This is a genomic window from Bradyrhizobium sp. MI1.7 (genome assembly GCF_055811795.1).
The window spans coordinates 1-50,825 of the sequence record NZ_JBVVPO010000008.1 but is presented as its reverse complement, the minus strand read 5'-3'; the positions used below and the strand labels follow the sequence as shown (position 1 = coordinate 50,825).

General features: G+C 65.6%; 47 protein-coding genes and 1 other RNA gene. 19 read left to right on the top strand and 29 right to left on the bottom strand.

Features of this window, described 5'->3' with window-relative positions; translation table 11 throughout:
* Positions 1-131: 131 nt before the first annotated feature.
* From murD to rsmH, 7 genes are all read right to left on the bottom strand, one after another.
* Positions 132-1,532 carry a UDP-N-acetylmuramoyl-L-alanine--D-glutamate ligase gene (gene murD, locus AC0L3X_RS10755; protein WP_063981537.1) on the bottom strand — a complete coding sequence of 467 codons (1,401 nt, stop codon included), beginning with the start codon at positions 1,530-1,532 and terminating at the stop codon, positions 132-134.
* A 7-nt stretch (positions 1,533-1,539) separates the two neighbouring features.
* A complete protein-coding gene (mraY, locus tag AC0L3X_RS10750; protein WP_014492955.1) occupies positions 1,540-2,643 on the bottom strand; it encodes a phospho-N-acetylmuramoyl-pentapeptide-transferase in 1,104 nt (367 codons plus the stop codon).
* Positions 2,644-2,804: 161 nt separating this feature from the next.
* Positions 2,805-4,184 (bottom strand): UDP-N-acetylmuramoyl-tripeptide--D-alanyl-D-alanine ligase, encoded by a 1,380-nt coding sequence (locus AC0L3X_RS10745; protein WP_063981536.1) that lies wholly within the window; start codon positions 4,182-4,184, stop codon positions 2,805-2,807.
* Positions 4,181-5,653, bottom strand: coding sequence for a UDP-N-acetylmuramoyl-L-alanyl-D-glutamate--2,6-diaminopimelate ligase (locus AC0L3X_RS10740; protein WP_063981535.1), 1,473 nt, complete (start codon positions 5,651-5,653; stop codon positions 4,181-4,183). The genes AC0L3X_RS10745 and AC0L3X_RS10740 overlap by 4 nt, the downstream gene beginning before the upstream one ends.
* A gap of 84 nt (positions 5,654-5,737) precedes the next feature.
* Positions 5,738-7,492: a peptidoglycan D,D-transpeptidase FtsI family protein gene (locus AC0L3X_RS10735; RefSeq protein ID WP_071910386.1), complete on the bottom strand. Its 1,755-nt coding sequence runs from the start codon at positions 7,490-7,492 to the stop codon at positions 5,738-5,740.
* Positions 7,489-7,881: a cell division protein FtsL gene (ftsL, locus tag AC0L3X_RS10730; protein WP_014492951.1), complete on the bottom strand. Its 393-nt coding sequence runs from the start codon at positions 7,879-7,881 to the stop codon at positions 7,489-7,491. The genes AC0L3X_RS10735 and ftsL overlap by 4 nt, the downstream gene beginning before the upstream one ends.
* Positions 7,882-7,884: 3 nt before the next feature.
* Positions 7,885-8,874, bottom strand: a complete 990-nt coding sequence (rsmH, locus tag AC0L3X_RS10725) for a 16S rRNA (cytosine(1402)-N(4))-methyltransferase RsmH (protein WP_063986143.1) — start codon at positions 8,872-8,874, stop codon at positions 7,885-7,887.
* Between the two features lie 430 nt (positions 8,875-9,304).
* Between rsmH and AC0L3X_RS10720 the strand changes: the two genes are divergently transcribed.
* Positions 9,305-10,168 carry an N-acetylmuramoyl-L-alanine amidase gene (locus tag AC0L3X_RS10720; RefSeq protein ID WP_175618141.1) on the top strand — a complete coding sequence of 288 codons (864 nt, stop codon included), beginning with the start codon at positions 9,305-9,307 and terminating at the stop codon, positions 10,166-10,168.
* 106 nt (positions 10,169-10,274) lie between these two features.
* Here AC0L3X_RS10720 and AC0L3X_RS10715 read toward each other — a convergent pair whose 3' ends face one another.
* The 3 genes from AC0L3X_RS10715 to AC0L3X_RS10705 all read right to left on the bottom strand — a co-directional run bounded on the left by AC0L3X_RS10715 (position 10,275) and on the right by AC0L3X_RS10705 (position 12,308).
* Positions 10,275-11,510 carry an RNA polymerase sigma factor gene (locus AC0L3X_RS10715; protein WP_371497445.1) on the bottom strand — a complete coding sequence of 412 codons (1,236 nt, stop codon included), beginning with the start codon at positions 11,508-11,510 and terminating at the stop codon, positions 10,275-10,277.
* On the bottom strand, positions 11,507-11,857 hold the full coding sequence (locus AC0L3X_RS10710; protein ID WP_063981533.1) for a YciI family protein: 351 nt from the start codon (positions 11,855-11,857) through the stop codon (positions 11,507-11,509). The genes AC0L3X_RS10715 and AC0L3X_RS10710 overlap by 4 nt, the downstream gene beginning before the upstream one ends.
* Positions 11,858-11,957: 100 nt before the next feature.
* Positions 11,958-12,308, bottom strand: a complete 351-nt coding sequence (locus AC0L3X_RS10705; RefSeq protein WP_063981532.1) for a YciI family protein — start codon at positions 12,306-12,308, stop codon at positions 11,958-11,960.
* 149 nt (positions 12,309-12,457) lie between these two features.
* Between AC0L3X_RS10705 and rnpB the strand changes: the two genes are divergently transcribed.
* Positions 12,458-12,937, top strand: an RNA gene (rnpB, locus tag AC0L3X_RS10700) — RNase P RNA component class A.
* A gap of 104 nt (positions 12,938-13,041) precedes the next feature.
* On the opposite strand, the gene AC0L3X_RS10695 is transcribed toward rnpB, so the two are convergent.
* Both AC0L3X_RS10695 and AC0L3X_RS10690 read right to left on the bottom strand, forming a co-directional pair.
* A complete protein-coding gene (locus AC0L3X_RS10695; protein ID WP_063986140.1) occupies positions 13,042-13,755 on the bottom strand; it encodes an alpha/beta fold hydrolase in 714 nt (237 codons plus the stop codon).
* Positions 13,756-13,827: 72 nt separating this feature from the next.
* Positions 13,828-14,286: a DUF983 domain-containing protein gene (locus AC0L3X_RS10690; RefSeq protein WP_080584009.1), complete on the bottom strand. Its 459-nt coding sequence runs from the start codon at positions 14,284-14,286 to the stop codon at positions 13,828-13,830.
* Positions 14,287-14,335: 49 nt separating this feature from the next.
* Between AC0L3X_RS10690 and AC0L3X_RS10685 the strand changes: the two genes are divergently transcribed.
* Positions 14,336-15,706, top strand: coding sequence for an aminotransferase-like domain-containing protein (locus AC0L3X_RS10685; protein WP_063981531.1), 1,371 nt, complete (start codon positions 14,336-14,338; stop codon positions 15,704-15,706).
* 7 nt (positions 15,707-15,713) lie between these two features.
* Here the strand turns inward: AC0L3X_RS10685 and AC0L3X_RS10680 are convergent, their stop codons facing one another.
* Entirely contained in the window at positions 15,714-15,974 is a 261-nt protein-coding gene (locus AC0L3X_RS10680; RefSeq protein WP_063981530.1) for a hypothetical protein, read from the bottom strand.
* Between the two features lie 231 nt (positions 15,975-16,205).
* Here AC0L3X_RS10680 and AC0L3X_RS10675 point away from each other — a divergent pair, with 231 nt between their 5' ends.
* Positions 16,206-16,949: a sulfite exporter TauE/SafE family protein gene (locus AC0L3X_RS10675; RefSeq protein ID WP_063981529.1), complete on the top strand. Its 744-nt coding sequence runs from the start codon at positions 16,206-16,208 to the stop codon at positions 16,947-16,949.
* Here the strand turns inward: AC0L3X_RS10675 and AC0L3X_RS10670 are convergent.
* The 5 genes from AC0L3X_RS10670 to AC0L3X_RS10650 all read right to left on the bottom strand — a co-directional run bounded on the left by AC0L3X_RS10670 (position 16,946) and on the right by AC0L3X_RS10650 (position 25,003).
* Complete coding sequence (locus AC0L3X_RS10670; RefSeq protein ID WP_354131795.1) at positions 16,946-18,226, bottom strand: O-antigen ligase family protein; 1,281 nt, start codon at positions 18,224-18,226, stop codon at positions 16,946-16,948. The genes AC0L3X_RS10675 and AC0L3X_RS10670 overlap by 4 nt on opposite strands.
* Positions 18,227-18,316: 90 nt before the next feature.
* Positions 18,317-19,723 (bottom strand): MATE family efflux transporter, encoded by a 1,407-nt coding sequence (locus AC0L3X_RS10665; protein WP_063981527.1) that lies wholly within the window; start codon positions 19,721-19,723, stop codon positions 18,317-18,319.
* A 57-nt stretch (positions 19,724-19,780) separates the two neighbouring features.
* Positions 19,781-21,580, bottom strand: a complete 1,800-nt coding sequence (locus AC0L3X_RS10660; RefSeq protein ID WP_063981526.1) for an ABC transporter ATP-binding protein — start codon at positions 21,578-21,580, stop codon at positions 19,781-19,783.
* 499 nt (positions 21,581-22,079) lie between these two features.
* Positions 22,080-23,663 carry a DHA2 family efflux MFS transporter permease subunit gene (locus tag AC0L3X_RS10655; RefSeq protein ID WP_063981525.1) on the bottom strand — a complete coding sequence of 528 codons (1,584 nt, stop codon included), beginning with the start codon at positions 23,661-23,663 and terminating at the stop codon, positions 22,080-22,082.
* Positions 23,664-23,692: 29 nt separating this feature from the next.
* A complete protein-coding gene (locus tag AC0L3X_RS10650; protein WP_063981524.1) occupies positions 23,693-25,003 on the bottom strand; it encodes an HlyD family secretion protein in 1,311 nt (436 codons plus the stop codon).
* Positions 25,004-25,202: 199 nt separating this feature from the next.
* Here AC0L3X_RS10650 and AC0L3X_RS10645 point away from each other — a divergent pair, with 199 nt between their 5' ends.
* Positions 25,203-25,838 (top strand): TetR/AcrR family transcriptional regulator, encoded by a 636-nt coding sequence (locus AC0L3X_RS10645; protein ID WP_063981523.1) that lies wholly within the window; start codon positions 25,203-25,205, stop codon positions 25,836-25,838.
* A 54-nt stretch (positions 25,839-25,892) separates the two neighbouring features.
* Positions 25,893-26,234: a DUF6665 family protein gene (locus AC0L3X_RS10640; RefSeq protein ID WP_063981522.1), complete on the top strand. Its 342-nt coding sequence runs from the start codon at positions 25,893-25,895 to the stop codon at positions 26,232-26,234.
* Between the two features lie 18 nt (positions 26,235-26,252).
* Here the strand turns inward: AC0L3X_RS10640 and AC0L3X_RS10635 are convergent, their stop codons facing one another.
* The 4 genes from AC0L3X_RS10635 to AC0L3X_RS10620 form a co-directional block, all read right to left on the bottom strand.
* On the bottom strand, positions 26,253-26,840 hold the full coding sequence (locus AC0L3X_RS10635) for a histidine phosphatase family protein (RefSeq protein ID WP_063981521.1): 588 nt from the start codon (positions 26,838-26,840) through the stop codon (positions 26,253-26,255).
* A 1-nt stretch (position 26,841) separates the two neighbouring features.
* Complete coding sequence (locus AC0L3X_RS10630; RefSeq protein ID WP_063981520.1) at positions 26,842-28,047, bottom strand: extensin-like domain-containing protein; 1,206 nt, start codon at positions 28,045-28,047, stop codon at positions 26,842-26,844.
* A 340-nt stretch (positions 28,048-28,387) separates the two neighbouring features.
* The gene (locus AC0L3X_RS10625) at positions 28,388-28,720 is read right to left on the bottom strand and encodes a hypothetical protein (RefSeq protein ID WP_063981519.1); all 333 of its coding nucleotides are present in this window, start codon (positions 28,718-28,720) and stop codon (positions 28,388-28,390) included.
* 130 nt (positions 28,721-28,850) lie between these two features.
* The gene (locus AC0L3X_RS10620) at positions 28,851-29,711 is read right to left on the bottom strand and encodes a DUF2147 domain-containing protein (protein ID WP_063981518.1); all 861 of its coding nucleotides are present in this window, start codon (positions 29,709-29,711) and stop codon (positions 28,851-28,853) included.
* Between the two features lie 190 nt (positions 29,712-29,901).
* Between AC0L3X_RS10620 and AC0L3X_RS10615 the strand changes: the two genes are divergently transcribed.
* On the top strand, positions 29,902-30,687 hold the full coding sequence (locus AC0L3X_RS10615; RefSeq protein WP_283017507.1) for a DUF2147 domain-containing protein: 786 nt from the start codon (positions 29,902-29,904) through the stop codon (positions 30,685-30,687).
* A 436-nt stretch (positions 30,688-31,123) separates the two neighbouring features.
* On the top strand, positions 31,124-32,587 hold the full coding sequence (locus AC0L3X_RS10610; RefSeq protein ID WP_354095489.1) for a FecR domain-containing protein: 1,464 nt from the start codon (positions 31,124-31,126) through the stop codon (positions 32,585-32,587).
* A gap of 303 nt (positions 32,588-32,890) precedes the next feature.
* Here AC0L3X_RS10610 and AC0L3X_RS10605 read toward each other — a convergent pair whose 3' ends face one another.
* Positions 32,891-33,454 (bottom strand): NUDIX hydrolase, encoded by a 564-nt coding sequence (locus tag AC0L3X_RS10605; protein WP_063981515.1) that lies wholly within the window; start codon positions 33,452-33,454, stop codon positions 32,891-32,893.
* Between the two features lie 67 nt (positions 33,455-33,521).
* Positions 33,522-34,385 (bottom strand): archaetidylserine decarboxylase, encoded by an 864-nt coding sequence (gene asd / locus AC0L3X_RS10600; protein ID WP_063981514.1) that lies wholly within the window; start codon positions 34,383-34,385, stop codon positions 33,522-33,524.
* Between the two features lie 35 nt (positions 34,386-34,420).
* Here asd and AC0L3X_RS10595 point away from each other — a divergent pair, with 35 nt between their 5' ends.
* A complete protein-coding gene (locus tag AC0L3X_RS10595; RefSeq protein WP_063981513.1) occupies positions 34,421-36,085 on the top strand; it encodes an aminotransferase class III-fold pyridoxal phosphate-dependent enzyme in 1,665 nt (554 codons plus the stop codon).
* 376 nt (positions 36,086-36,461) lie between these two features.
* On the opposite strand, the gene AC0L3X_RS10590 is transcribed toward AC0L3X_RS10595, so the two are convergent.
* From AC0L3X_RS10590 to AC0L3X_RS10580, 3 genes are all read right to left on the bottom strand, one after another.
* Positions 36,462-37,121, bottom strand: coding sequence for a hypothetical protein (locus AC0L3X_RS10590; RefSeq protein ID WP_014492925.1), 660 nt, complete (start codon positions 37,119-37,121; stop codon positions 36,462-36,464).
* Positions 37,122-37,359: 238 nt separating this feature from the next.
* Positions 37,360-38,049 (bottom strand): class I SAM-dependent methyltransferase, encoded by a 690-nt coding sequence (locus AC0L3X_RS10585; RefSeq protein ID WP_063981512.1) that lies wholly within the window; start codon positions 38,047-38,049, stop codon positions 37,360-37,362.
* Positions 38,050-38,084: 35 nt separating this feature from the next.
* Positions 38,085-39,137 (bottom strand): glycosyltransferase family 4 protein, encoded by a 1,053-nt coding sequence (locus tag AC0L3X_RS10580; RefSeq protein ID WP_063981511.1) that lies wholly within the window; start codon positions 39,135-39,137, stop codon positions 38,085-38,087.
* Between the two features lie 275 nt (positions 39,138-39,412).
* On the opposite strand from AC0L3X_RS10580, the gene AC0L3X_RS10575 reads away from it, so the two are divergent.
* The 3 genes from AC0L3X_RS10575 to AC0L3X_RS10565 all read left to right on the top strand — a co-directional run bounded on the left by AC0L3X_RS10575 (position 39,413) and on the right by AC0L3X_RS10565 (position 41,192).
* On the top strand, positions 39,413-40,120 hold the full coding sequence (locus AC0L3X_RS10575; RefSeq protein ID WP_063981510.1) for a L,D-transpeptidase: 708 nt from the start codon (positions 39,413-39,415) through the stop codon (positions 40,118-40,120).
* 110 nt (positions 40,121-40,230) lie between these two features.
* Positions 40,231-40,653, top strand: a complete 423-nt coding sequence (locus tag AC0L3X_RS10570) for a c-type cytochrome (protein WP_063986139.1) — start codon at positions 40,231-40,233, stop codon at positions 40,651-40,653.
* 206 nt (positions 40,654-40,859) lie between these two features.
* On the top strand, positions 40,860-41,192 hold the full coding sequence (locus AC0L3X_RS10565; protein WP_063981509.1) for a GIY-YIG nuclease family protein: 333 nt from the start codon (positions 40,860-40,862) through the stop codon (positions 41,190-41,192).
* A 140-nt stretch (positions 41,193-41,332) separates the two neighbouring features.
* On the opposite strand, the gene AC0L3X_RS10560 is transcribed toward AC0L3X_RS10565, so the two are convergent.
* Together AC0L3X_RS10560 and AC0L3X_RS10555 are read right to left on the bottom strand one after the other, a co-directional pair.
* Complete coding sequence (locus AC0L3X_RS10560; RefSeq protein WP_063981508.1) at positions 41,333-41,602, bottom strand: hypothetical protein; 270 nt, start codon at positions 41,600-41,602, stop codon at positions 41,333-41,335.
* Complete coding sequence (locus tag AC0L3X_RS10555; RefSeq protein WP_063981507.1) at positions 41,595-42,389, bottom strand: DUF899 domain-containing protein; 795 nt, start codon at positions 42,387-42,389, stop codon at positions 41,595-41,597. Before AC0L3X_RS10555 ends, AC0L3X_RS10560 begins: the two co-directional genes overlap by 8 nt.
* A gap of 150 nt (positions 42,390-42,539) precedes the next feature.
* Between AC0L3X_RS10555 and AC0L3X_RS10550 the strand changes: the two genes are divergently transcribed.
* The 7 genes from AC0L3X_RS10550 to AC0L3X_RS10520 all read left to right on the top strand — a co-directional run bounded on the left by AC0L3X_RS10550 (position 42,540) and on the right by AC0L3X_RS10520 (position 50,615).
* Positions 42,540-43,760 carry a hypothetical protein gene (locus tag AC0L3X_RS10550; protein ID WP_063981506.1) on the top strand — a complete coding sequence of 407 codons (1,221 nt, stop codon included), beginning with the start codon at positions 42,540-42,542 and terminating at the stop codon, positions 43,758-43,760.
* A gap of 28 nt (positions 43,761-43,788) precedes the next feature.
* Entirely contained in the window at positions 43,789-44,427 is a 639-nt protein-coding gene (locus tag AC0L3X_RS10545; RefSeq protein ID WP_063981505.1) for a Vgb family protein, read from the top strand.
* Between the two features lie 138 nt (positions 44,428-44,565).
* Positions 44,566-46,134, top strand: coding sequence for a DUF4403 family protein (locus tag AC0L3X_RS10540; protein WP_063981504.1), 1,569 nt, complete (start codon positions 44,566-44,568; stop codon positions 46,132-46,134).
* A 129-nt stretch (positions 46,135-46,263) separates the two neighbouring features.
* Positions 46,264-47,388 (top strand): ABC transporter ATP-binding protein, encoded by a 1,125-nt coding sequence (locus AC0L3X_RS10535; RefSeq protein WP_063981503.1) that lies wholly within the window; start codon positions 46,264-46,266, stop codon positions 47,386-47,388.
* A gap of 56 nt (positions 47,389-47,444) precedes the next feature.
* On the top strand, positions 47,445-48,503 hold the full coding sequence (locus AC0L3X_RS10530) for an ABC transporter substrate-binding protein (RefSeq protein ID WP_063981502.1): 1,059 nt from the start codon (positions 47,445-47,447) through the stop codon (positions 48,501-48,503).
* Positions 48,504-48,525: 22 nt separating this feature from the next.
* The gene (locus AC0L3X_RS10525) at positions 48,526-49,788 is read left to right on the top strand and encodes an ABC transporter permease (RefSeq protein ID WP_354095473.1); all 1,263 of its coding nucleotides are present in this window, start codon (positions 48,526-48,528) and stop codon (positions 49,786-49,788) included.
* Positions 49,785-50,615, top strand: coding sequence for an ABC transporter permease (locus AC0L3X_RS10520; RefSeq protein WP_063981501.1), 831 nt, complete (start codon positions 49,785-49,787; stop codon positions 50,613-50,615). Before AC0L3X_RS10525 ends, AC0L3X_RS10520 begins: the two co-directional genes overlap by 4 nt.
* The last annotated feature ends 210 nt before the right edge of the window (positions 50,616-50,825 follow it).

Sequence of the window (50,825 nt, the reverse complement as noted above, 5' to 3'; positions counted from 1 at the left end):
ATTGGGTGGAATCCCCCGGTGTGCCGGGGGTAACCAAGACCGCCGCGCCCCCGGGGCAAACCCCCGCCCTGGGAATACTGGGTCGCCCGGTCAAGCCGGGCGACGACAGCGGAGCAAGGAGTAGCCGCGCCCTACACCACCGGCTTCACACCCGGCAGCGCCTGTACCAGCTCGCGGAACTTGGTGCCGCGGATCTCGAAATTGCGGTACTGGTCGAAGGACGCGCAGGCGGGTGACAGCAGCACCACTGCATCCGCGAGGCCCGAGGCTTCGGCATCGCGCGCGGCGTGCTCGACGGCGATGTCCAGCGTCTGGCTGATCTCGTGCGCCACCTGCGTGCCCAGCGTTCCCGAAAACTCCTGCGCGGCCTCGCCGATCAGATAGGCCTTGCGGATGCGCGGGAAGAAGCCGGTCAGGCCAGTGATGCCGCCGGCCTTGGGCTTGCCGCCGGCGATCCAGAAGATTTCCGAAAAGGACGACAGCGCATGCGCGGTGGCATCCGCATTGGTGCCCTTGGAGTCGTTGACGAACAGCACGTTGCCGCGGCGGCCGACCTGCTCCATGCGATGCGCGAGGCCCGGAAAGCTGCGCAGGCCGTTCTGCAGCACATCGAGGCTGATGCCCATCGCGAGCGCGGCGGCGGCGGCGCAGGCCGCGTTCTGCGCGTTGTGCTGGCCGCGCAGCGAGCCGATGCCGCCGAGCTTTGCGACCTCGCTCCTCGCGCCGCCCGCGGTGCGCACGATGGTGCCGTGCTCGACATGGATTCCGGAGGCCAGCGGGTTCTTGACGGAGATCCGCACCACGTTCTTGCCGGCGCGGTCGAGCCGGTCGGCGATGTCGCGGCAGAAGCCATCGTCGACGCCGACGATCGCGGTGCCGCCTGCCTGCACGCCGGCGACAAGGCGCTCCTTCACCGCAGCGTAATGCGCGAGGGTGCCGTGACGGTCGATGTGGTCCTCGCTTACATTGAGCAGGATACCGACGGAGGGATCGAGCGAGGGCGTGAGGTCGATCTGGTAGGACGACATCTCGATGACGTGGACGCGGCCCGTGCGCGGCGGTTCCAGCGACAGGATCGCGGTGCCGATATTGCCGCCCATCTGGGTGTCGTAGCCGGCGACCTTTGTGAGATGCGCAATCAGCGCGGTCGTGGTCGACTTGCCGTTGGTGCCGGTGATCGCGACGAACGGCGCGTTGGGCGCGTGACGGCGACGCTCGCGGCAGAACAGCTCGATATCGCCGATCACCTCGACGCCCGCCTCGCGCGCCTTCAGCACGCTCCAGTGCGGCACGGGATGGGTGAGCGGCACGCCGGGCGCGAGCACCAGCGCCGCGAAATTCGCCCAGGAGACATTGCGCAAATCGGCGGTGATGAAACCCGCTTGCGCGGCCTTGGCGACGTTCTCGGCATTGTCGTCGGCGGCAATCACCTCGGCGCCGCCCGCTTTCAACGCGTGACAGGACGCAAGCCCCGAGCCGCCGAGGCCGAACACCGCGACCGTCTTGCCGGCGAAGGATGTGACCGGGATCATCGATCGATCACCGCAGCTTCAGCGTCGACAGACCGGCGAGCGCCAGCATCACCGAGATGATCCAGAAGCGGATCACGATCTGCGGTTCGGTCCAGCCGAGCTGCTCGAAATGGTGATGGATCGGCGCCATCCGGAAGATGCGTTTGCCGGTGAGCTTGAACGACACCACCTGCACGATGACGGAAACCGCTTCCAGCACGAACAGGCCGCCGATCACCGCGAGCACGATCTCGTGCTTCACCGCGACCGCGATTGCGCCGAGCATGCCGCCGAGCGCGAGCGAGCCGGTGTCGCCCATGAAGATCGAGGCCGGCGGCGCGTTGAACCAGAGGAACCCAAGACCGGCGCCCAGCAGCGCGCCGCAGAGCACCGCGAGTTCGCCGGTTCCCGCGACATATTTGATCTGGAGATAGTCGGCGAACACCGCGTTGCCGGCGAGATAGGCGATCATCGCAAAGCTCGCGGTCGCGATCATCACGGGCACGATGGCGAGGCCGTCGAGACCGTCGGTGAGGTTCACCGCATTGCCGGCGCCGACGATGACGAAGGCGCCGAACACGACGAAGAACCAGCCGAAATGCAGCACGGTGTCCTTGAGGAAGGGAATCGTCAGCGCGGTCGACGCGGGATCGCGGTTCAATCGCACCAGCGCATAGCAGGCGACCAGCGCGATGGCGGCCTCGATCAGCAGGCGCAGCTTGCTGCCGAAGCCCGTCGTGGTCTGCTTGGTCACCTTGAGGTAATCGTCATAGAAGCCGACGAAGCCGAAGCCGAGCGTCACCGCCAGCACGATCCAGACATAGGGGTTGAGCGGATTGGCCCACAGCACGGTGCCGACCGTGAGACCGGACAGGATCATCAGCCCGCCCATGGTGGGCGTGCCTTTCTTGGCGAGATGCGATTGCGGGCCGTCGGTCCGGATCGGCTGGCCCTTGCCCTGACGGATGCGCAGATGGTCGATGATCCAGGGCCCGAACAGGAACACGAACAGCGCGCCGGTGACGACGGCGCCGCCGGTGCGGAAGGTGATGTAGCGGAAGACGTTCAGGAAGGTGCGAACGGCACCGAAGCCGGGAAATGTGTTGGAGAGCTCGATCAGCCAGTAAAACATTCAGACGGTCCTATGGCGCCTTTGCACGCGGCCCTGGTGTTGGCCTTGACTTGCCTCACGCGCATTCGCGGGTCTTCTTCATGGGGTCGGGCGACCTCTGGGAAAACGGACGGCTTCGCGCCGCAAAAGGTGGGATTCGGGAACAGCGCCTTCCAAGCAGTTTACGCCTTTGCCTGCAAGGCGGCCACTAGGCCCGGCACAAACTTGTTGACCCAGAACATCTTCTTGCTGCCCTTGACAACCACGACATCGCCTGCCCTCAGCAGATTTGCGACCTCACCCGGCTTCAGCGTGGCGGGGTCGTCGTGCCAGCCAAGGCCCTTGCCCGCCGGCAACACGTCGTACAGATGGCGCATCAAGGGACCCACGCAGTAGACGCCGTCGATGCCGTCGAGATGCTTGGCGAGGGCCGTGTGGTAGTTTGGTGCGTCATCGCCCAGTTCCAGCATGTCGCCGAGCACCGCAATGCGACGGCCGCCGGTCACGTTGCGCGCCTGGAGGCTTTGCAGTGCAGCAGCCACGCTGGCCGGATTGCCGTTGAAACTGTCGTCGATCACGGTGACGCCGCCGATCGCCTGCTCGACGCCGCGGCCGGTCATGATGCCGACCCGGTCGAGCTTGATCGCGAGCGTCGCCGCATCGAGGTTCGCGGCGCGGATCGAGGCGAGCGCAGCGAGCGCGTTCTGCACGCGGTGCGGTGCGCCCGGCGTCAGGCTGAAGGCGATCTCCTTCTTGCCGAGCGCGGCCACGACCTGCCAGCTCTCGCCATGCGGCGCGTGCGCGACCTCGTGCACCTCGGCTTTCTCGCCGAACCGTACCACCTTGCCCTTCCAGTCCGGCGCCTTGATCCCGGCAGGCAGCACCAGCACGCCATCCTCGGGCAGGCCGAGCGCGATCGAGACCTTCTCGCGCCTGATGGCTTCGAGCGAGCCGAGCTTTTCCAGATGCACCGGCTGAACGTTGACGACGAGCGCGACGGTCGGCCGCGTCAGCTCGCTGAGCCGCGCGATCTCGCCGGTCTGGTTCATGCCCATCTCGACGACCCAGAGGCTGGCATCGGGCCTGGCGTTGCACAGCGTCAGCGGCACGCCCCAGAAATTGTTGAAGCTCGATGGGCTGGCATAGGCGCCGGGGTAGGCCGCGAGGAATTCCTTGGTGCTGGTCTTGCCCGCGCTGCCGGTGAGCCCGATCACCGGTCCGTTGAAACGCGCGCGTGCCGCGCGCGCGAGGCCCCAGAGACCGTCGATCAGCGTGTCCTTGACGACGATCTGGGGAATGCGGATGCTGGCGATCTCGTGCGGCACGATCATCGCGACCGCGCCCGAAGCTTCCGCCTTGTCGGCGAACTCCCAGCCGTCGCGCGCGCTGGCGAAGGCCGAGATGAAGCCGCCGCTCGGCGTACCGCTGAGCGCGACGAACAGGCAGCCCGGCTTCACCAGGCGGCTGTCCTGGGTGACGAACTCGATCGGCGTGTCCGGAAATGATCCCGCAGCGCCCAGCGCACGCGCCACTTCGGCAACCGTCCATATTGGCGCGCTCATGCATCCCTCGACGCTAATGCGGCGGCGACCGCCTCGTGATCACTGAAGGGCAGCACCTCGCCGCCGACGATCTGCCCGGTCTCGTGGCCCTTGCCGGCGACGAGCAGCGCGTCGCCGTCTTCCAACTCCTCGATCGCGGTGCGGATCGCCGCGGCACGGTCGCCGATTTCGCGGGCACCTTTTGCAGTCGCGAGGATTTCTGCGCGAATGGCTTCCGGCTTCTCGCTGCGCGGATTGTCGTCGGTGATGATGACGCGGTCGGCGTTTTCGGCCGCGATCTCGCCCATGATCGGGCGCTTGCCGGCATCGCGGTCGCCGCCGGCGCCGAACACGACGACCAGCCGGCGTTTTGCGTAAGGCCGCAAAGCCTGCAACGCCTTCTCCAACGCGTCGGGCTTGTGGGCGTAGTCGACGAAGATCGGCGCACCGTTGCGCTCGCCGACGCGCTCGAGCCGACCCTTGGCGCCTTCGAGATGTTCGAGGCTCGCAAACACGTTGGCCGGATCGCTGCCGGTACCGATCGCCAGACCGGCCGACACCAGTGCGTTCTCGATCTGGAATTCGCCGGCCAGCGGCAGCCGGACCGCATAACGCTTGCCGCGATGTTCGACGGCAAGGACTTGCGAAAAACCTTCGACCTCGGCCCCGGCGAGACGAATGCCCTCGCCTGCCCCGTCGCCGTTGCGGCCGACCGCCATCACGCGCAGGCCGTGCGACCTGGCAGCATTGATTGCCTCCGCCGAGCAATCATGATCGGCGGAGATCACCGCCGCCCCATCCGCCGGGACCAGTTCGCGGAACAGGCGGAGTTTTGCTGCAAGATAATGCGCGACGGTTGGATGGTAATCCATGTGGTCGCGCGAGAGATTGGTGAAGCCGCCGGCGGAGACACGCACGCCGTCGAGGCGGTACTGGTCGAGCCCGTGCGAGGACGCCTCGAAGGCGAGATGCGTCACGCCTTCGCGCGCGATCTCATCGAGCTGCCGGTGCAGCGCGATCGGATCCGGCGTCGTCAGCGAACCGTAGACGGTGCGCTTGGGCGAGACGAGACCGATGGTGCCGATGCTGGCGGAGGCATGCCCCAGCCGCTCCCAGATCTGGCGCGTGAACGCGGCGACCGAGGTCTTGCCGCTGGTGCCGGTCACCGCCGCGATGGTCGCCGGCTGTGCGGGGAAGAATTTGGCCGCGGCCAGCGCCAGCGCGCGGCGCGGATTGGCCACCGTGACGAACGGCACCTTGCTGCCATCAGGTGCATGGTCGCCGACGATCGCCACCGCGCCTGCTGCAATCGCGGCATCGACGAAGCGCGCGCCGTCGGTCTTGCTGCCCGCGAGGGCGAAGAAGAGATCGCCGGGCTTGACCACACGGCTGTCGAGCGCAACGCCGGTCACATCGAGCGCCGCGACAGCGGGCTCGATTGCGGCATCATTGCCTGGAACGTCCTGACCTAGGAGGTCGCGCAGCTTCATGGTCTTCCAGTCGACATGCCGTCCGGAAAGCCGGATCTTCGGAAAAGCCCCGACTCAGCAGCGGCGACGGCCCACCCCCGTTGATTACTGGGTTGTCCTGGATGCTGCAAGAATAAGGCGGTCGGACGGCGGCAGGTCAAACCGTGGCTCGATGCCCAGAAGTGGCGCGATCCGCTCGATCACCTTGCCGCCGGTCGGCACTGCGTTCCAGCCCGAGGTGATGAAACCATGCGTTTCGGGCAGCGCCTGCGGCTCGTCCAGCATGATCAGGATCTGATATTTTGGATTGTCGGAGGGCATGATCGCCGTGAAGGAGTTGAGCACCCGCTTCTTGGCGTAGCGGCCATTGATGACTTTCTCGGACGTGCCGGTCTTGCCGCCGACATAATAGCCCTTGACGTCTGCCTGTCTCGCCGACCCGACCTCCGCATTGAGCCGCATCAGATACCGCATCTTGTCGCTGGTCTCTTGCTTGATCACGCGCTTGGCCATCGCCGCCGCTTCAGCTTCGCTTCGCTTCATGAAGGTCGGCGGAATCAGGTAGCCACCGTTCATCAGCGCGTTGATGCCCATCACCGCCTGGAGCGGCGCCACCGACAGACCCTGGCCGAACGCGATGGTGACCGTGTTCAGCTCGCTCCAGCGGCGCGGCACCAGCGGAGCTGCGCTCTCCGGCAGCTCGGTGCGCAGCCGCGTCAACTGGCCCATCTTGGCAAGGAACGCCTTGTGCGCCTCGACACCCTGGCCGAGCGCGATCCGCGCAGCGCCGATGTTGGAGGAGTAATAAAACACTTCCTTGGTGTTGATGAAACGTCCGAGCGAATGACTGTCGTGGATGGTGAACTTGCCGTAGTGCAGGTTTCCGCGTGCATCCCACGACGAGTTCAAATTGATCTTTCCAGAATCGAGCGCCATCGCCAGCGTGAACGCCTTGAAGGTCGAGCCCATCTCGTAGACGCCCGTGGTCAGGCGGTTGATGCGGTCGGGGTCGTGCGCTTCCTTCGGATTGTTGGGGTCGAAGTCCGGCAGCGAGACCATCGCCACGATCTCGCCGGTCTTGACATTCGAGACGATGCCGGAGGCGGCCTTGGTGTGGTACTTCTCCTTGGCCTTCAAGAGCTCGTCGCGCAGCGCGTGCTCGACGCGCAGATCGACCGACAGCTCGATCGGCTTTTGCAGCCGGTCGGTGGCAAAGCCTGCGCGGTGGAGATCGGCGAGCCCTTGATTGTCGAGCCACTTCTCCATGCCGGCGATGCCCTGGTTGTCGATGTTGACGAGACCGATGAGGTGGGCGACCTCGTTGCCGGTCGGATAGACGCGCTTGTTCTCGCGCAGGAAGCCGATGCCGGGAATGCCGAGCTTGTGGATGTCCTGCTGCTGCTTCGGCGTGATCTCGCGCTTGAGCCAGACAAAACCCTTTCGCGCCGACAGGCGCTCGCGCACCTCGGCCTCGTCGAGGTCAGGCACGGTCGCAGTCAGAAGCTCGATCGCCTCGTCCTTGTCGATGATGCGGCGCGGCTCGCCGAACAGGCTCGCCGCCTTGACGTCGGTCGCGAGGATCGCGCCGTTGCGGTCGACGATGTCGGGCCGCGCGGTCGCGACCACCTCTTGCGCGGCAGCACGGCGCGCGCTGTGGGCGTCGGCACCGATCGCGAACATCACGAGCCGGCCGCCGATCAGGACGTAGACCGAGGTAAAGGCGATCATCGCGAGGCCAACGCGCGCGCGCGCCTTCGCGGCGCGGTCAACGTTGCGCCCGTAGAGCAGGCTGCGGATCAGCCGCTGCCGCCAGGGCTCGGGCGGCTTTTGAGTTGGCTTGGCCGGGGTCACAGCGCTCATTGCTTGTCCTCGGGCTGAGGCACGGAGCCCGTCACCGTATCCGGATCGCTCGCGGCTTCGATGGTGTTGAGCATGGCCCCGATCGGATCCGGCTCGCCCGGCCTGAACATCCGCGGCGGACGCTCCGGCAGGTTCTTCAGCGAGTCATACTGCGTGCCGTTGACCGGCTTGAGCGGCAGATGCCGGTCGGACAGGCCCTGCAGGCGCAAGGGCGCATCGAGCTTGGCCCATTCGGAGCGCAGCGCCGCGATCGCATCGCGCTGCTCGCGGATCTCCGCATGCAGCCGCAGCACCTTTTCGGTGCGCGCCGTGGAGTCCATCTTGATCCGGTAGACATAGGCCGCCGCGAAGATCAGCGCGCCGATGACGAGGAGGTGGATGAAGCGCATGCGCTAGCCACCCCTCATCACGTCGGCGAGCTTTGGCCAGGACGAGGTCTCGCCGTCGTCGTGCGCGGGCGCGGACGTGCGCTCGGCGGCACGCAGTTTTGCGGAACGCGCGCGTGGGTTATGGGCGACTTCCTCTTCGCCAGCGATCACCGGCCGGCGCGTCAGCAGCTGGAAGCTCGGCGCGGTTTGCGCCACTTCCGGCAGATGCCGCGAACCGCCGCCTGTCTTGCTACGCTCGGAGAGGAAATTCTTGACGATGCGGTCTTCCAGCGAATGGAACGAGACCACCACGAGGCGGCCGTCCGGCCTGAGCACGCGCTCGGCCGCAGCGAGCGCGGTCTGGAGTTCCTCGAGCTCTTCGTTGACGAAGATGCGCAGGGCCTGGAACGTTCGCGTCGCCGGATGAATATCGCCGGGTTTCGAGCGCACGACCCGGCCGACGAGATCGGCGAGCGCGCGCGTTGTCGTGAACGGCGTCTCCTGCCGGTCGGCGACGATGGCGCGGGCGATACGGCGCGACTGCCGCTCCTCACCAAAGAGATAGATGATGTCGGCGAGATCGCTTTCCGAGGCGCGCGCGACGATGTCGGCCGCCGTCGGCCCCGCCTGCCCCATCCGCATGTCGAGCGGACCGTCGAGACGGAAGGAGAAGCCGCGGCCGGCCTGGTCGAGCTGCATCGAGGAGACCCCGACATCCATCACGACGCCGTCGACGGCATCGACGCCTTGCGCCGCACAGACCTCGGCGAGATTGGAGAAGCGGTCCTCGACCAGCGTCAGCCGGCCCGCGGAGCGTTCGACCAGCTCGGCCCCGCCGGCGATCGCCGTGCGGTCGCGATCGATCGCAATCAGCCGGGTTCCCGGCACGTCGAGAATGGCGCGGCTGTAGCCGCCGGCGCCGAAGGTGGCGTCGATATAGATCCCGCCCGCGCGCGGCGCGAGATGATCGACCGCCTCACGGCCAAGAACGGGGATGTGCGGAACCGAGCTCATGCGCCACACCCGCAGAGCGTCCATGCGAGATCTGGGACGAGCGAGTCCATTACGCCTCGAATAATTCCGCGTCGCGGCGGTTCCACGACCCAACCCTCGTCCAGCATGGTTACCGAGCCCGGTCATCCCGGGCCGCAAACCCAGTGTTCCCAGTGGAATTTGTCGGGCAGCCATGGGATTTCGAGCCAAAATACGCTTTGGCCGCCTCCGGACGCGGGTCGGCTCTTCAATCCTCAGTAACGGCCCTTAGCGTTAAGAAAGCGTTGATCGGCTTGTTACAAGTCGAAAAGGTGACGCATCGGTGATGCTCCATCCACACACATGCGCCAAAATGCATCCATTAACCGCGCCGCGCGATTGCGCGCGGCGGAGGGTAAAGGAATAGTAAAGAGAAGGGCTTGGCCCACTCTCTGTCCGACTTGAGCTGTCTATGTCGTCCGGTCCTTCCACGCCGTCTGGATCTGATTCGAAACGTCAACGCGTTCTCCCGGTTCCCAAGGCCGCGGCGAACACGCGGACGTTCGAGCCGGATTCCTCGATCGTCTCCGACATCATCCCTTCGCCGAACCATGGCGACCGCAACAAGGGACGGCAGCCGGATATGATCCTGCTGCACTACACCGGCATGCCCGACGTCGAGGGCGCGTTGGCGCGGCTGTGCACGGCGGGCACCGAAGTGTCGGCGCATTACGTCGTGCTGGAGGACGGCCGCATCGTGCAATGCGTGCCCGAGGCCAAGCGCGCATGGCACGCGGGCGTCTCGTCCTGGGCCGGCGAGGACGACATCAACTCCTGCTCGATCGGCATCGAGATCATCAATCGCGGCCATGACTGGGGCTATCCGGAATATCCGTCGCGCCAGATCGCCGCCGTGATCACGTTGTGCCGCGGCATCATGCTTCGCCGCAACGTCGCCGCGCACCGGGTGCTCGGCCATTCCGACGTCGCGCCGGCGCGCAAGAAGGATCCCGGCGAGAAATTTCCGTGGCATTCGCTGGCCAATTCCGGCGTCGGACACTGGGTGACGCCCGCGCCGGTCGTGCGCGGCGAGAGCCTGATGCTCGGCACCATCAGCGACGAGGTGCTGAGCCTGCAGCAGGCGCTCGCCCGATACGGCTACGGCGTGCCGCTGACCGGCAAATACGACGCCGCGACGATGGAAGTCGTCACCGCCTTCCAGCGCCATTTCCGCCCCGCGCGGCTCGATGGTGTCGCGGATCACTCGACGCTGTCGACATTGCAGGCGTTGCTCGCGAGCCTGCCGGCGGATGCGACGGCAGTCGCGGCGAAGTAATGGCGTTCGTCATTGCGAGCGCAGCGAAGCAATCCAGACTGCCTCCGTGGAAACAGTCTGGATTGCTTCGTCGCTTCGCTCCTCGCAATGACGGAATGTGTGGCGACTACTCCATCTCCCGCATCCGTCGCGCATACAGCCGCCGTAGCGGCTCCAGCTGCGTCGCCGCCGTCGCGGCGACATACGCCTCGCGCGCTTCGTCCTTGCGCCCAAGCCGTCGCAACAGATCCGCGCGCACCGCGGGCAACAGCTCGTAGCCACGAAGCCCGCCGCGCGCGGCGGTCGCATCGACGAGATCGAGCGCGCGCGCCGGGCCGTCGACCATCGAGACTGCGGCGGCGTGGTTAAGCTCGATCACCGGCGACGGATTGATGCGCAAGAGCACTTCGTAGAGGCCAGCGATCTGCGGCCAGTCGGTCTGCTCGTAGCTCGGCGCACGGGCATGCAGCGCGGCGATCGCGGCCTGCACAGCATAGGGCTGCGGGCGGCCAGGCACGCGGAGCGCGTCGTCCACGAGACGCAGACCTTCCTCGATCTGCACACAATTCCAGAGCGAACGATCCTGCTCTTCCAGCAGAACGACGTCGCCGGCTGTGGTCTCGCGCCCGGCACGGCGCGCATCGTGCAGTAACATCAAGGCGAGCAGGCCTTTGATCCCGGCGCGATCCGGCATCAGCCGGTCGAGCAACCGGCCGAGCCTGATCGCTTCGACCGCGAGATCGGGCCGCATCAAATCCGCGCCCGAGGTCGCAACATAGCCTTCGGTGAAGACGAGATAGATCACGGCGAGCACGCCGTTGAGCCGCGGCGCAAGCGCGGCGTGCTCGGGCACTTCATAAGGAATGCCGGCGAGCCTGATCTTCTGCTTGGCGCGGACGAGGCGCTGCGCCATCGCATCCTCGCCGACGAGAAAGGCGCGCGCGACCTGCGCCATGGACAGCCCGCAGACGGTGCGCAGCGTCAGCGCGACCTGGACCTCGATGGCGAAGGCTGGATGGCAGCACGTGAAGATCAGCCGCAGCATATCGTCATCGAGCGTTGCTGTCGGCTCGTCGGGCGCCTGCGCGTTGAACTCGAGCTCATGCACGAGCGCCCGCTGCTTGCCGCGGAACACGGCCTGCCGCCGGATGCGATCGATCGCCTTGTTGCGACCGACATTGACCAGCCAGGCGCGCGGATTATCGGGCACCTCGCCCGCCGACCAGCGCTCCAGCGCGACCGCGAAGGCATCCTGGAGCGCGTCCTCGGCGAGATCGAAATCGCCGACGAGGCGGATCAGCGTGGCAAGCACCCGCCCCGCCTCGTCGCGAAAAATCCGAGCGATGTCGGCAGGACAGATCACTTGTAGATCATGACCGGCCTGACTTCGATGGATCCCTCTTTGGCCTCGGGAATCCGAGCAGCCAGTCCGACGGCGGTGTCCAGATCCTTGGCCTCGACCAGATAGTAGCCGGCGAGCTGCTCGCGAGTCTCCGCGAAGGGACCGTCGGTCGTCAGGGTCTTGCCCTCGCGCACGCGCACGGTGGTCGCCGTCGTGGTCGGCTGAAGCCCGTCACCGGCCTTGAAATGGCCGCTCTGGACGATGGACTGCGTGTAAGTGCCGTACTCCGCCGACAGCGCCTGACGGTCCGCGGGGGACATGTTGATCATTTTCGCTTCGTTCCGGTAGATCAGCAGTAGGTACTGCATGGCTTACTCCTGTTGTTCGGCCTGATTGCCGACATCCAGTCGAACGGGGCCAACATCAAACGACATCCTCGGGATAATTATTCGATATCAGGGGACGAGATCATTTGTAGATCATCACGGGCCTGACTTCGATCGAGCCGTCCCTGGCTCCGGGAATCCGCGCGGCCATCGCGATCGCTGCGTCGAGGTCTCTCGCCTCGACGAGATAATAGCCGCCGAGTTGCTCGCGGGTCTCGGCGAACGGACCATCGGTCGCGAGTACCTTGCCGTCGCGAACGCGAACGGTGGTCGCAGTCGAGGTCGGCTGGAGCCCGTCGCCGGCCTTGAAGTTGCCGCTCTGGACGATGGACTGGGTGTAGGCGGAATACTCCGCCAACAGCTTCTGGTAATCTGCGGGGTCCATCTTGCTCTGTTGAGCTTCGTTCCGGTAGATCAGCAGCAAATACTGCATCGCTTAACTCCTGTTGCTCGGCTGGATTGCCGGCATCCAGTCGAACTGGGCCCACGCCCAACGACATGTTCAGGATAAATTATTCGCAGCCGGCTTGCGCGGCGATCTCTGCTTGACGGAACCGTCACAAATGCCCCATGCGTAGCCGGTCAGTCGGCCGGACGGCCGCTCCGGCAGGTGCCGAAAGGCCGCCGGGGAGGAAAGTCCGGGCTCCCTTGACATACGGTGCCGGATAACGTCCGGCGGGGGCAACCCCAGGGAAAGTGCCACAGAGAACGAACCGCCCGCCGACGCCCCTTCGGGGCTCTGGCGCGGCAAGCCCTCGGGCCTGCCGTGCCGTAGCAGCGCAAGCTGCGTAGGCAGGTAAGGGTGAAAAGGTGCGGTAAGAGCGCACCGCGGCTCCGGCAACGGAGCCGGCATGGTAAACCCCACCGGGAGCAAAACCGAATAGGGACGGCGTAGCGGGCTGTTCGCGCAAGCGATAACGCCGCGGGGCGATGTCAGGCCCGCCGTCCGGGTAGGTTGCTCGAGGCCATGTGCAAACATGGTCCCAGAGGAATGGCCGTCACGTATCGTTCGCGCAAGCGGACGGTGCCTTACAGAACCCGGCTTACAGGCCGGCTGATATCTTGCAACGAGGGGTTCGATGCTGACCGCATCGGACCCCTCACCATTTTTCACCGTTGTCATTCCGAGGCGCGACGAAGCGAGAGCCCGGAATGACGAGGGTGAACTAGGCCACAATCTTCTCCAACACCGCCATCAAAGCCTCGGGCGCTGTCACGTTCGGCGCATGACTGGCATCGAGTTCGAAATAGCGCCAGCCCTCCTCGTTCTTCGTGCGCTTCGCGAACTGCCCGAACACATCGCCCGGCGGAATGCGCTTGCAATAGATGTAGCTGCGCGGGATCGCCGGCTCGCCGTGTTCGAGCTTGAGCCTGGTCTCGAAACATTTGATCGGCATGTTGATGCGGCGCGCATTGAGCCAGTCGAGATCGGCCTGCGGCGTATCGGGCGGCGGCGGATTCGGCGGGATGCGGTAGCCGTCGCCTGCGGCAGCCGCCTTGCGCATCGGCTCGCGCCCGCCCTCGTTGAGATCGAACAGCGACTGGCCGTCACGCGGCACGAAGGCGTCGAGATAGATCAGCTGCGCCACGCGCTCGCGCGCGCGGTCGGCAACACCGGTCGCGACCATGCCGCCATAGCTGTGGCCGAGCAGCACGATGTCGTCGAGGTCCTCGAACTTGATGACGTTGAGGATGTCCTGGATATGCGTATCCAGATCGATCGCGGGACTCGCGAGATGCGCGCGTTCGCCGAGCCCGGTGTAGGTCGGCGCCACCAGGCGGTGGCCGGCCTGCGCCATCAGCGGATGCATCTTCTTCCAGGCCCATCCGCCGGACCATGCGCCATGACAGAGCAGAAAAGTCTTCGCGCGTGCGGCCATCGGCGTTTCCATCGTTCTTGTTTCTACGATGGAGTGTAGCGGCCGCGCGCGCGATGTAAACGCTGCGGCCTCTCAGGCCGCGCGGGTGTTCGCCTTCACGAGGACGGGCGCGACGGCCTCGCGCCGCAGCTTGCCCGCCTCAAAACCATGCATGCCGATCTGCCATTGCAGGCCGACGATGGCGCCCTTGGTCGGCTGCAGCAGCGCGAGCGAAGCGAACAGCGTCACCGGCAACCACACGGCCAGTTGCAGCCAGACCGCCGGCGCGTAGGCCGTCTCAACCGCGAGGATCGCCGGCACGACGAGGTGACCAACAACGACCATCACCAGATAAGCCGGGAAGTCATCGGCGCGCTGGTGAAACAGCTCCTCGCCACAATGGTCGCAGCTGTCCGCGACTTTCAGGAAACGGCCGAACATGTGTCCTTCGCCGCAGTTCGGGCACTTGCCCAAGAAGCCGCGCCACATCGCCTTCGTGAGAGAGACTGAACCGGTTGCCATGACAGCACCTCTTCCTTTTCGCTGATCCATACAATAATATCTTGTATCCATACATTCAAAGGATATGGGCCTAAATTGCATGGATTGGACCCCTACAATCTCGGAGCTGAGCGGGCCGCGCTACCAGCGCATCGTCGAGGCCATGGAGGCCGACATCGCCGCGGGCCGGCTGGTGCGCGGCCAGCAGCTGCCGACGCAGCGCGCGCTGGCCAAGGCCCTCGGCATCGACCTCACCACGGTGACGCGTGCCTACACCGAGGCGCGGCGCCGCGGCATCATGGAAGCCCGTGTCGGACAAGGCTCATTCGTATCCGAGACCAGCGCGCGCCGCGCGGTCGACCTGCCGCATCCGGTCGCGATCGACCTCTCGATGAACGTGCCGCCGCATCCGCTCGAAGCGCAACTCGACGAGCGGATCATTGCCGGGATGGAAGCCATCCGCGCACAATCAGGCCTGACGGCGCATCTCAACTATCAGCCGCCCGGCGGCAGCGCGCATGAGCGCGAGGTCGCGGCCCGCTGGATGCGTGCACGGGTTCCGCACGCGCACGCCGACAGGCTCGTGATCTTTCCCGGTACGCAGACGATCCTGTTCAACCTGCTCGCTCAGCTCGCGCGGCCCGGCGACGTCGTGCTGACGGAAGCGCTCACCTTCCCCGGCATCAAGGCCGCCGCGGCGCGGCTCGGCGTCAAGCTCGTCGGTATCGCCATGGATGATGGCGGCATCTTGCCCGATGCGCTGGCGAAGGCCTGTCGCGCGCACAGGCCGAAGGCCGTCTATCTCATTCCGACGCTGCACAATCCAACCACCGCGACGCTGTCCACCGAACGGCGCAACGCCATCGCAAAGATCATCAGCGATTCCGATATGACGCTGATCGAGGACGATGCCTACGGGCTGCTCGACCGTTCGGCATCGCCGATCGCAAACCTCATTCCGGAGCGGACCTATCTCGCGACCACGCTGTCGAAATGCATCGCGCCGGCGCTACGCGTCGCCTATCTCGTGACACCCGACAACGCCGCGCAGCGGGACATGCGTGCCGGCTTGCAGGCCACCGTGCAGATGCCGGCGCCGCTGATGGTCGCGCTGGTGACGCATTGGATCGAGACCGGCATCGCCGATCGCATCATCACCGCCATCCGCAACGAGGCGATCGGCCGCCAGCAGCTTGCGCAGCGCGCGCTGAAAGGCATTCAGTTCCTGGCCAAGCCCGCCGCCCACCATCTCTGGCTGCGGCTGCCGGAAGGCCGCCCCGACGTCGCCGCGCATCTGTTGCGGAACGGACTTGCAGTCGTCGCCGGCGATGCCTTCACTGTGGACGGAACACCGCCGCATGCCGCGCGCGTCTCGCTCGGCGCCGCGCGCAATCGATCGGAACTGACGGAAGCGCTGCGCATCCTGGTCGGCGCGCTGCACAGGCCGGCCGACACCAGGCAGATCGTCTAGACTCTTCTTATTGGTGGTGACGGCGGTGGCGCGGGCGAACGACCGGCGTCACGCCTGACGAATAAGCCGCATAGGCCTCGCTCGGTGCCACTGTCTCGCCACGAGCCGCGCGCGCCGCAGGCGTGAGCTGGCCGCCGTTCAGCACATCGCGGTCGGGATGGGCGGCCTGATAGGCCGCGGGTTCGGAGAACTGCGCCTGCGCCATCGTCGGCATCAGGGCCGCCGCAGACAGCAGCGCGGCTGCAACGGCAATCTTCGTGCGGGTCATGGTCGTTCTCCATCATCTCGTTCGGGGAAAGGCCAATGAGAGCGCATCATGGCGTCGGGCAGGCCCCCGGATTGAAGTATGGTCATCATGTAGGCCTGCCTTTGGCGAATGCCCGCGGTTGAGGATCACGCTTGCGTGCGGTTTTGGAATTGACCTGCACGGCCGCAGCCGTGCTATGCGGGCGTTGGCGATCAACAGTTCGGGATCGCCCATTGCGACAAGGACAATCTGTTGGAAACGCTCACTTATGCGCTGCTGCTGTTCGGCGCGCTGGCCGGCGGCTTCGTCTCGGGACTGGCCGGCTTCGGGACCGCGCTGATGGCGCTCGGCATCTGGCTCTACGTCCTGCCGCCCTCGCTCGCGGTGCCGCTGGTGCTGATCTGCTCGGTGATCGCGCAGACCTCGACGCTGCCGTCGATGTGGAAGAGTTTCGACCTGTCGCTGGTCTGGCCGTTCCTGATCGGGGGGCTGATCGGCGTGCCGCTCGGCACCATGCTGATCGCCTCCGCCGATCCAAAAGTGTTCAAGCTGAGCGTCGGCGTGCTGATCCTGATCTTTTCGACCGCTCTCTATCTCAACAAGAGGCCCCTCGCCGTGACGTTCGGTGGCCGCATCGCCGACGGCGCGATCGGCTTTGCCGGCGGCATTCTCGGCGGCCTCGCCGGATTGTCCGGGCCGCTTCCGATCCTCTGGGCCAATATCCGCGGCTGGAACAAGCACGAGCGGCGCGGCATCTTCCAGCTCTTCAATTTCACCGTGCTCGCGACCGCGCTGGTGTTGCAGACGGCGTCGGGCCTCGTCGCATTCAAGGTGGTCTGGCTCGCGCTGGTCGCCTTCCCGGGCACGCTGATCGGCGCCTGGGCCGGCGCCCGCGTCTATCACGCACTGAACGACAAGCATTTTGGCGATGTCGTGCTCGGCCTGTTGTTCCTGTCGGGCCTCACCCTCGTCCGGAACAGCCTTGCAGCGCTTTAGATCTGCATCCTCTTCGCGGCGAGCGCCATGCCGCCGGCGACGCCGACACCGAGCACGTAGATCCAGCCCGAGGTGAAATCGAACAGATGCGTGTTGAGCAGTGAGGACAGCATGTTCTGCACCACAACCAACATGCCGATCCAGCAGGCCAGTCCCTCGCCGCGAAACATCAGAAGGTGCGCGATCCACAGCGCGTAGAGGACCAGCACGCCGACGACGCCCCACTGCACGGCATTACTGAGGGTCTGATTGTGCGGGTTGCTGACGATCTCGCCGCGCAGCGGGTCGTCGTGCGGATTGGCGGCCACGCCGGCGAACAGACCGCGGATCGAGCCTGTGCCGTGGCCGATCAGCGGCGCGTCGGCGATAAACCTCAGGGACTTCCGCCAGTATTCGAGACGCGAGCCCATGCCGCTGATCGAATTGTTGTCGGCCTCCAGGCTCCTTTCGTAATCGCTCTGGAACTTGCCGACGGTCGCGCGCAGATGCGGCGAGACGGCCCAGAGCGCTACGGCGATCAACGCCGTCGCAGCGCCGGCGACGAGCGCCGCCCGCCAGCGCAGATGCAGCAGTGCAAACACCACGAGCAGGACCGGCAGCGTCACCAGCGCCGTGCGCGAGACCACGACGAACATCATGTTGGCGAGGAAGCCGAGCGCCAATACGGCGAACAACGCCGCGATCCGAACGCGGCCCTGCTGGACCAGCGTCACGATCGGGTACACCAGCGCAATCGCACAGAGCGCGAATTCCTGGCTCTGGTCGATATAGTTGCGCACGGCAATCCCGCTCTCGACCTGGTAGGGCCCGCGCGACAGATAGAGCTTGAGCGAGAGCCTGGGATCGATCGCAACAGTGAAGGAGTACAGCATGAGCAGCGTGCAGGAGACCAGGAACGCCGCAAAAACCCATTTGCCGTAGGGCCAGCGCTCGAATTGGTAGATCAGCAGCGGGATCACCAGCAGTTTTGCCGGCGGCCCGAGCGCGTGCAGCCGCTCGGCCCAGGGCGCAACCGACCAGAGCGTGCCGACGAGTGCCAGCACGAACAGCGCGATCGGCAGCAGGCAAATCGGGCGCAGCAGCGAGCGCGGGAGCTCGCGAAGGCCGATGAAAGCAAAGGCGATCAGCCACGGCACGAGCGCAAAAGTCACGCCGGTGGTGCTCCAGGGCAGCAGCAACGCGACCAGCGCAACGAAGCGGGCCGGTGTGCGGTAGCGCGCCGCCCAGATCGCGGAGAGCCAGGACGCTCGTCCTTGCTCGTTCAACACCTCGGTCATTGCAGTCCCTTGCAGATTCGCGGCCCACCCACGGCGCGGCAAACTAGCCGGAGCCGTGGGTGGGCGACAAGCGCGCGTCCGTTCGATCTGCTACGCGGGCTCGCGCATGGGAGGCACAACCGGCTCGGGATTTGCCGGCTTCGCGGTCTTCTCCTGTGCCGGCAGCGCAAGACGCTTTCTGAACTCCCGGAGCAACAGCCACACGCTCAGGGCGGCCTGTAGCGTGGTCGTCGCGATCGACAAATACCAGACATGCTCCATCCGGAAGCCCGGCCACGTCGAGAGCCAGATCGACGGCACGGAATAGGTGAGAACCCGCGTCGCCGAGGTCCACAACACCGGCTTGGTGTTGCCAAGCCCCTGAAACATGCTGGAGCAGGTAAAGATCAGCCCCTGCGCCACCATGTTGAGCGAGACGAGGCGCAGGAACAGCGACGCAACCCCCATCGTCTCCTGATCCCTCGAGAAGCCGGCAAGCAACAGACCGGGTGCGAACTGCGCGAGGATCATGAAGACAATCATCACGGCGGTCGCGATAAGCGACGCCTTGACAAAGGTCTCCCGCACACGTGCTCCATTGCCGGCGCCGAAATTCTGGCCGGCGATGGGCCCTGCTGCGAGGGCGATGGCGAGCGCCGGCATCTGGATCAGCCCGAGGAGACGCGTCCCGATGCCAAACCCCGCCTGCGCCGCCGGGCCAAAAATGCTCAGCACGTAATAGCCCACGGCCATGATGATGAAGATCATCGCAAATTCCCCGCCGGCGGGCAGGCCGACATTGAGGATTCTCTTCCACTGCCGCAGCTGCGGCCGCCATTGCTCGGGGTGAAACGCGACGTAGCGCTCCAGCTTGAGGAAATAGCCGAGCAGCATCAGCACGCCGACGAAGACGGCGATCGAGCTGGCAAGGCCGGCACCGGCCACACCGAGCGCATGTCCGGTGCCCCAGCCCGTGATCAGCACCGGCGCCAGCGCGATGTTGATGACCACGGCCAGCGCCTGCACCAGCATGCTCGGCCGCACGATGCCGGTCGCCCGCAATGCGGACGCCATCACTTGCGTGGCGAATTGCAGCGCCAGCGCCGGCATGAACCAGAGCAGATAGACGGTACCGGCTTCGACCGTAGCTTCGTCGGCTGCAACCGCGCGCATGTAGGGGCGCGACAGCGCGAAGCCCGCGACCAATGTCAGGATCCCGAACAGCACCGACAGGACGACCGACTGGTTGAAGACCAGATTGGCGTCGCCGCGGTCCTTCCGCCCCACGGCATGCGCCATCAGCGCAACCGTGCCGACGCCGAGCACCTGCATCAGCGCATTGACCAGAAAGCCCGCATTGCCGGCCGCCGCGACGCCGGCGATCGCCGCCTCGCCCAGACCCGAGACGAAATACAGATCGACGAGCTGACAGATCATGATCGTGATCATGCCGACCACGATCGGAGGCGCCATGCTCAGGATGTGGCTCACGATGGAGCCGCGCGTCAGGTCCTTCATCTCATTCCATCCTTAACGGCGTGACCGCGGGACTTGCGTCCCGCTGCCGCGCGCCTCTCATTCCGCCGCTGCGATGCGCCCGAGCTCCACCACCTGGCGCTCGAACAGACCGCGATAGATGCCCCCTGGTTTGCTCGCGAGCATGGCATGGGTGCCTTGCTCGACGATCTCGCCGCGGTCGAACACCAGGATCCGATCGAGGCTGCGCACCGTCGACAGCCGGTGCGCGATCACGATCGAGGTCCGGCCCTTCATCAGCCGCTCCATCGCCTGCTGGATCAGCGCCTCCGATTCCGAATCGAGGCTCGAGGTCGCCTCGTCCAGGATCAGCACCGGCGCGTCCGCCAGGAAGGCGCGCGCCAGCGCCACGCGCTGCCGCTCGCCGCCCGACAGCTTCACGCCGCGCTCGCCAACCAGCGTGCCGTAGCCCTTCGGCAGGCGCAGGATGAAGTCGTGCGCATTCGCCAGCCGCGCCGCATGCTCGATGGCCTCCAGGCTGGCACCGGGCCGGCCATAGGCGATGTTCTCCGCAAGCGTGCGGTGGAACAGGATCGGCTCCTGCTGCACGATCGCGATCTGGCTGCGCAGCGATTGCTGCGTAGCGAGCGCGATGTCCTGCCCGTCGATCAGCACGCGGCCACCGGAGACGTCGTAGAGCCGCTGCACCAGCTTGACGAAGGTCGTCTTGCCGGAGCCGGAGCGGCCGACCAGGCCGACGCGCTCGCCGGCGCGGATCGTGACCGACAGTCCGTCATACAGTGGCGCGCGGTGGCCGCCATAGTGGAACGTGACGTCGTCGAACACGATCTCGCCGGCCTCGATCGCGATCGGCCGCGCACTGGCCGCATCGGCAATCCCGATCGGCTCGCCATGGATCGCCACCAATTCGTCCATGTCGTTGACCGAGCGCTGGAGGTTGTTGATGTGCATGCCGACGTCGCGCAGATAGGCGTGGATGACGTAATAGCTCGTCAGCACATAGGTGACGTCGCCGGGCGAGGCGTGCCCGGACATCCACAGCAGCACCGAGCCGCCGATCACGGACGCACGCAGGCATAGCAGCAGCGAGAGCTGCGCCATGGCCGTGTAGTTGTAGCGAAACCAGGTCCGCCGCACGCGCACGCGCCAGCGGTTGATGACGCGGGCGAGCCGCGTATCCTCGCGCGCTTCGGCGCCGAAGGATTTCACCACGGCGTTGCAGGTCAGCGCGTCCGCCAGCGTACCGCCGACCTTGGTGTCCCACGCGTTGGAGACGCGCGCGGCCGGCGCGATGTAGCGCGTCGAGAACAGCACGGTAATGGCGACGTAGAAAAGCGCGCCCACCGCGATCACCGCGCCGAGCGACGTCCAGTGCAGGCCGATCAGGACCATGGAGCCGATTAACACCAGCAGAGACGGCGCCAACGCCATCAGGATGGTGTCGTTGAGCAGGTCGAGCGCCCACATGCCGCGGGTGATCTTGCGCACGGTGGAGCCGGCAAAGGAGTTGGCGTGCCAGTCGGTCGAGAAGCGCTGGACGCGCGTGAAGGCCTCCTGGGCGACATCCGACATGATCTTGAGCGTGAACGGAACGATCGCCTGGAGACCGATCAACCTCAGCACCACGGAGGCCGCACCGAGCGCCACGATGGCGCCGAACGCGACCAGCGCCGCGCGGCGCGCGTCGGGATCGGACGAGCCGCGCGTCAGCGCATCGACCAGATGTCCGGAGAATACCGGCATGAACAGGTCGGCGATGGTTGCGCCCAGCAGGCCGCCGGCCACGATCAGGCCGCGTCCGGGCTGCTTCAGCCAGTGCCGGAATACGAAGGGCAGCACCACGCGTATGGCTGCGGGCCTTTTTGACAGAGAGGTCATGACATTATCCGGCCGCTTTCGGCGCGGGCCGGCTCCATCGACGGACGCAAGCCCGCCACGGAGGGCTGACCGGCGTCACTCACAACTGATTTTGACTTGGGAAGTGGAGAGATCGGGACTCGTGACCCGATCGAATCTGGCGGAAGGGGCCTCTAACAGGCCGCGTACATACCGAACCAGGCGATCATCGAGCGCGGGCGTACGATCTGCGAATGCGACGAAATCATGCAAATCCCTCCCCGGTTGGCTTCAATGAGGTGCGCTTTATAGATGTATCGTTTCCGGTTTGCAACGGGGCTCCCGCAAGATCACGGACGAGTGTTGCAATTTGGTGCGTGGCGCCTTGGTCCGGCATCACCGCCGCCTCAATCTCCGCTGTCATGCCCCGGCTTGACCGGGGCATCCAGTACTCCGCGGCGATAGTTAGCTCACACAACTTCCGCCGCGGAGTACTGGATCGCCCGCCTCCGCGGGCGATGACACCTCGTAAGCCGCTTGCCTAATGCGCGTCGCCGCCACCGGTCATCGATGCCGGTTTGCTCAGCAGCGTGACCAGCAGGCTGAGGCCGAGATAAAACAGCGTCAGCGCGAAGAAGGCGTCGCCAAAGCTCATCACCACGGCCTGGCGGTGCACGATCTGGCTGAGCTGCTTCATCGCCATCAGCGTGGAATCGCCGAGCCCCTGGAATTTCTGCATGAACATGGTCAGGGTTTCGGTCGCGGTCGCATTGCCCCAGGTCACCCGCTCCTGAAGGCGGGTGATGTGCAGGTCGGTGCGATTGTTGAGCACGGTGTTGATGACGGCAAGGCCGACCGCGCCGCCGAGATTGCGCATCAGGTTGAACAGGCCGGAGGCGTTCTTCACCCTGTCGGGTGCCAGCGTTCCGAGCGCGATGTTGTTGGTCGGCACCATCGCGAACATCATGCCGATGCCGCGCAGGATCTGCGGCACCAGCAGCTCGTAGAAATCGTAGTCGCGCGTGATCCATGTCATCTGGTAGGAGCCGATCGCGAACACGACGAGGCCGAACGCGATCATGTAGCGCATGTCGACCTTCACCATGAGACGGCCGACCAGCGGCGCGACCAGGAACATGGTGATGCCGGAGACGAACATGGTCTCGCCGATCATCAGGGCGCTGTAGCCGCGCACCTCGGCGAGATAGCGCGGATAGATGTAGGTCAGGCCGTAGAGGCCGATGCCGATGCAGAACTGCAGGACGCAGCCGATCGCGAAATTGCGGTTGGAGAAGGTGCGCAAATTGACGATCGGTTCGGCCGCGGTGAAGACGCGCCAGAAGAAGGCGATGGCCGAGATCGCGCAGATCCAGGCGCAGATCGCAACGGACGTGTCCTGCATCCACTCATGTTGCGGACCTTCCTCCAGCACGTATTCCAGCGTGCCGAGGAAGCCGGCCATGAAGAGCAGGCCCCACCAGTCGAAGCGGTCGAGCAGCTCGAAATGCGGCTCGTCGAAATCGACCAGCGCCAGCACGCCCAGGGTGATGCCGATGCCGGGCACGACGTTGATGAAGAACAGCCAGTTCCACGACATCAGATCGGTGATGTAGCCGCCGACCGTCGGGCCGATCGTGGGAGCCAGGGTCGCAACAAGCCCGATGATGGGACCGACGATGTGGAATTTGGAGCGCGGGAATACGGTATAGGCCGAGGCGAACACGGTCGGGATCATGCCGGCGCCCAAAAAGCCCTGAAGGGCACGCCAGAGGATCATCTCCTCGATCGTGGTGGCGAAGCCGCAGAGCAGGCTCGAGGCCGTGAAGCCCGCGGCCGAGATCGCGAACAGCAGCCGCGTGCCGAAAGCGCGCGACAAAAAGCCCGACAGCGGGATCGCGATCACCTCGGCGATCAGATAGGCGGTCTGGACCCAGGCGACCTCGCTGGAGCTTGCCGACAGGCCGGCCTGGATTTCACTGAGGGACGCCGAGACGATCTGGATGTCCAGGATCGACATGAACATCCCGAACACCATGATGATGAAGGCGAACAGCCGCTTCGGCGCGATGCGCTCCGAGTCGGGGTTCGCCATCATGGCGGGTGAGGCGGTGGTGGCGTTGGCCATGGTCTGACCTCGCAGCGCTCGATTTGTGGCTACTGCGGGTGGATCGCGGTGGGATCGTCGAGATCGATCTCGCTGTCGGCGTCGGCCGCGCCCTTGTTGGTATCGACGGTCGCATACACCGACATGCCGGCGCGGAGCAGGTTCTGCTTCGCCACCGACTTCGGCACGCGGATGCGGACCGGCACGCGCTGCACGATCTTGGTGAAGTTGCCGGTGGCGTTGTCGGGTGGCAGCAGCGTGAACACCGAGCCCGCGCCCGCTGCGATGCTGTCGACGATTCCGGAGAACTTGCGCATGCCGTAGGCATCGACCTTGATTGTCACCGGCTGGCCGGGACGGATGCGCTTGAGCTGCGTTTCCTTGAAATTGGCATCGATATAGACGTCGTCGAGCGGCACGATGTTGCCGAGGCGCTGGCCGACCGCGACGAAGTCGCCGGCGCTGACGAGGCGGTTCGAGAACGTGCCGTCGACCGGCGCGCGCACCGCGGTGAAGGCGAGATCGCGCTCGGCCTTGGCGAGCGAGGTCTTGAGCTCGGCGAGCTGCGCCTGCGCTTCGGCCTGCTGCGCCTTGGTGACGTGGACATTGCTGACCGCGACGTCGTAGGCGGCCTGGGCGGCCTTGACCGCGGCGGCGCCCTGGTCGCGTCCGGCTTCCGAGCTTTCGAACGTGGCGCGCGAAGCAAAGCCCTTGCTGCTCAGCGCCTGCTGGCGCTCATAATCGAGATCGGCGCGCTTGAGGCCCGCCTCGGCCGAGACGAGCTGCGCCTTGGCCTGTGCAACCTGGCTGTCGAGCGCTGCAATCTGGCGGCCGATGCGATCGATGGTGGCCTGCTGGGTCGCGATCCTGGTCGCGGCGGCATCGACCGCGATCTTGTAGTCGCCGTCATCGATGCGGAAGACGACGTCGCCGGCGCGCACGGTCGTGTTGTCGCCGGCGAGGATCGAAGAGATGTGGCCGGCAACGCGCGCGCCCAGCATGGTGTTGTTGGCGCGGACATAGGCGTCGTCGGTGGCGACGTAGAAGCGGCCGACCAGCGTGTAGTAGCCGGCATAGCTCCCGGCCGCGAGCGCCAGCACGAGGCCAACACCCATCAGGACGAATTTGCGCTTGCCGGGCTTCGGCGCGTCGGCGGCAGCGGGTGCAGCCGGCTTGTCGGTCACGGGCGTCTCCGGCGCCTCATTGGTGCGGCGCTTGGTTTCCTCGGCCACATGAGAGCGCAACTGCTCGGCAAGGGCGACGGATTTCTCGGTCGCAGCTTCACTGCCGGCCTGCCCCGGCGTCGTCTCCACCGCTTCCTGGCGAAGGACACGCGCAGCCTGGTCTCTCGATACGGCCATAAAGGCCTCCCCAACAAAAAAGCAGCGACCAGGGACGGCCGTCCTGCGGCCGGTTCCCTCTCGCCCATCCCAAATATCATTGACCGAACGGTTCGGTCAACATAGATAATATTCCCGGGCAGGACCCTACTGGCCCGAATCCTTTATTTGGGTTTCATGGGTCGAGCCCGATCCAGAAACCTTCCGAGACGCTGAACCAATGGTTGTAGCCGGCCGCGAACATCTCCACGTCGTCCAGGAGGAGGACAGCTCCAAGCGCCGCCAGATCCTGGACGGAGCCCGCAAGGTGTTCATGGATCTCGGTTTCGACGGCGCCAGCATGGGCGAGATCGCGCGCGCCGCGCAGGTCTCCAAGGGCACGCTCTACGTCTACTTCGCCGACAAATGCGCGCTGTTCGAAGCCATCCTCGAGCAGGAGGCGCTCCAGCACGGCCAGGTCGTTTTCAATTTCGATCCCGCGCGCGACGCCGAGACCACGCTGAAGGATTTTGGCCGGGCCTATATCCATCTGCTGTGCCGGCCCGGCGGCGGTTCGGCGATCCGCACCGTGATGGCGATCGCCGAGCGCATGCCTGACGTGGGCCGCCGCTATTATCTGCGCGTGCTGGACAAGACCATCAACCGGCTCTCCGAATATCTCAAAATCCATGTCGCTTCCGGCGATCTCAAGATCGACGATTGCGACCTTGCCGCGTCGCAGTTCATGGAGCTGTGCAAGGCCTCGCTCTTCCTGCCGTTCGTTTTCCAGGCCGCGCCCGCGCCTTCGGAAGAGCGCATGACCGAGGTCGTCGACAGCGCGACGCGGATGTTTCTGGCGGCGTACCGCGCGACGTAGCAGCAGCGGGCCACGCGTTGCGCAGGCCGCTGCCGCGGCACTATATTAAGCGCCATGTCCCGTGATCTTCGCCCGCCTGTCGATATCCTCCATTACGAGATCGTCCAGGAACAGGCCTCAGCGCTTGGACGGATGGGCAGTGCACTCGAACAGAGCCTTGCGCGCTTGCGCGAATTCGACGCCGCGCACGCGCACGCGGAGACGCCGACCTCGATGCAACCGGCGAGGCGCAAGCTGGTGATGGAAGCCGGCCAGGCGCTCTGGATGCTCGTGGTGCAACGTGAGGCGACCGGCTTGCGCGACAGCCGCCATATCATGCGGACCTACAACGTTCCGGGCGAGGTGCAGCGGTGCATGGGGCTGGTCCCCGCACCGTCGAAGCCGGCCTCGAAGTGACTGCCCGGCACCCCGGAGCTAGGCCCCGATCTCTTCCATCTTGCGCCACCCATGCAGGACGCGGCGCCCCTCCCGGGTGAATGCGAAGCAATTGCCGCCGCCGGCCGCCTGATCGTGAACGCGATCGATGGCATGACCGGCTTGGTGACAGAACAGCAGCGTGCCGACGGCACCGTGGCCGACGAAGAGAACATCGCCGGGACGGTTGCGGGCGAGCACCGCCTCGGTCTCGCGCACGATGCGCGCCTGCGCATCGACGGCGCGCTCCCAGCCGCGGACGCTGAGATGTGGCTGCGCGAAAAACTGGTCGGCGACCTCCTCGAACTCGGCCGGTTTCAGGAAGCCGGTCGCCGAACGGTCGTTCTCATGCATGGCCTCGCGGATCTCGATCATGAGTCCGAGGCGGCCTGCGATGATCTCCGCGGTCTCGATCGCCTTGCGCTCGGCGCTCGAGACGATCTGCGTGGTGCTCGCGAGCCAGCCCGCATTCGCCAGCGCTTCGGCGCGCGCGCGACCGACCGAACTCAGGCCCCATTGCGGCACCGGCACGGCGGGATCGATTTGCACCTGCGGATGGGTGAGATAGCGGACGATATCGGCGGTCATCTTACTCGTCGGCGTACTCGTCCTCTTCCTGCTTGCGCGTCGCGCTCTTGCGCGTTCCGAGCGAGCCCGTGACATAGGGATCACGCCGACCGGCGTAAGGGTTGCGCTGCTGGGCGCGGCCGGCGACCTCGTCGCCCGAGACGGCGGCGGGCTGGCAGATCAGGCGGCGGCTGGCGCGGCGCATCAGATCCACATGGATATGATCGTAGTGATAGACGTTCGAGCCCGGCGCGAGCACCGTGGTGAAATGCGCGCACGCGCCCGATTGCACGTCGCGCAGGAACCCCTGCTCTTCCGGCATGCCGCGCCAGCCGTCCTTCACGGTGACGCGGCGACCGTCGGCGAGCACGAAGGCGGCGATGTCGAGCGCGTTGCCGAAGGCGTGCTCGGAAATGTGGGCGTGCGAGTTGCCGTTCATGCCACGGCAGGAATAGGCGGAGATCTGCTTGATCTCGACGACGCGGGCGCCGAACCAGCGCATCGCCGATGGCTGCACGGTGTCGGCGAGCCAGCGATCGAGCTCGGACACGATCGGGCAGGCGAGCGTCGCGGTCGGCTTGATCGCGACGGGGCCGACGGCGATGACGGGATTGCCCTGCGCCGGACCAAGACGCGGCAAAGGTTGCTGCGCGGGCGCCTGCGAGTACGGCGCCGGCCGCGCCGGATAGCTCGGCGCATTCATGTAGCGTGCGGCGCCCGCGGCATCGGTGCCTTCGGGCGGCAGGTCGATCTCGTCCTCTTGCTGTGCCACGCCGGGCGCGTTCAGCGACATCGGGCCGGCCGCGTTGCCATAGCCGGAGGGCTGGCGCACCGCGCTCTCGGGATAGTTCGACCGCTGCGGGTAGGAGGCTGAGGGATAGTTCTGGCTCTGCGGAGGGTTCGATCGCGGCTGCGTCACCGGCCACCGCGGCTGGTTGCCGATGCTCCCCGGCGGGCGCAGTTCCTCGTCGGCAAAGCCATAGCTGCTCGAGGCTTCGCCGATGGCAGCGACCTTCAACGGGAACTCGGCACCGCACATGCCGGGGCCCGAGATCGGGTCGATGCGGACGAGATCCGGCCCCTCTTTCACCGCGCCCGATTTCAGGCATGCGGCCTCGGCCTCGGCCCGCCACGGTTCACGTTCGGCCTGGAAAAAGCCGCGTCCGCAACCCGCCAGCGAAACAAGGACGATGGAGCCGACGAGATACAAACGAACTCCGCGCGTCATGCACGTACGTTCGGTGAATTTACTTAAAGACTCTTCAACGTGTTGATTTTAGTGTTCTTTAACCATACCGGCGCGCACACGCATACGCCGCCCGGCAGCAGCGGAAGCAAGGCTGACTTTTTCGGAAAGAGACTCTCTGTTAACTATAATGCGCTCGCACGGGGGCAACAGCGGGAGCGATTTTATGACGTTCGCCGGGAGACTGAGCGTTGTTACCGCGTGCCTCGCCATGGCCTTTGTCGGCGCCATCGTGCTCGGCATGATCTAGAGACATCACCGACCGCATCACGGGATTGCCCGGCGGCGCCGGATCATCCGGCCGTCGAGCCTATTGCCGTGCTCAGAAATTCGAGCAGGACGATCCCGTGACGCCGCCGATCTTGAAGTCGTGGCAGACGAGACCGGGATTATCGGGATCGGGATAGCCGTCGTCCTTCTCGCGATCCGTATGACTGAAGCGCCAGCCCCGCATGCGCATGCAGCGCTTGTATTGCGCTGAGGTCACCGTGCCGTTCTGCGGCGCGCCGAGCTGCGCGTCGCAGAACGCGCTGTCGACATGCAGCGCATCGTCGCCGCGCTGCTGCTTCAGCATGTTGTTCCAGATGTCGGTGTCGGCGTGGGCTGGGATCGCGCAGCCGATCAGCAGCGCGGCGATGAGGCCTAAACGTTTCATGTTGGCTCTCCTTGCATGCGTCATCAGCCATCGGTCGCGTGCAAGCGAGAAGCAGGTTCGGTGCAGGACGATTACAAATTGGACAGGGGCAAGCTGCCACACTCCCCTGGAGGGGAGGGTAAAAGAAACGCTACGACCTTGCGCCCCACTGCCGTGATGTCGTGATCACCTTCTGCTGCCGCTCCTCGACGCGCGTCCAGTCGTTGCCGGAGCACCAGAAGTGGCCGAGCGCGCAGGCTTCGACGCGGAGCCTGCCGGAAGCCGTCAGCGTCATCGTCCCATAATAGGTGCTGCCGCTGGAACGGCTGTAGATGCTGCCGGTCCAGGCCTCGTGCGTTTTCGGCTTCATGTTGACGAGCACGCTTTCGCCCCGGCTCAAGGCTTCGGTCAGCGCATAGCCGCACAGCGCGGCGCCGCAGCGTTCGATGCGAACCGTGCCCTTGGCGCCGGCGCTCTCCCATTCGCCGAGCGGCGAATAAGCCGGCTCGTTATCGCTGACCTGGGCGATCGATGAAGTCTCGTCGGGCCTCGGAGCGACGGCCGTCGCCTCCATGCGCGGCGGATCGAGCAGGACGGTCTTCGGCGGATCCATGCGCGGCAGCTCAACTCTCGGCGGATCGGGGCTCGGCGCCTCGAGTCTTGGCGGCGGCAAGACAACGGGCTGCGATGTGGCAGCGGCCATGACGGGGGCGGGCGGCGCGGGCGGTGTCACGACGACGGCCGCTGGCGCCGGCCTGACCGGAGCTGCCGGACAAGCCGGTTGCGACGGCGCGACCGCGGGCGGCGGAGCAGATGTCGTGTCGACGTCGTTCGTCGGCCGGAACCTGCGATTGGATGAAACCGACACGCAGGAAGCAGACCGGCAATTCCGCGGCGCCTCGACATGAAACCGGTGGCCGCCGATCGAGAAGGTGTAGGAACCGGCTTGGGCTGACGACGCCATCGCCGCCAAAGCGATCAATGTGCCAAGCGATGTCGCAAGCCGCTTCATCGGTGCCTCCCTCTGTGTCGCGACGAGGTTACGCGGGCTGACTTGCCGCTGAATGTGCGCTGCCTCACCCAGCCGACGCGGTCCGTTGTGACGTCCATCACAGAAGGCGGGACAGGCCCGGCGTAGGATCGAACCACGCTTCATCCACCAGCGACACCAGTTCAGACCGGCACAATTTTCAGAGGTTGCCATGAACAAGCTCACCATCGCCGCCACCGCGCTCTTCCTCGCTTCGACCGCCGCCGCGCATGCCGGCAATTCGATTGCGTTCCAGATCGAAGGCCAGCACATCCGCATCGAGACGCCGCCCAACTGCGCCTCGCTCGATTGCGTGACGATCGTCGCACCGGGCCTGTCGGACAAGCCGATCAAGCTGAACAACATCAACCTCAAGGGCCTCGGCGGCTCCAAGGACGACGACGACACCACGCCAGCTCCGTCCACGACGACCGCGCAGCCCGCGCCGGCTCCGGTGCAGCAGCAGCCCGTGCAACAGGCGCCGCTGCAGGCGACCGCGCCGGCAGCGCCTGCTGTCGCCGCCCCCGCGGCGCCCGCCACGACGGTTGCCGCCGCTCCGGCCGCCGGCTACGACAACACCGCGCCGGTCACGGCTCCCGTTGCCGCGCCCGCACCGGTCGCGATTGCTCCCGCGCCCGCTCCGGCGCCGGTTGCTGCCGCGCCCGTGCAAGCCGCCAATACGCCGATCGGCGTCTGGGCGACCGAAGAGAACAAGGGCAATGTCCGCGTCGAACAGTGCGGCGCCAATCTCTGCGGTTACGCCGTGAAGTCCAACGAGCGCATCCTGATCAACATGAAGCCCGACGGCGCGAAGTGGAGCGGCCGCATCCACGATCCCGACTCCGGCCGCAACTACGACTCCATGATCGCGATGAAGGGCCCGAATGCGATGCGCGTGCAGGGCTGCGCCTTCGGCGGCATGTTCTGCGGCGGCCAGACCTGGAAGCGCGTGAGCTGACATCAACGATGTCATCCTCGACAGGTGCACAATGATCGTCATGCCCGGGCTTGTCCCGCCTGCGCGGCCGAAGCCGCTTCGGCGAGGCGAAGGCCCGGGCATCCACGTTCTCAGTACCGCGCGTCAAGGCGTGGATGGCCGGAACAAGTCCGGCCATGACGATCCGAGAGACACTGCGCCACAAGCAAGCAAACTCTATCCCCTCACCCTGAGGAGCCTGCGCAGCAGGCGTCTCGAAGGGCGAGGCCCGAATCAACAGCTGGGCCTCTATGGTTCGAGACGCGCGCAAGGGCGCGCTCCTCACCATGAGGGGAGAGAGCGCCGTTTGAACGTTCGCCCCGTCCATGCGACACATGTTCATCCGCCATTCAGCTAACCCCGGCTGATATCGGCCGATCTCGCCTCGCGCTCTCACCGGGACTTCCTCGTGACATCAATGGTGGCTTGGCGCCGCTTCGTCTTCGCGCTTCCGTTGCTGGCGTTGCCGCTGGCCGGCGCGAGCGTGGCGCTCGCATCCGATGCAATCGAGCTTGCGCAGGCCCAGCCCCAAGCGCAGCCAAATCCCACCCCGTCCCCGACGCCGTCGGCTTCACCTGCGCCCGCCACGGACGCGCAACCCGCTGCCGTCGAGCCGATCGGCAACGTCGCGACCGTGACGGGGATCGCAACCGTGGTCCGCGACAAGAACTCGTATCCGCTGCGCGTGCGCGACGACATCTATCTCAACGACGTCGTGCAGACCTCGTCGAACTCCTCGCTCGGCATCACCTTCAACGACGCCACCACGTTCAACCTCTCCGCCAGCGCCAAGATCACCATCGACAATTACGTCTATGAGGACGGCGGCAAGCAAAATTCGGCGATCTTCGACATCGGCAAGGGCACCGTTGCCTTCGTTGCGGCAGCCGTGGCGAAGACCGGCGACATGAAGATCGCAACGCCGACCGCAACGCTCGGCATCCGCGGCACCACCGGCGTCGTCGACGTTCCCGAAGGCGCGGCGGCCAGTGCTGCGAATAACGTCAACATCAAGCTCTATCCCGACGCCGACGGCCGGGTCGGCCACATCGAGGTCAACGATCGCACCAGCGGCACGCGACTCGGCGCGTTGACGCAGGCCGCAAGCGGTTTTGCGATCCGCCCGGGCGCCGGAGGCACAGGCGGCATGCGCTTTGCCGCCGTGCCGATCACGATCGCTCCGCAGCAGATCACGCGCGACCGCGGCTTCGTCAGCCAGGTGCATCTGGCGCAGACCACGGGCCGGCAGATCGTCACCGAGCAGCGCGACTTCCGCCGTGCCAATCCGACCGCAATCAGCCGCATTCCGCGGCCGACCCAGCCACCGCAGCAGCAGCAATTGCGGCCGACGACAGCACCCGGTCAGCAGCCGCAGCGGCCGAACGGCCAGCCCGGCCAGAACAACCGTCCGGGCCAGCAGCAGCCGGGCACGCCGGGCCGCCAGGGCGCGCAGCCGCCGCAGCGGCAAGGACAAGGCGGCGCCGTGCAACCGGGTACGCCGCGCGCGGGCCAGGGTCAGCAGCAGCGAGGCCAGCAGCAGCAGGGCCAGCAGCAACCAGGTCAGCAGCAAGGTGCGGGACAGCCGGCAGGTGCGCCGCGTACTGGACAAGGCACGCAGCCCGGCGGCGCGTTGCAGACGCAGCCACAGCGAAACGGACAGACCCCGGCGCAGCCCGGCGGAGTCGTGCCGTCACAGCCGGGCACGGCGCCGCAGCCGCAAACGCCGCGCACCGGATTGCAGCCGGGCCAGCCGCCCGCGGCTCAGCAGCCAGGCGGCATCCAGCGCCAGGGCGGATTCCAGCAGCGCCTCCCCGCCGCGCAACGTCCCGCAGCACCGCGCAGACCGGCGCCCGCTCCGAAGGAGAAGAAAGAGCGGCGGTGAACGGTGCCTCCCCTCACCCTGAGGAGCTTGCGAAGCAAGCATCTCGAAGGGCGAGGCCACAGTCGGGCCGCATGGTTCGAGACGCGCGCGGTGCGCGCTCCTCACCATGAGGGCCGACGTCGAGTGCGCGGCCCTCTCCTCCGTCATTGCGAGCGAAGCGAAGCAATCCAGAATCTTTCCGCTGAGGGACTCTGGATTGCTTCGCTGCACTCGCAATGACGACTTGGAGGGAACTAAGGCTCCCACAAACTTGCTAGCTCGCGGATGTTTCCAAACTCGCGAGCAGAGCAGCGTGAAGACAATTTACGCCTCTCCCCGCAGCCAGGCCTTCACCTTCTGCAACAGCCCATGAGGCAGCTCGCCAACTGACGCGGCTTCGGCGGGCGTCAGCGTCTGCAAAGCTACATCGATGTCGTCGGTTGCTGGCGCCGGCTCGGGCACCGGCGTAGGCTCAAGCCCGGCCGCCGCGAGCGCGATCGGACCGACCTGCACCAGGAACGCGCGCTCATATTCACGCGACAGGCGCGCGAGCGCATCCTCCAGCGTGAGCCAGTCGACCGCCTTGATGTCGTTCATCAGCTTGCGAACGGGACCGCCCTCGGCCTCCATGCGCCAGAAATGCACGACCTTGGAGCGCCCTCCCGACTGGTAGACGAGCGTGCCGAGGAATTCGTGGATGGCCACATCGTGGCCGGTCTCTTCCAGCACCTCGCGGTGCGCGGCTTCCTTCGGCGTCTCGCCGTCGTCGAGCTTGCCCTTGGGCAAAACCCATTCGTTGCGCTTGCGCTGGCGCACGACCGCAACCAGCGGCGGTGCGCCACGCCGCAGCACAATACCACCCGCCGCCATCACCGGCGCCCGCGCCATCACAACATTCCGTGTCGATCCAATCGGCCCGCCGACGATATAGGCTGCCGACGCGGCGGATTGAAGGCTAGTTCTTCTTCAACAGCGCTTGACCTGCGCGAATGCGGGTGCCCTCGCCGATGCCGTCGCAGAAGTTGAAATCACCCGGCGCCAGGATGATGATGGTGGAGCCGTGCTCGAACCAGCCGAGTTCCTCGCCCTTGGTCACGTTGACGTCGCAGGGGAAATTGACCGGGCCGCGAGTCTGCGCGTTCAGCACCATGTCGAGGAAGTGCAGGCGGATGCTCGCGACCAGGATCGCGGCGACCGGCACCAGCGTCACGGCTTCGCCGGTCGACAAATGCGTGCGGATCACCGCGCGCTCGTTCTTGCAGAACAGACGCTCGACCCGCTTCAGCGCGATCGGGTTGACGTTCCAGACGTCGCCATGGATCAGCGTGACGCGCTCGATATGTGCATCATAGGGCGCATGGAAGCGGTGATACATGCTCGAGGTCAACCGCAGCGTGACGAAGCTTCCGTTGCGGTGCTGATCCACGAGCGCGGAGTCACCGAGCAGGTCGAGCAGCGAATAGGGCGCGCCCTTGACCTGGAACAGCTCGGTGTCGGCGATCCGGCCATGGGCGCCGACGATGCCGTCCGAGGGGCTGGCGACAATGGAGGGGTCGGGATCAAAGGGCCGCAGCCCCGGCTTGAGTTCCCGGGTGAAACAATCGTGCAGACTCCTAAAGTGGGTCTTGCGCGCCTCCGATAGATCGAGGTCGGAAAACAGCTTCCACAGCGCGATCGAGAAGTCCCTGACGAGCGGGTTCTCGATCTTGGAGAATCGGCCCATGAAGCGGGTCAGGGCCGCGCGGGGGATGCGGTTGGTCAACAGGAAGTTGAGGTCTTCCTGCTGGGTGAAAGAGGCAATGAGGGCTTTGACTGTCATGAATCTGTCAGCTCGCAGTATTAGCGCTTGTTGTCATGGAAACGACACTCCCGATTCTCTCATTTTCCGTGGCCGCCGCAGCGTCCGCTGCCGCCGCCTTCCCGAAGATCAAAGCGCGGATCGAACTGTCCCGCGCCAAGCACCGGTCGCTCGCCGGACACTCCAAGATGTCGCGCCGGGTGGCCAAGCTGCTCCCGTTCTACGAGTTCGAGGGCGACAAGTACTTCGGCTGCGACGGCGCGCCTGATAACGTGGTGCAGCAGCGCAAGGACGCCTTCTTCCGCCTCGCCAGCCTTTACGCCGAGCGCTACCCCAAGGGCCGCGCGATGACGAAGGAAGCGGCGGAAAAGATCTCCGACCTGCACTTCACCGAAACCTACCGCGTGCCGTTCCAGTTCTCGCGCCTCGTCCGCGAGCATCTGGGCACCTCGACCTTCATGGAATCGTCCAGCGGCGTCACCGTCACGGATGTCGACGGCAACACCTCCTACGACCTCACCGGATCCTACGGCGTCAACATCTTCGGCAACGACTTCTACAAGGAGTGCATCGAGGGCTCCGAGAAGCGCGCGCATGCACTCGGACCCGTGCTCGGCCCCTACCACCCCGTCATCCTCGAGAACGTGCAGCGGCTCTGCCAGATCTCGGGCCTCGACGAGGTCTCGTTCCACATGTCCGGCACCGAGGCCGTGATGCAGGCGGTGCGGCTGGCGCGCTACCACACCAAGCGCACCCATCTCGTCCGTTTCGCCGGCGCTTATCACGGCTGGTGGGGCGACGTGCAGCCCGGCGTCGGCAACCCCATTCCCGCGCACGAGACCTACACCCTCGCCGAGATGTCCGAGAAGACGCTGCACGTGCTGCGCACGCGCAAGGACATCGCCTGCGTCCTGGTCAATCCGTTGCAGGGCCTGCATCCGAACGGCAACGCGCCCGGCGATTCCTCGCTGGTCGATTCCTCCCGCGGCGGCAACTTTGACCGCGCGGCGTATACCGAGTGGCTCAAGAAGCTGCGCGAAGTCTGCACCGAGCGCGGCATCGCGCTGATCTTCGACGAGGTCTTCGTCGGCTTCCGTCTCGCCGCCGGCGGCGCCCAGGAGTACTTTGGCGTCAAGGCCGACATGGTGACCTACGGCAAGAGCCTTGCCGGCGGCCTGCCGGTCGGCGTCGTCTGCGGCAAGAAGGAATTGATGCGCCGCTTCCGCGACGATCGTCCCGCCGATATCTGCTTCGCCCGCGGCACCTTCAACTCGCACCCCTACGTCATGACGGCGATGGACGAGTTCTTGAGCCGCCTCGCCAGCCCGAACTTCCGTGCCATCTATGATGGGCTGGACGCTACCTGGAACGGCCGCGCGCAAAAGCTCAACCAGATGATGACCGACGCCGACCTGCCGGTGCGGTTCGCCAACTTCTCGTCGATCTGGACGGTGAAATACACCACCCCGTCCCGCTACAACTGGATGCTGCAATACTATCTGCGCGCCGAAGGCCTGTCGCTGAGCTGGGTCGGCACTGGCCGACTGATCTTCAGCCTGAACTACACCGACGCCGATTTCACCGAGGTCGCCGAGCGGTTCGTTCGCGCCGCCGAGAAGATGAAAGCCGACGGCTTCTGGTGGCACGACGGCGTGCTCACCAACAAGAATATCAAGCGGCAGATTTTGAAAGAGATGCTGGCCAAGCGTTTCGGGCGCTGAGGCTTTCTCACTCTTAACCCCGATCACCGCCCGCCCTTCTCCCTCGCCCCGCCCTTGTCCGCCGAAGCCTTGGCGAAGGCGGATGCGGGGCCGCGACGAGCTACGCTCGCGCTGAGAGGGTCGGGGTGAGGGGGAGTCTCCGCGCATGCGGTGAGAGTTGATCAACGATCCACTAGCAGCCCCCCCGCGGAGAGCCCCCCTCACCCGGCTTTGCGCTACGCGCAAATCCGACCTCTCCCCGCAAGCGGGGCGAGGTGAAGAGAGCGCTGGGCTCCGCTGAGTCACTTTAAAGGTATCCCCAAGACGTGGATGCCCGGCACGAGGCCGGGCATGACGTAACCATCAGACATCGGAGTGTTGTGTGAGAACAGCGCGCTCAGGCGTGCTGCTCTTCGAGCGTGGGCTCGGAGATCAAACCCAGCGTGTGCTCGGGGTTGAGGTGCAGGCCGGGATCCATCAGCTCGCCGCGCATCAGGGCGAGCGGCGCGCTACGATAGAGCATCAGGTCGTGGAAGGGATCGGTCAGGATCTTGGTCATCCAGACTAGGCCGGTCTCGACATCGCGGATGAAGAACAGGTGCACGGTGCGGAACAACAGACCGCCGCCGCCGATCACCAGCCAGATCTTGGCGACCTGCCGCATGAAATCGGTCGCGCTCGCCCAGGGCGTGAACAGGCCGAACAGCGTCGGATCGACAACCAGCACCAGCGGCGACAGCGCCCAGATCGCCATCAGCACCACTTTGCGCTGAAGGTTGTAGCCGACCTTGATGTCTTCCTTGTACTCGTGCGTCGCCTGGTTGATGTGGTCGTAATCGTGCGGCTCGAAGAAGAAGTGACCGGCCTGGCGCGAGGTCATCGACACCAGCCAGCCGACCAGCGCCGAGATCATGGGATCGACGAACAGCCAGACATAGGCGAAGAGAAAGCTCAGCGCGCTGACGAAGTGCAGGCTCTGATTGATGCGGCTGTGGTGATAGTAGCGATGGTCGTCCCAGCGCTGGATCCGCAGCTGCTCGAGATAATTCTTGATCATGCTCTCCCCCAAAATGCTTTCGGGTTCAGGATTTACAGGGATTCGATGTAGGCCGTGTGACATCATCATTTTGTCATGTGACGATGTGCAGCGGCGCGATGACGCACGTGTTACTCTCTCCCCTCATCCTGAGGAGCGCGGAACGCGCGTCTCGAAGGATGAAGGCCGAGCTGCATCAGCACGGGCCTTCATGGTTCGAGACGGCGCTTACGCGCCTCCTCACCATAAGGAGTGACGGTCAGGCTGCCTTGGCGACGTCGACCTTGCGGAAGCGCACCAGCGAGAAATGGCCGAGCGGCGGAATCAGGCGGCGCTCGGCGAGCTCGATGCCCTTGGCACCGGAGAGCCACTTCGCATAACGCGACCAGGCGAACTCGGCGGTGCGGAAGCCGAGCGGACGCACCACCGGCTGGAGCTTCTGCTCGATGAAGCGGCGCATGCCGGTATCGGCGCTGACGCGGGTGAGGATGATCAGCTCGCCGCCCGGGCGCAGCACGCGGGCGAATTCGTCGAGCGCCACTTCCGGGTTCGGCACGGCGGTGACGACATATTGCGCCATCACGACGTCGAAGGAATTGTCGGGGAATTCGAGCTTCTCGGCGTCCATCACCGCGAGGCCCTCGACATTCTTCAGATTGCCCTCGGTGACGCGCTGGCGCGCCTTGTCGAGCATCGCTTCCGAAATGTCGGTGCCGAAGATGCGCAGATGCGGCGCGTAGAGCGGCAGCGAGATGCCGGTGCCGACGCCGACCTCGAGCACACGGCCCCCGATCTTGTTGGTGGCCGCGATCGCGGCCTGCCGGCCCTTGGCGAACACGCCGCCGAACACGAGATCGTAGACGGGCGCCCAGCGGTCATAGGCCTGCTCAACCGTGCCACGGGTGAGGTCGAGCTGCTGGGTGCCGTCAAGGTTCATGATCTTAGCCATCGATGAGGTTCTCGCTGTGGGTCAAACGTTGCAGATCAGCCGCGCACCGGCCGCCGCGCCATGACCGGCGAGGCGCGCAGGATGCGGCTGGGCTGAAGTGAGGTGAGGTTTCCGACGAACTGCCGCGCGCTGTTTTCCCAGGAACGCTCCAGCGCGAAGTTACGGCAGGTCTCGCGCGACATGGTGAGCGCGCGGAGGCACGCGGTACGCAGATCATGGTCGATCGCGCCGATCGGATGATCGGCGATGACGTCCTTGGGGCCCGTCACCGGAAACGCCGCCACCGGCGTGCCGCAGGCGAGCGCCTCGAGTTGCACCACACCGAACGTGTCGGTCAGGCTCGGGAAGACGAAGACATCGGCGGCGGCGAGATGCGCGGTCAGATCCGCGCCCTTCTTCTCGCCGAGGAAGACGGCATCCGGATATTTCTTTTCGAGCGCCGCCTTCTGCGGGCCGTCGCCGACGACGACCTTGGTGCCGGGCATGTCGAGCGAGAGGAACGCTTCGAGGTTCTTCTCCACCGCGACGCGGCCCATGGTCATGAAGATCGGGCCCGGCAAATCGAGCTTGGCCGGGCTGTCTGGATGAAACAGCTCGGTGTTGACGCCGCGCGTCCAGAAGCCGAGCCGCTTGAAGCCGCGCTCGGAGAGCTCCTGCCGCAGCGAAGGCGTCGCCACCATGGTCATCGCGGCGGCATCGTGGAAGTGGCGCAGCACGGCATAGCCGACGGCATCAGGGATACCGGTCCGCACCGAGATGTATTCGGGAAAGCGCGTCGTGTAGGAGGTGGTGAAGGCAAGGCGGTTGCGGCGGCAATAAGCGCGCGCGGCCCAGCCGATCGGCCCCTCGGTCGCGATGTGCAGCGCTTCCGGCGCGGCCTTCTCGATCCGCCGCGCGATCTCCTTGCCGCTCGGCAGCGCGATGCGCAGGCCCGGATAGGTCGGTAGCGGCCAGGACCGAAAGCCGTCCGGGGTGAGGAAGTCGATCTCGACGTCGAGCGCCTTGGCCGCATTCGCCAGCGAGGTCAGCGTCCGGACCACACCGTTAACCTGCGGATGCCAGGCGTCAGTCGCGATTAATACCCGCATGGGGAAATCCCGAGAGTTTGATGATTCTCGGCTTAGGACCATCAACCACGGATATTTCAGGCGTGTGACGTCACAGAAGTGTCGGCCCGCTGTTTTGTTGGTTAACGGGTCCGCGCCGCCACGAAACCGTCATGAAACAAATCCTTTCCGCCATGAAACCGTTTTCGGTTTTCCGCGCAAAGCTCCCGAAACGTTTTGTCGTTAGTGATTTGGGCAACGGAGCACCGAAACGGTGCCGCGGTGGTCAAGAAACACCGATCAAACAGGGGCGATCAATGATCAATCTGGACACGTTCAAGACGTATTCGTGCGCCGTTGCGCTCAGCGCCGTCGCGATCTCCGCAATCGCATTTGCCGGTCCGGTGAAGGCTGCGCCCGTGCAGCTCTTCCCCTTCTTCCAGCCGCTGCCGCCGATGGCCGCGCCGCAGCCTTACCAGCCCTATCAGGCGACGCCTTACCAGGCCGCGCCGTCCGAGGATCAGGATGCGGTCGAGATGCCGGCGCGCTTCCGCCGCCAGACCGTCTCCTATGCGACGCGTGAGGCGCCGGGCACCATCATCATCGATACGCCCAACACCTATCTCTATTACGTGCTCGGCAACGGCCAGGCCGTTCGCTACGGCATCGGCGTCGGCCGCGACGGCTTCACCTGGTCCGGCGTACAGTCGGTGACCAAGAAGGCCGAGTGGCCGGATTGGACCCCGCCGCCGGAAATGATCGCCCGCCAGCCCTATTTGCCGCGCCACATGGCCGGCGGCCCCGGCAACCCGCTCGGCGCGCGCGCCATGTATCTCGGCGGCACCATCTACCGCATCCACGGCACTAACGCCCCCGACACGATCGGCAAGCACGTCTCGTCCGGCTGCATCCGCCTGACCAACGACGACGTCACCGACCTCTACTCCCGCGTCAACGTCGGCACCAAGGTGATCGTGCTGCCGATGACGGAACGCCGCGCGGATCTCGGCGCCGCAACGCGCTAACGCGACAGGACATTGTGACGCAAACGGCCCCGGAACCCACCGGGGCCGTTTTCGTTTGCATCATGCTCTCCGGGCGGCCTCGCCTGGAGAAGCACTGTTCGGAGGCGCGGATGCGATCACGCCTGCAAAGGTCGCCAGGTCCATGGCTGCGCTCGATCGTTGGTGCCGGCGCATTGACGCTGCTCCTGTCAGCGCCCCCTTCGCTCGCCCAGCAGCCGGCGAACGACGAGGCGGCCCAGCAGGCTTTCAACAATTCCTGTCGCACCTGCCACTCGGTGAAGGATGGCGACAATCGCCTCGGTCCCAATCTCAGCAAGATCGTGGGACGCAAGGCCGGCTCGCTGCCGGACTACAACTACTCTCCGTCGATGAAGGACGCCGGCTTCGTCTGGGACCGGGACAAGCTGACCCGCTTCATGGTCAAGCCGGATGAGGTCGTGTCCGGCAACAAGATGCAGCCCTATGGCGGCGTCTCCGCGGAGGACGCGGCTAGGGTGGTTGCGTATCTGCAGGCGACATCGGGTTCACAGTAGCGGGCCACGGTGCACCGCTGCATTTTGGTTTGCGATGCGATTGCGGCGCATCCTTCGAGACGCCCGCCTCCGGCGGGCTCCTCAGGATGAGGGCGGAGTGCGTGGCCGCAAATCTGTCCACAGTGCTTGCACCACGTCATGGATGCCAGTTAGCCTCATCCTGAGGAGACCGCGAAGCGGTCGTCTCGAAGGATGGGGCGGGCACGATGACAGAAGGCGCGTACCTCTACATTCTCAGATGCGTCGACGGCAGCTATTACATCGGCACGACGCGCACCGAGCTTGAGCTCAGAATCGCGCAGCACAACGCTGGCACGTTCGGCGGCTATACGAAGTCACGCAGGCCCGTGACCCTGGTCTTCTCGCAATGGTTCGACCGGATTACCGACGCGATCGAATGCGAGCGCAAGCTCAAGAAATGGAGCCGCGCCAAGAAGGAAGCCTTCATGCGCGGAGATTTTGCCGAGCTGCATGAATTGGCAAAGCGCGGATCTCATCATCCTTCGAGACGCCCACCCGCGGCGGGCTCCTCAGGATGAGGGCGGAGTGCGCGGCTCGAGGTTTTCCTCGAAGGACCTGCACTAACCTACGAAGCGCTAGTTAGCCTCATCCTGAGGAGCGCGCTCTTGCGCGCGTCTCGAAGGACGAGGCGTTCACACCGGCGGAAGCCGCTTACCGCTTACCGCGCCCGCCGCCGCTCCGCGATCAGCCTCAGCCATGCCGCTGAATGAAACGCGCTCATCAGCAGATACATCGGCACCATCCCACTCAGCACGGAGCCGTACCCGGCGGCACACAGCATGTCCGCCGGGCCGCCGAGCACGGCCGTCAGCACGGCCATGATCGCGAAGGTCGGCGTCGCCGCCAGAGCCAGCCATCTGGCGAGGTGGCGTGCGGCCACCACGCCATCGCGGCTCGCGCCGGTGGCCACGTTGGCGGGACTAGTCACGGCCTTCCGCGGCCTCGTCGCGAAAGGCCTTCTCGCCGGCCGTCGAGATCTCGACCCATTTCTTGTCGGGCGCAGCGCCTTCCGCGTAGCTGTCGTGCCAGTTCCACCATTTGTAGGTCGGCGTCTGCGGATAGCCCTTTGGCGAGTCCTCCCAGACCTCCTGGCGGCCGAGCGGCGTGATGTCGAGATAGTTCCAGGTGCCGCCCATCTGCTCGTCGCCGCGGCTCTTGATGAAGTAGGTGCGGAAGATGCGGTCGCCGTCGCGGTAGAACACGTTGGTGCCGTGCCATTCGTCGACGCCGAAATCGGCGTCGAAACTGTCGGTGACGGTGACCCAGGGCATGGTCCAGCCCATCCGCTGCTTCAGCCTGATGATGTCGGCCTGGGGCGCGCGCGAGGCGAACACGAGCGTGGTGTCGCGGGCGTTCAGATGCGAGACATGGGCGACCTGGTCGGCCACCATGGAGCAGCCCCGGCAGGCTTGATCGGGCCAGCCGAGCACGCCCGGCTCGAAGAAGGCCCGGTAGACGATCAGCTGCCGCCGGCCCTGGAACAGATCCACCAGACTGATCTTGCCGCCGGGCCCCTCGAACGCATAGGTTTTGGTGACTTCCATCCACGGCATGCGCCGGCGCTCGGCGGCGAGGGCGTCGCGGGTACGGGTATGCGCCTTTTCCTTCACGAGCAGTTGCTGACGGGCGGCCTCCCAGTCCTGCGGCGACACCACCGGCGGTGTTTGCATGGCGGCCTGTCCGTTAGTTCCTGCGTTGTCTGCTGATGTCATCATGGCTCTCCATTCCTCTTGCCCGGGCGGTCATTCCGCGTCGCGCTACGACGGACGCGGAACCGCTCGACCCTCACCGCACATTGTCGGTCGTCAACGATTTCTGGCACCAAGCGGTTGCGCGGAGGGAGTAACAAGTGTGGCGGGATTTGAATGGACTCGCTGATCACGGCCGCCGCGCGCGCGCTTGAGGCCGGCGATCCGCTCGGCGCGCTGAACCGCGTTGCGCTGCGCAACGATGCACCGTCGCTGGCGCTACGCGGCATCGCGATGGCGCAGCTCGGCGATCTCGCGAAGGCGAAGACGCTGCTGCGGAGCGCTGCGCGCGCGTTCGGTCCGAGAGAGGCGGTGGCGCGCGCAAGATGCGTGGTGGCCGAAGCCGAGATCGCGCTCGTCTCGCGCGACCTGAGCTGGCCGGTGAAAACGCTCGCAGCGGCCCGCGCGACGCTCGAACAGCACGGCGATCTCGCCAATGCAGCTCATGCAGGCCACATCGAGGCGCGCCGCCTCCTCCTCGTCGGGCAGCTCGACGAAGCCGAGCGCACGCTGGCCGAGCTCAGCCCCTCCCCGCTCCCGCCTGCCTCTCAGGTCGTCCGCGAGCTCGTGGTCGCCGGCATCGCCATCAGACGACTGAGAGCGAAAGATGCGCGCGCGGCGCTCAACCGCGCGGCTCACGCAGCGCGGCAGGCGAAGATCCCGGCGCTCGTGGCCGAGGTCGACAACGCGAACCTGATCCTCGACACGCCGGCGGCGCGCCTGATCGCGCGCGGCAGCGAGCATCCGTTGTTGCTCGGGGAGGTCGAGAGACTGGCGACCTCGACGGCGCTCGTCGTGGACACCTTTCATCATGCCCTGCGCAGGCAAGGCCGCGTCGTATCGCTCGGAACGCGCCCGGTGCTGTTCGCGCTCGCCCGCCTCCTGGCGCAGGCATGGCCCGCCGATGTCTCGCGAGAGGCGCTGATATCAGGCGCGTTCCGGGCGAAGCACGCCGACGAATCGCATCGCGCGCGGTTGCGCGTGGAGATCGGGCGGCTCCGCACCCAGCTCAAGCCGCTGGCCGACATCAGCGCGACGAAGCAGGGTTTTGTGCTGGCGCCGCGCAAGACGCGCGACGTCCTCGTGCTGGCACGTCCCGTCGAGGAGAAGCACGCCGCGGTGCTCGCCGTCCTCTCCGACGGCGAGCCCTGGTCAAGCTCGGCGCTCGCGCTGGCGCTGGGGACGAGCGCCCGCACCGTGCAGCGGGCCCTCGAAGAGCTGGCGCGGTCGAACAAGGTGCAATCGTTCGGACACGGCCGGGCACGGCGCTGGATGACCCCGCCCGTCCCGGGTTTCCCGACAGGCTTGTTACTCCCCGGACCGCTCCTGAAGGCGTAAGTTGGATCACATCAGAGGGATCAAGCACATGAAGCGTTCCGCCGCCGAGATCGTCAGGGAGTACGGACCTTTTGCGGGTGTCGAGGCCGTGCATGGCGTCACCTACGACGGCACCCATGTCTGGTTCGCATCCGGCGACAAGCTGAATGCGGTCGATCCGGCCAACGGCAAGATCGCACGCTGCATCGATGTCGCCGCGCATGCGGGGACGGCGTTCGACGGCCGGCACCTGTTCCAGATCGCCGAGGATCGCATCCAGAAGATCGACGCCGCCACCGGCAAGGTGATCAGCACGATTCCGGCCCCGGGCGGCGGCGGCGATTCCGGATTGGCCTGGGCGGAGGGCTCGCTGTGGGTCGGTCAGTATCGCGAGCGCAAGATCCATCAGGTCGATCCGGAGACGGGAAAGATCCTCCGCACCATCGAAAGCAAGCGCTTCGTGACCGGCGTCACCTGGGTCGACGGCGAGCTCTGGCATGGCACCTGGGAGGGCGAGGAAAGCGATTTGCGGCGGATCGATCCCGAGACCGGCAAGGTGCTGGAGCAGCTCGACCTGCCCGCCGGGACGATGGTGTCAGGATTGGAGTCCGACGGCGGCGACCGCTTCTTCTGCGGCGGTGGCGATCGCGGCAATGTGAGGGCGGTTCGCCGCCCGCGGCGCAGCTAAGGTGCGCGATGACGGATGCGCGGCACCGATGCTGCCGCAACCGTTAATCTGTTCGCCCCAATTCCACCCCACCGGTGCGCTCTAGCGCCCCCCTCGCCTGCCCTGTAGACTTCCGACCCTGGGTGGCTTGGGGGATTGATGCGACTGACGCTGAACTTGAAGACTGTCCTGATCGCCGTGGCGGTGCTCGCGGCGTCGTTTTTCGTCAGCCTGAAGGCGATGGACTGGCTGTCGCCGCGCGCGGCGACGACTGCGCCGCCGGTCGCGCAATTGCCGCCGCTGCCGCCGGTCGCGAAGAGTTCGATCGTGGTGGCGCCGGTGGCGATCGCGATATCGGCGATCCGCGAACAGGCCGAGAAAGCCGCGCCGCGCAATTTCGCCGGCAAGGCCGATAATCCAATCTCGCAGATCCTGGAGAATGCCGACATCGGCTGGTCCGCCGTGCGCGGGCCGATGGCGGCTGCCGGCGACAAGGACGTGCTGACGATCTCGACGCCGCTCAATGGCAAGCTGAACGTGACGGGCTCGCTGTCGTCGAAAGCCACCGGCGCGCTCGGCGACGCGCTCGGCAGCGTGCTCGGCGGCGACGCAGCGAAACGGATCGGCGCGGTCAACATCAAGAATTTGAACGCCAGCGCCGAGATCAAGGGCAACGTGGTCGTCACCTCGCGCCCGAAGCTCGCGGCCAATTGGCATCTCGAGCCAAATCTCGGCGCCCAGGTCAATCTCGGCGACACCAACCTCAACGTCTCCGGCGCCAAGGTCAACGTGCCGGCGCAGGTGAAGCCGCTGATCGACAAGAATGTCGGCGAGCAGATCAACATCGTCTCCGAGCGCATCCGCAACGATCCCTCGCTGCGCGAGAATGCGAAGCTGCAATGGGCCAAGGCCTGCCGCTCGATCCCGCTGCAGGGCTCGGGCTCCTCGGCCTCGCTGCCGCCGCTCTGGCTCGAGATGAAACCGACCCGTGCCATCGCGGCGCAGCCGCGCGTCGACGCGCAGAACGTGACGCTGCTGCTCGGCCTTGAGCTCGAGACGCGCGTGACCTCGACGTCGACCAAGCCGGACTGTCCCTTCCCCGACAAGATCTCGATCGTGCCGCCGACCGGCACCGGCGTGAACATCGGCGTGCCGATCGACGTGCCCTTCACCGAGATCAACAAGCTGATCGCGGCGCAGATGGTCGGCCACACCTATCCCGAGGACGGCTCCGGCCCGGTCGACGTCACCGTGAAAGGCGTCAACGTGGTGCCGTCAGGCGATCGTCTCCTGATCTCGCTGCTGGTGCGTGCCAAGGAGAAGAAGAGCTGGCTCGGTCTCGGCGCCGAAGCGACCGTGCACATCTGGGGCCGGCCGATGCTCGACCAGGCGCAGCAGACGCTGCGGCTCGCCGACATCCAGCTCGCGGTGGAATCCGAGGCCGCCTTCGGCCTGCTCGGCGCGGCCGCACGCGCGGTGGTGCCGCAGATGCAGCAGGCCTTGGTGCAGAAGGCGACGCTCGATCTGAAGCCGATCGCCGCCAATGCGCGCGAGAAGATCGCGGCCGCGATCGCCGACTACCAGAAGAGCGAGGATGGCCTCAAGGTCGACGCCAAGATCGACAGCCTGACCCTCGCCGACATCGCCTTCGATTCCAAGACGCTGCGCATCGTCGCCGAAGCCGGCGGCTCGCTGAACGTCTACGTGACGAAGCTGTCGGGGATGTAGCGCGTCTTCACTCGCCGGACCCGCGCGCGTCGCTTGCGCCGCTGGCATTCTCGTCGGAGGATGCTAAGCTGTTTCTCGCAACCTCGAACGAGGTGCTGACAGCACTGCAGGGGACAACGCGAGGACAACATGGAAGCCGGCATGGTCACGCCTGCGCCGGCGCTGGTGCGCTTTTCCGGCATTCAGAAGACCTACGATGGCGAGCACCTCGTGGTGAAGAACCTCGATCTCGAAATCAGGAAGGGCGAGTTCGTCACCCTGCTCGGTCCGTCGGGCTCGGGCAAGACGACCACGCTGATGATGCTGGCCGGCTTCGAGGTTCCAACCCATGGCGAAATCTACCTCGCCGAACGGCCGATCAAGAACGTGCCGCCGCATAAGCGCGACATCGGCATGGTGTTCCAGAACTATGCCTTGTTCCCGCACCTGACGATCGCGGAGAATATCGCCTTCCCGCTATCCGTTCGCAACACGGCCAAGGCCGAGGCGCAGGAACGCGTCAACGCGGCGTTGCGCATGATCAAGATGGAAACCCTGGCGCACCGGCGGCCCGGGCAGCTGTCCGGCGGTCAGCAGCAGCGCGTGGCGCTGGCCCGCGCGCTGGTTTTCAATCCGCAGCTCGTGCTGATGGACGAGCCCCTGGGCGCCCTCGACAAGCGCCTGCGGGAGCAGATGCAACTGGAAATCAAGCAGCTGCACGAGACGATGGGCATCACCGTCGTCTACGTCACCCACGATCAGAGCGAAGCGCTCACCATGTCGGATCGCATCGCCGTGTTCAACGACGGCATCGTGCAGCAGATCGACCGGCCCGACGCGCTGTACGAGCATCCGGTGAACAGCTTCGTCGCTCACTTCATCGGTGAGAACAACGTGCTGTCCGGCACCGTCGAGACGATCGAGAAGGACTATTGCCGCGTCACGCTGGCTGGTGGCGGCGCCGTGACCGCACGGGCGGTCAATGTATCCGGCGCGGGCGCGTCGACCTCCCTGTCGGTGCGGCCGGAGCGGATCGCCATCATCCCGGACGGCACCTCCAGCGAGGGACCGAACCGGCTGCCGGCGAAGGTGCAGAACACCATCTATCTCGGCGACCACGCACTGGCCGTGCTCGATGTCGCCGGCAACGGGGAGTTCATGGTCAAGCTTCAGCCGGGGACGCATGACGGATTGAGACATGGCAGTCTAAGATCTGGTGAAAGCGTATTCATCACCTTCCGTCCCGAGGACTGCCTGGCCCTCGATCCCGTCTGATCCGGACCGGCATCGATCAACCTCAACGCAACGCAGATGAAGAAGGAACAAGGACCATGCTGAAGCGCAAGACTGGCAAGATTGCTCTGGGGTTCGCCGTGGCGTTCAGCGCCAGCGCCGCGCTGGCCACGGTCGCGCAGGCGCGTGACCTCACCGTCGTGTCGTGGGGCGGCGCCTATCAGGATGCCCAGAAGAGGGTCTATTTCGAGCCGTTCAAGAAAGCAGCCGGCGTCGCGATGAACGACGAGTCCTGGGACGGCGGCGTCGGCGTGCTGCGCGCCAAGGTGCAGGGTGGTGCCGCCACCTGGGACCTCGTCCAGGTCGAGAGCGACGAACTCGCGGTCGGCTGCGAGGAAGGCCTGTTCGAGAAGATGGATTATTCCAAAATCGGCGGCGAGGCCGCCTATATACCGCCGTCGGTCAATCCCTGCGGCGTCGGCGCCATCCTCTACGATTTCGTTCTCGGCTACGACAAGGACAAGCTGAAGGACGCCCCCAACGGCTGGGCCGACTTCTTCGACACCAAAAAGATTCCGGGCAAGCGCGCCTTGCGTCAGGGCCCGAAGACCACGCTGGAGATCGCCCTCATGGCCGACGGCGTCGCACCGAAGGACGTCTACAAGGTGCTGGCGACCGACGAGGGCGTCGAGCGCGCGTTCAAGAAGCTGGACACCATCAAGGGCGACATCGTCTGGTGGAAGGCCGGCGCCCAGCCGCCGCAATTGCTCGCCTCCGGCGAGGTGGCGATGACCTCGGTCTACAATGGCCGCATCGACACCGCGAACAAGAACGACAAGAAGAATTTTGGCATCGTATGGGACGGAGCGCTCTTCACCCTCGACAGCTGGGTCATCCTGAAGGGCAGCCCGAACAAGGACGCGGCCTACAAGTTCCTGGACTTCGCGGGCAAGGCGGAGAACCAGTCAAAGCTGTCGCAGAACATCGCCTATGGCACCTCGAACAAGGACGCAGCCGCCCTCCTCGCGCCCGCCGTTCTCAAGGACCTGCCGACAGCGCCTGACAACATCAAGAACGCGGTCGAGATCAACGTTGGCTTCTGGCTCGAGAACATCGACCGCCTGACCGAGCGCTTCAACAAATGGGCCGCGAAATAGCGCGCCCCACCAGGCTCGACCAATGACGGCCTCGCTCCTGACCGGCGCCAATGCGTCGACCGAGGTGCCGCTCAAGCGCCGATTGCGGCGTGCGGAGCGGACACGTCAGGTCAAGGCATTGGCGCTGGTGCTGCCGCTTCTCGTCTTCCTGCTCTTCACCTTCGCAGGCCCGATCGCCGGCATGCTGTGGCGCGCGGTCGATGACCGCGAGGTGCGTCAGGTTCTGCCGCAAACCATCGCTGCTCTCGCCAGCTGGGAAGGCAAGGACCTGCCGGATGAAAAGGCCTTTGCAGCGCTGGCAAGCGACATCCTGGCGGCGCGCGCTTCCGGCATCATCGCCATCGCGGCCAAGCGGCTCAATTACGCCCTGAACGGTTTTCGTACGATCCTGACCAGCACGGCACGTAATCTGAAGGCGCAGCCGGAGCCCGGCACCGCCAGGGAGACACTGGGCAAGATCAACCCGGCCTGGCGCGAACGGGCCACCTGGACGACGATCAAGGATGCCGGTGGCCCGGTGACCGGATTCTATCTGCTGGCGGCGCTCGACCTGACGCGGAACGTCGATGGTGCGATCGTCGCGGCCGCATCAGACCAGGCGATCTACCGCAACGTCTTCGCCCGCACCTTCCTCATCAGCTTCAGCGTCACGGTACTCTGCCTGATCCTCGGCTTCCCGGTCGCTTACCTACTGGCAACGCTGCCGCCGGGCCGGTCGAACCTGCTGATGATCTTCGTCCTGCTGCCGTTCTGGACGTCGCTTCTGGTCCGCACCTGCGCCTGGATCGTCTTGTTGCAGAGCAAGGGCGTCGTGAACGACAGCCTGCACTGGCTTGGCATCATCGACGAGCCGTTGCGGCTGATCTACAACCGCTTCGGTGTCTGCGTGGCCATGACCCACGTTCTCCTGCCGTTCATGATCCTGCCGCTGTATAGCAGCATGAAAGCGATCTCGCCTGCGTACATGCGTGCCGCCGCCTCGCTCGGCGCGCCACCGACCACTGCCTTCCTGCGGATCTACCTGCCTCAGACCCTGCCCGGCATCGGCGCGGGAAGCCTGCTCGTCTTCATCCTGGCGCTCGGCTACTACATCACACCGGCCCTCGTCGGCGGCGCCGCCGATCAGATGATCAGCTACTTCATCGCGCTCTACACGACCGAGACGGCCAATTGGGGCCTTGCTTCGGCGTTGGGAGCGGTGCTGCTGCTGGCCACTCTTTTGCTCGCTCTCGTCTACGGCAAGCTGGTGCAGGGGCAGCAGGTCACGGGAGGAATGAAGAATTGAGCGATCATTCTTCCCTCCGCACGCCCAGCCAGCGTATCGCGTGGACCGCGACCATCGTCATCTCCACGCTGGTGTTCATCTTCCTGATCGCGCCGATCCTTGCGATCATGCCGCTGTCCTTCAGCTCGGGCTCGTACCTCACCTATCCGCTGCCGGGCCTCTCCTTGCGCTGGTACGACGACTTCATCAATTCGCCGCGCTGGATGAATTCGCTGAAGAACAGCATGATCATCGGCGTCGCCTCGACCCTGCTGTCGATGGTGCTTGGCACGCTGGCTGCGCTGGGGCTGGCGCAGTGGAAGAGCCGGTTCAAACCGCTCGTGCTGGCTTTCGTGCTGTCGCCGGTCGTCGTGCCCGGCGTCATCACCGCGGTCGGCCTGTATTTCTTCTTCGCGCCGATCGGACTGACCGGCAGTTATCTCGGCTTGATCCTGGCCCACACCGCGCTGGCGACGCCCTTTGTGGTGATCACGGTCGGCGCGACGCTGCAAAGCTTCGACACCAATCTGGCACGCGCCGCCGCCTCACTCGGCGCCTCGCCGCTTTATGCGTTCCGCCGCGTGATCCTGCCGCTGATCCTGCCCGGCTTGGCGTCGGGTGCGCTGTTCGCCTTCGCGACCAGCTTCGATGAGGTGGTGATCGTGCTGTTCATGGCAGGCCCGGAGCAGCGCACGCTGCCGCGCGAGATGTTCAGCGGCATTCGCGAGAACATCAGTCCGACCATTACGGCGGCGGCGGTGATCTTGACGACAGTATCGGTCATCCTCCTCGCGACTTTGGAAGGCCTGCGCCGGCGCAACGAACGGCTCAAGGGCAGCAGCGCCTGAAAGGCGTCTTTCTTCCTTCTCCCCTTGTGGGAGAAGGTGGCGCGAAGCGCCGGATGAGGGGTTACCTCCGCAAGTACGAATGCAAGATGGGTACGTGCGGAGAGAGACCCCTCGCCCGTGGGGGGGGGCGCCGGCGCGCCCCCCCCAACCCCCCAAAGGGGGGGGAGAAAAAACCACAGGAAGCCGCGGGGGGCGGGGGGCGGGGGGGGG

Excerpts from the sequence above, each read along its gene's own strand:
- AC0L3X_RS10605 (WP_063981515.1), bottom strand. The coding sequence starts at position 33,454 with ATGGCGCGGGCGCCGGTGATGGCGGCGGGTGGTATTGTGCTGCGGCGT.
- AC0L3X_RS10590 (WP_014492925.1), bottom strand. The coding sequence starts at position 37,121 with ATGATCAAGAATTATCTCGAGCAGCTGCGGATCCAGCGCTGGGACGAC.
- AC0L3X_RS10660 (WP_063981526.1), bottom strand. The coding sequence starts at position 21,580 with ATGACCTCTCTGTCAAAAAGGCCCGCAGCCATACGCGTGGTGCTGCCC.
- mraY (WP_014492955.1), bottom strand. The coding sequence starts at position 2,643 with ATGTTTTACTGGCTGATCGAGCTCTCCAACACATTTCCCGGCTTCGGT.
- AC0L3X_RS10710 (WP_063981533.1), bottom strand. The coding sequence starts at position 11,857 with ATGCAGTACCTACTGCTGATCTACCGGAACGAAGCGAAAATGATCAAC.
- AC0L3X_RS10555 (WP_063981507.1), bottom strand. The coding sequence starts at position 42,389 with ATGATGACATCAGCAGACAACGCAGGAACTAACGGACAGGCCGCCATG.
- AC0L3X_RS10680 (WP_063981530.1), bottom strand. The coding sequence starts at position 15,974 with ATGACCCGCACGAAGATTGCCGTTGCAGCCGCGCTGCTGTCTGCGGCG.
- AC0L3X_RS10535 (WP_063981503.1), top strand. The coding sequence starts at position 46,264 with ATGGAAGCCGGCATGGTCACGCCTGCGCCGGCGCTGGTGCGCTTTTCC.
- AC0L3X_RS10630 (WP_063981520.1), bottom strand. The coding sequence starts at position 28,047 with ATGACGCGCGGAGTTCGTTTGTATCTCGTCGGCTCCATCGTCCTTGTT.
- AC0L3X_RS10595 (WP_063981513.1), top strand. The coding sequence starts at position 34,421 with ATGGAAACGACACTCCCGATTCTCTCATTTTCCGTGGCCGCCGCAGCG.
- AC0L3X_RS10740 (WP_063981535.1), bottom strand. The coding sequence starts at position 5,653 with ATGAAGCTGCGCGACCTCCTAGGTCAGGACGTTCCAGGCAATGATGCC.
- murD (WP_063981537.1), bottom strand. The coding sequence starts at position 1,532 with ATGATCCCGGTCACATCCTTCGCCGGCAAGACGGTCGCGGTGTTCGGC.
- AC0L3X_RS10635 (WP_063981521.1), bottom strand. The coding sequence starts at position 26,840 with ATGACCGCCGATATCGTCCGCTATCTCACCCATCCGCAGGTGCAAATC.
- AC0L3X_RS10565 (WP_063981509.1), top strand. The coding sequence starts at position 40,860 with ATGACAGAAGGCGCGTACCTCTACATTCTCAGATGCGTCGACGGCAGC.
- AC0L3X_RS10650 (WP_063981524.1), bottom strand. The coding sequence starts at position 25,003 with ATGGCCGTATCGAGAGACCAGGCTGCGCGTGTCCTTCGCCAGGAAGCG.
- AC0L3X_RS10580 (WP_063981511.1), bottom strand. The coding sequence starts at position 39,137 with ATGCGGGTATTAATCGCGACTGACGCCTGGCATCCGCAGGTTAACGGT.
- AC0L3X_RS10615 (WP_283017507.1), top strand. The coding sequence starts at position 29,902 with ATGAACAAGCTCACCATCGCCGCCACCGCGCTCTTCCTCGCTTCGACC.
- rsmH (WP_063986143.1), bottom strand. The coding sequence starts at position 8,874 with ATGAGCTCGGTTCCGCACATCCCCGTTCTTGGCCGTGAGGCGGTCGAT.
- AC0L3X_RS10645 (WP_063981523.1), top strand. The coding sequence starts at position 25,203 with ATGGTTGTAGCCGGCCGCGAACATCTCCACGTCGTCCAGGAGGAGGAC.
- AC0L3X_RS10545 (WP_063981505.1), top strand. The coding sequence starts at position 43,789 with ATGAAGCGTTCCGCCGCCGAGATCGTCAGGGAGTACGGACCTTTTGCG.
- AC0L3X_RS10620 (WP_063981518.1), bottom strand. The coding sequence starts at position 29,711 with ATGAAGCGGCTTGCGACATCGCTTGGCACATTGATCGCTTTGGCGGCG.
- AC0L3X_RS10695 (WP_063986140.1), bottom strand. The coding sequence starts at position 13,755 with ATGGCCGCACGCGCGAAGACTTTTCTGCTCTGTCATGGCGCATGGTCC.
- AC0L3X_RS10625 (WP_063981519.1), bottom strand. The coding sequence starts at position 28,720 with ATGAAACGTTTAGGCCTCATCGCCGCGCTGCTGATCGGCTGCGCGATC.
- AC0L3X_RS10640 (WP_063981522.1), top strand. The coding sequence starts at position 25,893 with ATGTCCCGTGATCTTCGCCCGCCTGTCGATATCCTCCATTACGAGATC.
- AC0L3X_RS10525 (WP_354095473.1), top strand. The coding sequence starts at position 48,526 with ATGACGGCCTCGCTCCTGACCGGCGCCAATGCGTCGACCGAGGTGCCG.
- AC0L3X_RS10685 (WP_063981531.1), top strand. The coding sequence starts at position 14,336 with ATGGATTGGACCCCTACAATCTCGGAGCTGAGCGGGCCGCGCTACCAG.
- AC0L3X_RS10670 (WP_354131795.1), bottom strand. The coding sequence starts at position 18,226 with ATGACCGAGGTGTTGAACGAGCAAGGACGAGCGTCCTGGCTCTCCGCG.
- AC0L3X_RS10705 (WP_063981532.1), bottom strand. The coding sequence starts at position 12,308 with ATGCAGTATTTGCTGCTGATCTACCGGAACGAAGCTCAACAGAGCAAG.
- AC0L3X_RS10720 (WP_175618141.1), top strand. The coding sequence starts at position 9,305 with ATGTCGTCCGGTCCTTCCACGCCGTCTGGATCTGATTCGAAACGTCAA.
- AC0L3X_RS10610 (WP_354095489.1), top strand. The coding sequence starts at position 31,124 with ATGGTGGCTTGGCGCCGCTTCGTCTTCGCGCTTCCGTTGCTGGCGTTG.
- AC0L3X_RS10570 (WP_063986139.1), top strand. The coding sequence starts at position 40,231 with ATGCGATCACGCCTGCAAAGGTCGCCAGGTCCATGGCTGCGCTCGATC.
- AC0L3X_RS10690 (WP_080584009.1), bottom strand. The coding sequence starts at position 14,286 with ATGGATCAGCGAAAAGGAAGAGGTGCTGTCATGGCAACCGGTTCAGTC.
- ftsL (WP_014492951.1), bottom strand. The coding sequence starts at position 7,881 with ATGCGCTTCATCCACCTCCTCGTCATCGGCGCGCTGATCTTCGCGGCG.
- asd (WP_063981514.1), bottom strand. The coding sequence starts at position 34,385 with ATGACAGTCAAAGCCCTCATTGCCTCTTTCACCCAGCAGGAAGACCTC.
- AC0L3X_RS10655 (WP_063981525.1), bottom strand. The coding sequence starts at position 23,663 with ATGGCCAACGCCACCACCGCCTCACCCGCCATGATGGCGAACCCCGAC.
- AC0L3X_RS10665 (WP_063981527.1), bottom strand. The coding sequence starts at position 19,723 with ATGAAGGACCTGACGCGCGGCTCCATCGTGAGCCACATCCTGAGCATG.
- AC0L3X_RS10745 (WP_063981536.1), bottom strand. The coding sequence starts at position 4,184 with ATGAGCGCGCCAATATGGACGGTTGCCGAAGTGGCGCGTGCGCTGGGC.
- AC0L3X_RS10550 (WP_063981506.1), top strand. The coding sequence starts at position 42,540 with ATGGACTCGCTGATCACGGCCGCCGCGCGCGCGCTTGAGGCCGGCGAT.
- AC0L3X_RS10585 (WP_063981512.1), bottom strand. The coding sequence starts at position 38,049 with ATGGCTAAGATCATGAACCTTGACGGCACCCAGCAGCTCGACCTCACC.
- AC0L3X_RS10735 (WP_071910386.1), bottom strand. The coding sequence starts at position 7,492 with ATGAGCGCTGTGACCCCGGCCAAGCCAACTCAAAAGCCGCCCGAGCCC.
- AC0L3X_RS10540 (WP_063981504.1), top strand. The coding sequence starts at position 44,566 with ATGCGACTGACGCTGAACTTGAAGACTGTCCTGATCGCCGTGGCGGTG.
- AC0L3X_RS10530 (WP_063981502.1), top strand. The coding sequence starts at position 47,445 with ATGCTGAAGCGCAAGACTGGCAAGATTGCTCTGGGGTTCGCCGTGGCG.
- AC0L3X_RS10575 (WP_063981510.1), top strand. The coding sequence starts at position 39,413 with ATGATCAATCTGGACACGTTCAAGACGTATTCGTGCGCCGTTGCGCTC.